Below are 44760 nucleotides of genomic sequence, written 5' to 3'. Positions count from 1 at the left end.
CCGCCCCATGTGGGTGCAGCAAGGCGATACCGTGCACTGCGACTACGGACCCATGGGAGTGATCGAATGCCGCTTCGTCTGAACCAGACCTTCCGGGACCACCTGGACGCGTCAGACCGCACGCTGATCGGGCTGTGGGCCTGCTCCGGGTCGCCGCTGGTCGCCGAGATCCTCGCCGGATCGGGCGTGGACTGGGTGCTCATCGACATGGAGCACTCCGCCAACACGCTGGAGTCCGTGCTCCAACAGCTGCAGGCCGTCGCCGGCTACCCGGTCACGCCGGTCGTGCGGGTGCCGTACGGCGACGACGTGATCCTCAAACAAGTGCTCGACCTCGGCGCGCAGAACGTGCTCGTCCCCATGGTGGCCACCGCCGAGCAGGCCCGCGAGCTCGTCGCCGGCGTCCGGTACCCACCGCACGGACGGCGCGGCGTCGGCTCCGCACTGTCCCGCTCGGCCCGCTGGAACCGCGTCGACGACTACCTCGCCCACGCCGACCAGCACGTGTCGCTGTTCGTGCAGATCGAGTCCGCCGAGGCGGTCGCCAACGCCGCGGAGATCGCCGCCGTGGACGGCGTCGACGGCATCTTCGTCGGCCCCGCCGACCTCGCCGCCTCCCTCGGCCTGCTCGGCCGGCAGACCCACCCCGACGTCATCGCCGCCGTGGAACGCACGTTCACCGCGGTGCGAGCCGCCGGCACCCCCGTCGGCGTCAACGCCTTCGACCCCGCCGCCGCGGACGCCTACATCACCGCGGGCGCAGCATTCGTCGCCGTCGCGGCCGACGTGTCGCTCCTCGCCCGCAGCACCGAAGCCCTCGCCGCCAGGTTCATCCCCACCCGCCCCGGCGCCGAACGCGCCTCATACTGACCCGCCGGCATCCACTCTGCGCCAGTGCATAGCCGGTGCTGGAATGCTGGACGACGCCGCCGCCGCGCGGCCGAAGGAGAATGACATGACGGACGCCTCGACCACTCCCGCCGCCGCCCCGCGCTCGCAGGGTCCCGATGCGGCGTCGCCGTTCTTCCGCGCCGGCGGCCGCAACCGCTTCACCGCGCGTCGAGGCCGCGTCATCGCGGTGGAGCAGGTCGCGCCGGTGCTGCTGCGGGTGCGGCTGACGGGGCCCGACTTCGCGGACTTCTCGAGCGGCGGTCCGGCAGACCACGTGAAGGTGTTCTTCCCCGACCCCGGCTCCGGCGAACTCGTGGCACCCACCGCGGCCGGCCCCGGCGAGGACGGCATCGTGCGTCCCGACGGCCCGACGCTCGCCCGCGACTTCACGCCGCTGCGCGTGACCCGCACGACGGACGGCGTCGCGCTCGACATCGACTTCTATCTGCACCCCTCACCCGGACCCGCGTCGGGCTGGGCGAGCCGCGCGCAGGCGGGCGACGAGCTCGTGGTCGTCGGACCGCGCGGTTCGCGCGGCGCGCCGCAGGGTGCGGCACGCCTCGTGCTGGTGTGCGACGAGACCGCGCTGCCGTCCGCGACCCGCTGGGCCGCCGAGGTCCCCGCGACGACCACGGTCGACCTGATCGCCGTCACCGCCGGTGACGGCTCGTGGGTCGCCGAGTACGTCTCCTCGACCTCCGGCCGCGACGACGTGCGCATGCACCTGCTGCCACCCGATGATCCCGATGCCCTCGTGCCGGCGGTCGATGCCGTGGGTGTGGATCCCGCGACCTTCCTGTTCGCCGCAGGCGAGGCATCCACCCTCATCCCCCTGCGCCGCCACCTCAAGCGCACGCTCGCCCTCCCGGCCGAGCAGGTGTCGGTGAACGGGTACTGGAAGCGCGGCACCGCCGCGTTCGACCACCACGCCCCGATCGACCCGTCCGACCCGGACTGAGCGCCCTCAGAATACTTCACGAACGGCAGTTGAAAACTCCCGCGGAAACGCTTCCGGCGCTACGATCGCAGCACCGTCCTGAAGCGGAGCAGTGGGGGCGTTTGGGCCGGCGCTTCGGGCATGAACCGAAGGAGCTATCGATGGGCACGAAGAACCTCGCGCTGGTGGTCGGATCGTACGACGACACCTCCGCAGCATCCGACGACTACCAGGCGCTGCGCGGCGGTCAGGACGCCGGAGGCTACGAAGTGATCGGCGCCGTGGTGCTCGTCCGCGGCACGGACGGCAAGGTGCAGGTGCACGAGCACGGCGACAAGACGGTCGGCCACGGTGCCGCGTGGGGTGCCGGAGCGGGCGTGGTGGTCGGGCTGTTCGCCCCGCCGCTGCTCGCTGCGACGGCGGTCGGCGCCGGCATCGGCGCCATCCTCGGCAAGATCAAGAAGAACCGCGACGAGAAGAAGTTCGGCGTCGACGTCGACGAGTACCTCGCCCCCGGAACCTCCGCCGTCGTCGCGGTCGTCGACGACAAGTGGGCCGACAAGGTCGAGAACGCGCTCGCGCGCGCCGACAAGCGCATCAGCAAGGCCATCGACTCCGACGACTACGAGAAGCTCCGCGAGGCCATCGAGAAGTCGGCCGACGACGTCGTGGACCAGATCAACTCAGAGGCCTGACCCGCGGGTATCCCTGACGGGCCGGTGCTCGTCAGGGATGCCGGCGGTGATCCTCGACATCGGGCTCCGCCCGCAGCAGGTCGGCGATCTCCTCCTCCGGGCGCGGAGCGACGTTCTCGTCCTCCTCCAGTTCCGGGATGCTCGGCTCGTCAGCATCCGGAACATGGTCCGGGACGTGGTGCGCGTCGTGAAGAGACACCTCGACTCCTTCGTTCCGTCGTGCTCACAGCGTAGGCGAGGCGTGCGAGGGTGACGAGGGATGCCGGGACCCTCGCGAGTCCGTCGGGCTCTGGTCGCCGGCATCCCGGGCGTGCAGGATGGTCCGCATGAGCGAGGAGTACGCGGTCGTCCGCATGTGGCGCGGAGTCATCCGCACGGCCGACCGGGACGAGTACGTCGACTACGTCGAGCGCACCGGCGTCGAGGAGTACCGGGCCACTCCCGGCAACCGCGACGCGTGGACCCTGACCCGTGAGCTGCCCGACGGCCTGACCGAGATCCTGACCGTCTCGCGGTGGGACGGCTTCGACAGCATCCGGGCCTTCGCGGGCGACGACATCGACCGGGCCGTCTACTATCCCGAGGACGATCGGTTCCTCGTCGAGCGCGACCTCACCGTGCGCCACTACGTGCAGCGCAGCTGACCCGCCGTCAGCAGCGACATCGGAGAAGGGGATGCCGGGGCCGCCGGCATCCCCTCTGCACAGGTCGAGCCGCGACGAGGTGGTCGTTTCGGGTCTGCGCAGACCTCGCCTATACTCCGTCGAAGTATCCCCCCAACATACGGTGCCGTATTCCCCCAGATACGACGACGTATCCCCGAAGCGGGCTCCCCACCCGCCGTCCATCGGAGTGCCAGTGGTTCGAGTGCAGCCGAACACGCCCGCCAACGACAACGCCCCCACCCGTGCCGAGGCGCGCGCCGCGAAGCAGCGAAGGCGTTCGCTGCTTCTGCTGGGCGCCATCGGCGTCCTCGTCGTCGCACTGGTGGTCGTGATCGGCGTCGTGTTCGTGCGCGGCGCATCCGAGGACCCCGAACAGGCTCACCCGCCCGCAGCGGCCGGCGCCTGCCTGCCCGCCGATCTGCGCATCACCGCGGACCCGGGGGTCGCCGACGCCGTCGCGGCCGTCGCGGCCGGCATGGGCGCGGACTGCCCCGACGCGGCCATCACAGCAGAGGACAGCGCGGTGACGGCGACGGCGCTCGCGACCGGGGCCGAGCCGGACTTCGACATCTGGGTGCCCGACTCCGCGATGTGGCCGGCCCGCGCGACCGGCCAGGCCGAGCGCGCCGGGGTGGACGCGGCCGAACTGGTGGTCAGCGACCCCGTCGCCAGCACGCCGGTCGTCTTCGCGGCGACGGAGCCCACGGCCGCCGCGCTCGGCGACGCGGGTGCCGGGTTCGCGAGCCTGGCGCAGCGGGCGGTCGCGGTCGTGCTGCCCGACCCGACGACGGTCGCCGCGAGCTCGGCCGCCCTGCTGGCCCTGCAGACGGCGCTCAACGGCGACGCGCGCACGTTCACGGCGCTCGCACTCGGCCTCGACCCCGGTGTCGTCCCCACCGCGACCGCCGCGCTCGACGCGGTGTCGGCCGCGACGGCGCCGACGATCGCCGTCACCACGGAGCAGGCGGTCCAGGCGTACGACGAGTCCGCGGACGCTCCGCTCGTGCCGATCTTCCCCGCCGATGTGAAGCCGGCGGTGAGCGTGCCGCTCGTGACCGCCGCGGACGCGTCCGATGCCACCGCCGCCGCCGTCACGGCGCTCACCGACGCGATGGCCGACGCGGGCGACGTGCTCGCGGGGTACGGCCTGCGCAACGCCGCCGGCAGCCCGCCGGCCACGGCCTCCGGCGACGCCGAGACCACGATCGCTGCACCCGAGGCCGCAGACAGCGCCAATCAGGCCGAGGCGCTGCGCACGTGGCAGGTGCTCACGGCGCCCTCTCGCATGCTGTCGCTCAACGACGTCTCGGGCTCGATGCTGCAGCCGGTGACGGCCGACATGCGCCGCATCGACCTGTTCGAGCAGGCCGCCGTCCGCGCCGTCAACTCGCTCTCGGCGGATTCGTCGCTGGCGACCTGGGTGTTCTCCAGCCGGCGCATCGGCGGGCAGGACTGGCAGGAGATCGTCCCCTTCGGCTCGCTGGGCGATCCGGCGCACAAGCAGCTGACGATCGACACCGCCAACAACCTCGACAGCCTCGTCGGCGGCGGCACCGGCCTGTACGACAGCGTGCTCGCGGCCGTCACCTACATGCGCCAGACGTACGAGCCCGGCAAGATCAACCTGGTCCTCCTCAACACCGACGGTGTCAACGAGGACGACGACGGGCTCGACTTGCCCGGTCTGCTCGCCGAGCTCGAGAAGCTCCGCGACCCCGCGAAGCCCGTCGCCGTCATCGCGATCGGCTACGGCCCCGACACCGACCAGGCAGCCCTGGAGCAGATCGCCGCCGCCACCGACGGCGCCGCCTACCAGGCGCTGCAGCCGACCGACATCGGCACGGTGCTGATCGACGCCGTCACGCAGCGCGGCTGCCGCCCCAGCTGCGGCTGAACCTCGGGAGAGGTGGATGCCGGGGCCGCCGGCATCCACCCGTCCAGCCTCGGCGAGGCGACGCAGGCCTCGCGGACCGGCCGTGCGCACAGCACAATGGCAGGACCGACACGAGGAGCGTGCCATGACCGGTGACGCGGGGACGACGACGCACGTGATCAAGCCGCTGACGCCCGAGACGTTCCCGGCGTGGCTGGCGCTCGCGCAGAAGCACAACGGCGTGTGGGGCGGATGCTACTGCTCGTACTTCCACGGCGACACGGACGCGACCGTCAAGGACGAGTACGACCGGGCGACCTTCAAGCAGCGGCTGGTGGAGGAAGGCGTCGCACACGCCGCGCTGGTGTTCGAGGGCGACGACGCGATCGCGTGGTGCGAGTACGGCAGCCCCGACGAGCTGCCGGGCATCTATCACCGCAAGGAGTACGACGCGGGTGAGCAGAACCCGGCGCCGTGGCGGATCACGTGCTTCTTCGTCGACCGCGACCACCGGCGTTCCGGTGTCGCGCGCGAGGCCCTCGACGGCGCGCTGGAGCTGATCGCCCAGGCCGGCGGGGGCGAGGTGGTGTCGTTCCCGAACGTGGTCGAGCCCGGCAAGAGGACGTCGTCGTCGTTCCTCCATAACGGCACCCGCGCAATGTTCGAGAAGGCCGGGTTCACGTTCGAGCGGCGCCTCGGCAAGAACAAGACGGTGGTGCGCAGGACGGTGGCGCCCGCCGTTTCGTGATGCGGTCTCGCCGCGCCGGTGTCAGAGACGGTCGACGTCAAGCCTCGGAGTGGTCAGTCGCCGAGCCCGAGGAAGGCCAGTTCGGTGACCCACAGGGTCTTCCGGGGCTCCGTCCGAGGATCGGTGAGATAGATCTCGAAGCGACCGGCCCACGCGTCCCCCGCGTCGGTGGTCACGACGTCGAACGGGAATTCCTGCTCGGCCGCCCACGACTGCAGCAGTCGGTTCGCCTGCAGCGAGTGCCGCTGGTATGCGAGCACGGCGTAGCGCCCCGCAGGCATCGTCCCGGCCGTGACCGGCCCGTCCGGCCGGGCCGACGACACCGCTCCCACCTCGATGTCCATCTCGGCGGCCATGTCGACCGTATGCAGACGCAAGAAGAACGGTCCCTCTGCGTCGGTCCGGTGCGCGTCCAGCCAGCCGATCAGTTCGCGCAGCATGCGGTCCCGCTCGGCGAGCATCCCGCGGAACGGAACGCGCCGACGGATCCCGACGGTGGCACGCTCGGCCCTCGCGGCGATCCGGGGACCGTCGATGATCTCCATGCGTCCATCCCCTCCGAATCTGCCGGCCCCGTCCCGGATCAGCCGAGGCGCTCGAACACCATGGTCGCCTGGATGCGGTCGCCGCCGCCGAAGCCGCCACTGCCGGATGAGGCCGTGCTGATCGTGTGCAGACGGTACCCCAGCGCCGCCTGCGCGTTGATGACCTTCTCGAGCTCGGTGAGGTGCCCGACCCCGAGCCGAAGAGCTTCTCCTTCAGCACGACCTGCAGGACGACGTAGCTCATGCCCGCGGGCGCTGGTCGCGGCTGGGCGCCCGCGACGGCGTCCGCCTGCGCGCGGCTGATCATGCCGTCCAGCCCCGGCTGCGGGGGTGCCGGAGGCTGGACCGACTCCGTCCAGTTCTGGCCGTCCCACCACCTCATCGTCCCGGTGCCGTCGTCGTACCAGCCCGCCTGCGTGTCAGCCATCAGTCCTCGTCTCCGGTCCGCGCGACCTCGATCATCGCACGACCCGTGTGAGGGAGTGGATGCCGGCGGCACCGGCCGCCGGCATCCCTCGTCGTTGCTCGCCCACGCCGATACGACCGTTGATTTCGGCGACGGTCTTCGCGAGGATTCGCCCATGAGCGACAAGACCGATTCCGAGCAGATCGACGACATCATCGCGCAGCTGCCGGGCTGGAAGCACGACACGGTCGTCGCGCTGCGGGCGGCGATCCGGGCCGCCGACCCGGATGCCGTCGAGGCGGTCAAGTACAAGAAGCCGTCCAAGCCGGAAGGAGTCCCGTTCTGGACCCACGACGGAGACGTGTGCTTCATCGACGTGCTCAAGAACGCGGTGAGGCTCACGTTCTCGAAGGGGGCCAGCATGGGCGGCAGCGAACTGTTCAACACTCGGCTCGACAGCAAGGTCGTCCGCGCGATCGACTTCTCCGCAGAGAGCCGCGTCGACGCGCCGGCGATCGAGGCTCTCGTGAAGGAGGCCGCGGAGCTCAACACGGCGCGGTAGGACCGCGTCCGACGACCACGGCGCCCGGACCGCCGGAAGCCTCAGCCCTGGCCAGGCGCTCCGTACTGTCCGCCATCGGGGAGCGGCGGGCAGACGGCCGACGCCGTGAGCGCCGCGACCTCGGCCCGCACGGCGACGTCGTTGCCCGACTTCGCAAGCGTGTAGACGATCCCCTCCTGCGCGCCGGGTGCCGGGATGTAGCCGACGATCGTCGACTCGATGACCATGTCGTCGGACGGCGGTCCGAGGGAGGTGGTGATGAGGTCGGCGGTCGGATGCTCCCTGATCCAGTTGGTCGCGTCGACGACGGTCATATCGGGAATCGTCCAGTACCCCGAGAGCTCCTCCACCGGGCCGCACGGCCAACCGGTGTACGACATGAACCCGAACCTGAGATCGGTGGGGGCTGTGCCCGGAGGGAGGTTCGCCGCATCGAGCCACGCCTGGGCCTTCGCGCGCGCGGCGGCGGCCTCGGCATCGAGGGTCTCGGTGAGCTCGGGCGTCGGCGTGGGAGCCGCGGCATCCGTTGGCGCGCCGGCATCCGTGGGCGCACCGGCAGCCGCGCCCGCCCGGGGAGTCGCACAGCCGGCCAGCGAGACGGCGAGGAGCAGCGAACCGACGATCAGGACTGAGCGACACCGCATGTCCTCACCGTAGTGGTCCGCCCGCGCGGCGCCGTCACTCGGCGGCTACCGCGGGGGCGGACCATCGTGCACAGCTCAGGGCACGCGGTAGCCCGCAGCGCGGAACAGCTCGTACCATTCCGCGCGCGTGAGCGGGATGTCGGAGCCCAGAGCGGCATGGGCCACCCGCTCGGGCGTCGTCGTGCCGAGCACGACCTGCATGTGCGCGGGGTGCCGGGTGATCCACGCGACGGCGATCGCGATCGGAGGCACGTCGTACACGGCGGCCAGTCTGTCGATCACGGCGTTGAGCTCGGGGTAGTCCGGCGAGCCGAGGAAGACGCCGTTGAAGAAGCCGGCCTGGAAGGGCGACCACGCCTGCACGGTGATGTCGTGCAGGCGGCAATAGTCGATGATCCCGCCGCCGTCGAGCGTGACGGACTGCTCCTCACCCTGCATGTTCGCCGCCACGCCCTGGGCGATCGTCGGCGAGTGGGTGATGGACAACTGGAGCTGGTTGGCCACGAGCGGCTGGCGCACGGACTTCTTCAGCAGGTCGATCTGGCGCGGGGTGTGGTTCGAGACGCCGAACGCCCGCACCTTGCCCGCGGCCTCGAGGTCGTCGAACGCGCGGGCGACCTCGTCGGGCTCGACGAGCGCGTCGGGCCGGTGCAGCAGCAGGATGTCGATGTAGTCGGTGTCGAGCGCGCGCAGCGAGCCCTCCACGGACTCGGTGATGTGCTCGTACGAGAAGTCGAAATGCGGCCCCTCACGCACGATGCCGGCCTTGGTCTGGATCGTGACCTGCGCACGCTCCGCCGGCGTGAGCTGCAGAGCTTCGGCGAAGCGCTGCTCGCAGCCGTGGAGGTCGCGGCCGTAGATGTCGGCGTGGTCGAAGAAGTCGATGCCGGCGTCGCGGGCGGTGCGGACGAGCGTGCGCACGGCGTCGTCGTCGAAGTCCTGGATGCGCATCAGGCCGAGCACCACGTTGGGTGCCGGCCGGTCGATGCCGGTCAGTTCGATGGTCTTCATGGGTCCGCTCCCGGGTCGAGCTTGGGAGTCCGCCGGACGCGGCCGACTCCATCAACGCGGTCCACGTTAGGCACTGCAGACAAAGAAGTCCAACAACTGTATATTCTGCGATTGAGAATGATGACGAATGGATGCCGGTCCCGCATCCGCATCGGAGGCACCGTGGAGCAGCGTCAGCTCGAATACCTGGTCACCCTCGCCGAGGAGCGACACTTCACGCGCGCCGCCGAGCGGTGCCGCGTCTCGCAGTCCGGACTCTCGGCGGGGATCCGCCGTCTTGAGCAGGAGCTCGACGCGAAGCTCTTCGAGCGCACGACGCGCTCCGTCGAGCCGACGGCCGCCGCCCTCGCGCTCCTGCCGCACGCGCGCGAGATCCTCGCGCAGACGACCGCCGCGCGGGACGCCGTCGTCCGTGCGTCCCACCAGCTCGCCGGCTCGCTCCGGGTCGGCGCCGAACAGTGCCTGGGGGCGGTGGACGTGAATCTGCTCCTCGAGCGCTTCCACCGCCGCTACCCCGCCGTCGACATCCAGTTCGTCCAGGCGGGGTCGAACCAGCTCGTCGACCAGGTCGCGGTCAGCGAACTCGACGTGGCGTTCGTCGCGAGCGCCGACGCTCATCCGGCGATGGCCGTGGACGAGCTGGCCCGGCTCCCGCTCGTGCTGCTGGTCCCGCCCGGTCACCCCCTCGCCGAGCAGCCGCCCGCACGTTGGAAGGACCTGCAAGGGGCCGACTTCGTGGACTTCCGGCCGGCATGGGCGCTGCGCACGATCAACGACGGCGCCTTCGAGCGGCATGGCGTCGAGCGCCAGGTGCGCTGCAGCGTCGACGACGTGCACACGCTGCTCGACCTCGTGCTGCGCGGCCTGGGCGTGGCGATCGTGCCGCAGCATGTCGCGAGCAAGCCGCAGGCGAGGGGCCTGGTCACACTGCCTGTCCCCGCGGGTGCGCCGGAGTGGATCGTCTCGACCCTCGTGGCGCGCACCGCTCCCCTGGCGCCGCGCCTCCTCGAGATCCTCGACGAGGAGCGCGCCGAGACCGAGGCCGCGTAGTCAGGCCGCCGTGGCCGGGGCCGGCGCCTGGAGCCGGCTGTGCCACCGGTGGTGCTCACGCAGCAGGAGCACCCCGAGGATGCTCCAGACTCCGAGGTCGTCCGCGAAGCCCAGGGGCCCGAGGACGAGCTCGGGGATCAGGTCGATCGGCGACACCGCGTAGACGACGGCGGCGGTCGCGGCGACCCACGTCGACGGCGCGACGCGGTGCTCACCGCGCTTGAGCGCCTTGAGGAAGCTCCACCACATGTGTTCCAGTGTGCGCCGAGACGCCGGTGATGGGGCCGGGCGGTATCAACTCGTGACGTTGGGGCCCCGAAGGCTCAGGGCTCGAGGTGGTCCCCGAGCCAGCTGCGTGCGGTGGCGAAGAGCCGTTGCGCCAACGGGTTGTCAGGCGCCCACGCCTCGAATCCGTGCGGCGCGCCGTCGACCACCTCGAGGGTGACGTCCGTGCCCGCCGCACGGAGCCGATCCGCGTACGCGACGTCCTCGTCGTGGAACAGCTCGATGTCGGAGGTGTAGATCCAGGTCGGCGGCATCCCGGCGAGCTCGTCACGTCGTGCCGGCGCCGCGTACGGCGGGAGCGACTCCGCCCCGACGGCCGCACCCAGGTACGACGACCACCCGACGCGGTTCGACCGGTTGCTCCAGATGAAGTGGTCGGCGGCATCCCGGCTTCGATCCGCAGCCGTGCGGTCGTCGAGCATCGGGCAGAACAGCCATTGCGCGACGACCGGGTCGCCCGCGTCGATCGCGCGCTGGACGAGGCTGGCGGCGAGCCCGCCGCCCGCGCTCTGCCCGCCGATCGCGAGGCGTGCGGTGTCGAGGCCGAGCGCCGAGGCGTTGTCTCGCAACCACTGCCAGCCCGTGTAGCAGTCGTCGATCGCTGCGGGGAAGGGATGCCGCGGCGCAAGGCGGTAGTCGACCGAGACGATCGTCACGCCGGTGTCGCGCGCCGTCTCGCCGCAGTGGACGTCGTCCATCGCGGCGGCACCCAGCACGAGCCCGCCGCCGTGGATCCACAGCAGGCCCGCTCCGGAGGGCCGGGCGGGAATGTACACCCGCAGCTTCACACCGTCTCGCCGCAGCGTGCGGCGCTCGACCCCGTCCACGCGCTTGCCGGGGATGAGCGACGATGCCGTCGCCGCGAACCAGCGCATCGCGCCGTTCTCGACATTGACGGTCGGCGCCTTCTCGGTCGCGCTGCGCAGTGCCGGGTTCACTGCCGAGATGTCCATCGATGCTCCGTTCTCGCGGTCTCCGTCGACCCGCGCTACATCGTAAGTCCTATCCGGACAGGTTTGTCCTGTTCAACGCCCGCGCCTCTCGCGCAGACGACCACGACCAGCACGACCAGCACGACCAGGCTCAGCGAGATCACGCCAGGCATCACGCCGAGCCGGTGACAGAGTCCACCGGACCCGCCATCCGCATCGACCGATCGGTGGATTCCCGGATCATCCCGGGCGGCGCGAACGGCGTCCTGCTGGTCGATGGGCGTGCGGCGGCAGCTCGCGATGCTTGAGCCATGCCAGTCATCGACGTCATCGAACTCACCAAGAGCTACGCCGGCCGCACCGTTCTCGACGGAGTCACCTTCTCGGTCGAGGAGGGGGAGATCTTCGGCATCCTCGGACCGAACGGCACCGGGAAGACGACCACCATCGAGATCGTCGAGGGACTGCGCCGTGCCGACTCGGGCTCGGTGCGGGTGCTGGGCCTCGACCCCATCGCGGAAGGCGCACGCCTCCGTGAGCTCATCGGCGTGCAGTTGCAGCACACGGACCTGCCCGACAACCTCAAGGTGTGGGAGGCTCTGGACCTCTACGCCTCGTTCTATGAGAACCCGCGTGACTGGCGCGAACTGCTCGTCGAATGGGGACTCGCCGAGCAGCGCGACGTGCGCTTCGCGAAGCTCTCGGGTGGGCAGAAGCAGCGTCTCATCATCGCCCTCGCCCTGGTCGGCAACCCTCGCGTCGCCTTCCTCGACGAGCTGACCACGGGCCTCGACCCGCAGGCGCGACGCGCGACCTGGGAGCTCGTCAAGCAGATCCGCGACTCCGGCGTGACCGTCGTGCTGATCAGCCACTTCATGGACGAGATCGAGGAACTGTGCGACCGGGTCGCCGTCTTCAGCCACGGACGCATCGTCGCGATCGCCGCACCGGAAGAGCTGATCGACGGCGTCGACGCCGAGCACGCGATGCGCTTCCGGCTTCCGTCGGATGCCGCGGACGGCATCCTCGACGTCATCCGGGGCCTCCCGGGCGTCGCGTCCGTCGAGCGCAGCAGCACCGTGGTCACCGTGTCCGGCCGCGACGACTTCGCGACGGCCGTGACCGCGGCGCTGGCTCGGGAGCACGTGCTCGTCACCGACCTCCGCATCGACAAGCGCACCCTCGACGACGCCTTCGTCGCCCTCACGGGGCGCGAGCTCGACGTCTGACCCGAAGCATCCGCCGACCGCATCCGAGGAGACCGTCATGTCTGCAACCGCCAAGCTCACCGTCGTCGAGACCAAGCTGCTCCTTCGCGAGCCAGGATCACTGTTCACGGTCGTGATCCCCCTGTTCATCCTTGTCGTGTTCGGCAGCTCGCTGGGCCCGGGCGACACGACGCTTCTGCCGATGGCGATCGCGATCGCCATCGGCCTCGTCGGGCTCTACCTGATGCCGACCGCCCTCGCGACGTACCGGGAGAAGGGCATCCTCCGTCGCCTCTCCACGACGCCGGTGCGTCCGGCGAGCCTCCTGGTGGTGCAGCTGACCCTGCAGTTCGTGCTCGCAATCGTGAGTTGCGGGGCGCTGCTCGCCGTCGCCGCCGCGGTGCTGGGCGCGAGCCTTCCCTCGAGCGCACTGAGCTTGATCGCGGTCTTCGTGCTCGGCACGGCGTCGATGTTCGCCGTCGGGCTGCTGATCGCCGCACTCGCGCCCAGCGGTCGTGCCGCGAACGGCATCGGGGTGCTCCTGTACTTCCCGATGGCCTACCTCGCCGGACTCATGCAGCCGGCCTCGCAGATGCCCGCTATCTTGGTCAGGATCGGGGAGTTCACCCCGCTGGGCGCCTTCCGTCAGAGCCTCCAGGATGTCTGGGCCGGAACCGCGCTCGACCCCGTGCTGCTGGTGGTCATGGCGGTCTACGCGGTGGTCTTCGGCCTCGCGGCGGCCAAGTTCTTCCGTTGGGAGTGAGCATCATCGTGACGACGACGGCGAGGCAGCTCGAACTACGCGAACAGCGCCTTCTGAGAGTGATGGCCATCGCGCCATATCTGCTCCTCGCCACGTCGACCGCCCTGGCGATGCTCACCGGCGTGCACGTCGGGATCGATCGGCTCATCACCCTGTCGCTCGTGGTGCTGGCGGCGGCGTGGATGTGGCTCATGAGCCGGCGCCGCACCCCTGGCGCGGTGTACGTCGCCGGACTCATCCTTCTCATCGCCGCTCTCTGCATGAGAGACGTGTGGTTCGCGGGCTTCTTCGGCTTCGTCGGGTACCTGCACTCATGGCAGTACCTGCGAGGTGCGTGGCGGTTCGTCGGGCTGACCGCCACGGCCGCGATCAGCATCACGGCTTTCACGGGTGGACTGCCTGACCCCACGCCCGTGGCGGTACTGACCTACCTCTTCTTCATCGGCGCCATCGTGGCGGTGGTCGGCCTGTTCAGCAGCATCGGCGATGCCACGAGCGCGCACAGCGCGGAGCGCAAGCGCATGGTCGCGCAGCTGGAGGACACGATCCGCGAGAACGAGGGCCTGCACGCACAGCTCCTCATCCAGGCGCGCGAGGCTGGGGTGCTCGACGAACGGCAGCGAATCGCCCGCGAGATCCACGACACGATCGCGCAAGGCCTTGCCGGAATCGTCACCCAGCTGCAGGCCGCCGAACGGGCCGGTGACGTCGGCAGCGAGCAGGTCCGGCGTCGCCATCTCGACAATGCCGCGAAGCTCGCCCGGGAGAGCCTCGCCGAGGCGCGGCGTTCCGTGCACGCGATCGGCCCTTCCGAGCTCGACGCCGCACGGTTGCCCGAGGCGATCGCGGCCGTCGCGGCCCAGTGGGGGCGACTCCATGAGGTCGCCGCGGAGTTCAGCACGACCGGAGACCCCCGGCCGCTGCATCCGGAGATCGAAGTGACGCTGTTGCGCGTCGCTCAGGAGGCGCTCGCGAATGCCGGCAAGCATGCCGCACCGAGCCGGGTGGTTCTCACGCTCTCGTACATGGACGACCTGGTCTCACTCGACGTGCGCGACGACGGTGTCGGCTTCGAGCTGGACCGGGCGAGGGACGGCGGGGGGTTCGGTCTGACGTCGATGCGTCAACGGGTCGAACGCGTCGCGGGCGTGTTCCAGGTCGAGTCCGAGCCGGGTGCGGGCACCGCCATCGCGGCAAGCGTCCCGATCATCGCGTTCGAGCCGATCCAGGACCACAGCAAGAGCCCCACCGGACCCGAGGAGCACGAATGACTGAGCCGGCAATCCGGGTGCTGATCGCCGACGACCATCCCATCGTCAGGGACGGGCTTCGAGGCATGTTCGCCGGCGAGGCCCGGTTCGAGGTGATCGGCGAAGCCGCCGACGGCGAGCAGGCCGTCGCCCTCGCCCGCATTCTCGAGCCCGCGGTCGTCCTCATGGATCTGCGGATGCCGCGCATGGACGGGGTCACAGCGATCAGGCGGATGGCCGAGCTCGGGCTCGCCACCCGGGTGCTCGTGCTCACCACGTACGACACCGAGAGCGAGGTGCTGCCCGCGATCGAGGCGGGTGCCACCGGCTACCTTCTGAAGGACGCGCCCAGCGGAGATCTCATGCGCGCCGTCGAAGCGGCCGCCCGTGGCGACGCGGTGCTGTCGCCGACCGTCGCAATGCGCTTGATGGGTCGTCTGCGGGAGACCGAGTCGCCGCTCAGCGCACGCGAACTCGAAGTCCTGCGACTGATCGCGTCAGGCGCCACGAATCGAGACGCCGCCGTCCGGCTGTTCATCAGTGAGGCGACGGTCAAGACCCATGTGCTCCACATCTACTCCAAGCTCGACGTCAACGACCGCGCGGCCGCCGTGGCAGTCGGATTCCAGCGAGGACTGCTCGAATGACGCTGCGGCGCGGATCTTCCCCCAGTCCGCGTCGTCAGTCTGGATGCGGCAGCCGGTAGGCCCCCGCACGCGATGCAGGTTGTCGCACGCGCGGCCGAAGCAGGCGACCGCGTAGGATTGCGTCGCCGACGCCCGCGTCCCACATGCGTGCCCAGCCGCCGCCTGCATCGCCGCCTTCTCGGCCGACGACTGGTTCGGCGGGGCGCACCGCAGGTTGTTAGGGTGACGATGCCCACCCTGAACCTCGGAAGGACCGACGTGCCGTCGACACCAGAATCATCGCCGGTCGAAGGCCCCGCCGCCCGATTCGTGCGCACCGCTGAGTACCGACAGGTGACAGGGGTGGAAGGCCTCGCGCGCATCGAGTCCGAAGCGCTGTCGACTGTTCCCGAGCTCGCGCCGCTCATCGACGACGTCTCGCGGGGACTCGACCGATCACTCGCCGAGGTCGATGCGCGACTCAGGGTTCCGGGCACACGCGACGAACTTGCCGATGTGGTGGGGCCGCGTCCTCCTCGCGGTGCGCGGATGCTCAGCGGCACCCTCGGCTTCGTCATGCTGATCACGGCGATCTTCGGCGGAACGATCTACTTGGCACGGCGCCCCTTCGATCTCGATGTCATGCTGCACCTCAGCGGAGTGCTCCTGACCGTCTCTGCGGTGTGCGCCCTGCTGCTGGTGCTCCTGTCTCTCATCTCGGTGCGCCGGGCCTGGATCCTCACACCTTTCCTCGTCGTCACGGCGATCACGGCGATCGTCGGCGGCGGGCTCGCAACCGCGCTCTCGACGACCGATCAGGTCGCATACGACCCCGAAGCCCAGTTCGACGCCAGAGTCATCGGCATCGCTGCCCTGGTGATCGTGGTGGCGTGCAGCATCCTGTTCGTGCGTATTCGTGCGGAGCGCAAGGCCGTCGCGGAACGCGCGTCGCACCTCCAGCCGCGCCTGCGCGAAATCGAGACCGCCCTGCTCGAACTGAGGACGCGCGTGCTCGCCGAGCTGACCGCACTGCCGTCGGACGAGCGCTCGCAGGCGGCCCAGGCCGATCGCAACGCCGCCCTCGAGCTGCTGGAGAAGAAGCGCCACATGATCAAACCCGCGCGCAGGGTGGCATTGCAACAGCTTCCGCTCGGAGCGCTCCACCTGCTTCCCGCTCATGACGACCTCATCGGTGCGAACGTGGCGATGACCCCGCAGTACTCGTGAATCGTCTGGCGCAGGTCGCGTTCGGCGTCGTCGCCGTGATCACCCTGGCGACCCTCAGCGCGTGCGCGCCGTCCGCCTCGGTGACCGTGGACCACGAAGAGTTGGCGACCGCCGTGCAGGACTCCTCGCCCGACATCGCGGACGCGATCGTGCAGGACGGCACCGACGGAACCGCGAGGTACCTTTTCGTCGAGATCGACCTCGTGGGCGAGGAGCTCGACTCAGCGACGGTCGCGGCGACGATGGCGGTCGTCGCCGAGGAGATTCCGGACGAGTACACCTCGGTCGAGTTCGTCGCGCGCACCGCCGACGGTGAGCGCATCGCGGTCGAGGAGCCCCTGCGCGCGGCCGGGCTCGACCCGCTCATGATGGGTCGGCTGCGGGCGAGCATCCTCACCGATGCTCTACGCGGCTACACCGCGCCCGCGTGAGCGCACCGTTCGGCGTCGCTTCGCGCGTCATCGGATCGGGAGCGAACCCGGATCGATGGACGCGCCTTCAAGACCAGCGTCCGGACCGGTCGGCACGCAGCGGCAAGACCAAGAGGTAGGGGCCTGATCGAACTCGCCTGAAAAGGAAGTCGATCCGGCCCAGAACTGGCGGTGACGGTGGGATTTGAACCCGGAGAGGATCGATCCCTCTCCAACCGTCTGGATCGTTGTGCCGCGGATTCTCGCGAATCAACGCCTTCTGAGACCCGCTCTCGATCCGTCTGAATCGGGCGGGCACCTGTTAGTTGTGGGCACCGCGTGGGCACGGATTCCGACTGTGCCACTGCCCTAGACGAGGACGACCCGCCGGGCCAGTGTAGAGATCTCGCGGAGAGAGCTGCCTCTGCTTTCGGAACGAGCTAAGACGAGAAGTCTGACAACGCCCAGAGCTCGGAACACTCGCTCTTCCGCACGCTCGAGCCGTTGCTCACGGAGCAGCGTCTAGCGCCACATGTCGCGACGGCCGATGGCAAGAAGCTCGCCGTGCGGCTGTACCCGTGGAACACCGAACTGTCCTGTGTCCGCAAGGACGAGACGCCTACACCGTTGCTCGGATGACGCCCGGCCATCGGACAATCACCAGGGCGGTCTATGCGTGCGACGAGCATCAGCGAACGACACCTCCAGCCCATTGAGCAACGCCAGATCACTAGCCGACCCTCAACCGACACCAACGACCGGATGAGAGCGGCCAAAGAACTCGGCCGCCTCACTGTCGGGAGTTGGCGCTAGCGTCGATTCGTGATCGAGATCGCCCGAACCCGCCGCACGTCTAGTGCCTCGGCCGCGCTGTTTTTCGAGCGCTGGTGCGCTATCGAATCACACCCCGAGTGGGCGCCGAGCATGGAGTACTTCAAGCTGTCAGAGCCCTTCGGCGTGGGTGCCCGCGGAGTCCTGAAAGCGGTCGGCGGTCAAGAGTCGCCGTTTCGCATCACGACGGTGGGGCCGGGCTTTGTCTATGCCGACACCACCGAACTCGATGGGGCGGAGTTGACCGTGCACCACGAGGCCGTCGAAGGGCTCGACGGTACCGAGGTCACACTGTCTGCATGGCTTGACGGGCCAGGCGAAGCGCAGCTGGCAAGGGGAATGTCTGACGAGGTTCAGCACAGCCTGGAGCGCGACCTGGCCGCACTCGCAGCGCAGCTCGAGGGCTAGCCTCAGTCGGCGAGCCACGCGATGGTGCCCGCTGACCGGAGACCCGTCAAACAAGCGCAGCTGGCTTCCTGAGCGCTCAGCAGACCGTCTCCGGTTGCCCGTTCGCGGACCCTCGCGCGGGCGTGTGGAGAGGTGCGAAGCTATGAGAGTGAACGTGGGCGCAGCGATGGAGACTCTTGGGTCGTTGCGGCCCGAAGCTAGCGACCTGTCCTCGGAGATCGGTGATCGCCGTGGAGCTGCCTTCTTGAGAATCTGGCAGACCGACCGGCCAGGTCGTTGGGCGGTGATCTTCTCACCGGGGGATCGTTGGTTCTCCCTCGAAGTCGATGGCGGGTACTCCTTGGACCTCTTCGAGGAAGACACTCCCGAGGAAGAGGCTCGGCAGCTGCTCACGAAGTATGTCGACGTTGCGCTCGCCTACGTTCGTGGCTCCATGGTCGCCGAACGGACGGGGCGGTTCCGCGCCCCACTTGTGACCGTGCCGACTGACGCGGGCTCCACCACGCTCAGGTTGTCGCTGTTTGCCGGGTTCAAAGCAGCGCTGACACCGTTTCGCTAACACCTCGTAACGCGCAGCGCGACGGCGCGCAGGACGACCGGCATCCGCGCCAGCTGACTCCGGGGCGGCCGCGGGTGGCGCGAACCTGGCGTCGATTCAGGGAAGGACGACAACGAGGACGGCGGACGTCGTCGCGAGAATTGACAAGACGAGTGCGACCCAGCTGGCGGTGAAAGCCGCGGCTCGCGCTCGGGCCGAGTCGTAGACCCTGCCTGACCAGCCGAGGCAGACCGCGCCACCGATCACGCCGGGGATCGCGAACCACAAGCTCACGAACGAGGTCATCACTGCGGGCATACCCTCGATCGTCGGTCCAGCACGGAACAGGGCCGCCAACATGACGAGCGATCCAGCGCAGAGCGCCGCGACGATCGAGACGATCGCGCAACCCACGACGCGCGCAGTTCGCACTGGGCGCTGCAGCAACCCATCTGGGGTCGTCATGCGATGAGCCTAGGGACCCGAGTCGACCAGCAGGGTCACGGTTCCGCATCAGGTCGCCCGGTAGTGGACCGGTGGCGGGCGAAGGCAGGTGGCAATCGTGGGCGCGCTCGCGCGTCGACTCGGGTGGCACAGGCGAGCGGGTAGCCGGGTCGATGCCCGGTGAGAGCATGGACCCCATGACCGAGGACGCGAGATCACTCTGGGATGCCGAAGCGAGCACCTTCGATGATGCCGCCGACCATGGCCTTCGCGATCCAGGCGTCCGTCGGGCTTGGGTGGACCTCCTTCTTCCCCTGATCGATGACCCGGGGGTTCGGGTGGCCGATCTGGGGTGCGGAACCGGCACCCTCTCGCTGCTGCTCGCCGAGGAGGGCGGACACTTCGTCTGCGGTGTGGACTTCTCGCCCGAGATGATTCGCCGAGCACGCGAGAAGTGTGACCACACCATCCCGAAGCCCGGGTTCATCGTGGCCGACGCCGCCCACCCTCCACTGCCCGCGGCGTCCTTCGACGTCGTGCTGGCCCGCCACGTGCTGTGGGCGATGCCCGACCCGACAGAGGTTCTGCGGAACTGGATCACGCTGCTCACGCCGATGGGCACACTGATCCTCATCGAGGGGCGCTGGCACACAGGAGTCGGACTGACCGCAGACGAATGCGTCCGCCTCGTCAGCGAACTCCGCGACGACGTAGAGCTCCGCATGCTGGATGACGCGTCCTACTGGGGCGAACCCATCACCGACGAGCGTTACCTCATCGTCAGCCGCGGCTGAAGCAGTGAAGGACGGGGCTGCGCACGATTGCACCAGGTCGGTTAGCGTCGTGAGCGTGAGCCACATTCTTCTCACCGGTATGTCTGGGGTGGGCAAGACCACGCTTCTCGATGAACTGCGACGACGCGGCCACGAAACGCTCGACACTGACTACGACGGTTGGACGCTGCGTGACGGCACGTGGGACGAGCCGCGCATGGCCGCACTGCTGGCGAACGGGAACCCGATCATCGTTTCTGGGACGGTCGAGAACCAGGTGAGGTTCTACGACAACTTCGACGCGATCATCCTGCTGAGCGCACCACTCAGCGTGCTCGTGGAACGCGTCTCGGCACGCGTCAACAACCCTTACGGCACGACGAGCGAAGAGCGCGAAGAGATCTCACGCAACCTGCGTGACGTCGAACCGCTCCTCCGAGCGGGAGCAACGCTCGAACTAGACGGCCGCGAGACCGTCTCGGCACTCGCCGACCGCGTCGAAGCGGTCATCCACGACACGAGGTTGCGCTAGCGACCGATCAGGGACCGGCCAGCGAACGCCTGCCACGGATGACGCCAGCTTCGAGGCTCGCGAGTCGACGCTAGGGTTGGGCCATGAGCACGAGTGCGGCGCAGGCCGCCGCCTTCTTCACGGGACTCGGTGCCGACGGCTAGGTCTGGACAATCGAGGATGACGCCGGCATTCCTGCCCCAGTTGGAGCGACTGGCGACCGCGCCATGCCGTTCTGGTCTCGGGAGAGCCGAGCCCTTGGAGTCATCGCGACTGCTCCGGCGTATGCAGGTTTTCGCCCCCGACAGATCTCACGCGCTGATTTCGAATCCAGATGGTTGCCAGGTCTCGCCAAAGACGGACTGCTGATCGGGGTCAACTGGGCCGGAGAGCGGGCCACCGGCTATGAGCTTTCCGTCGACGACTTCCTCGCACGGCTGCACGCCTGAGGGGGCGGTACCGGGCGCAGGTCGCCCAGCAGTTCCGTCCTAAGGGAACGCTCGACCACGGACCCACAACCGAACGCACTCCGGCTGACACGCCACACGCCCCAAGCGCGCATTGCCCTCGCGGCCACCGCTGGGGGCGGGCGGACAGTACGGCGATGTGCATAGGATCGCCCGGGTGGCGGCACTCGGCATCCTCGGAAGCAACTCTTCGACATCCACCTACTGGTTGAGCGCCATCTCGCAGTCGGTCGCGACACGCATCATGTCGTCTTGCGTGACGAACGACTGCCCTACGAGCAACTCGCATCGGATCGCTTCGTAGCCGCGCGTGCGCAACACGTCATCGTGCCAGTTCTCGTTCATGGTCGGATCCCAGAAACAAGACCACCCCTCCGCGACGGGTGCCGGCGCAGCAGGCTCCGGCTCGACGATCTCACGTTCGGGTCGGGTGTTGTCGTCGACAAGATGGGTCGGCCGCCACCGTGCCCGAACGGCGCCAGCCAGCCCATCAGATACAGCATCACGTAGACGTGCCACCGCCGAGAACCAGCGCGAACAGCAACGCGAGAAGTTGCCCGCCTTCTGTCCGAAGGTCATGGCGTCTCCCCAGTCACCGCGGACCCGGCACTCCATTGGCCAAGGCTCATTGGTCGACTATGCGGTCGTCAGGGAAACCGTGTGCCAGAGTAAGTCCCGCAGACACCCGGGGGCGGCTATGGACACGATCGAGACCCGCAGCGGGCAATTGCTTCCACGCGGAGTGGACCTCGACGCCTTCGCCGAACGCATCGTGACCCTTCTGGATGACGGTGCACGCGAGCGCGGGCGTCCTCGGCTTGGTACGTGCGCGGCTCACGGGACTGCTCCCGACCCCGCAACGCCCCACAGACGTCGTCCACGGTTCATCGAAGCGAGCACCCCGGAGGCCCTACGGCAGATCGTCACGGCGGAACAAATGAAGGTGGATGTCTACTCCGCCCAGCGAAGCTACGGCAACCCACGAGACGTCCGCGACGGAACCGCGTACCACGGCTACGTGGAGATTCGAATCCAAGCGCCGCGTAGCAGACTCCATCGGGCAGCGATCAGCGTCATGGTTCGCACCGAACATCCTGAGTTCATCGAGGAAATTGCTCAAGCCATCGGCGCCCGATCGTCCGTCACACGAACGTCCCCGTCGGCGGCCCGACCTCCTCTGCCCACTTCGTCACAGCGAACTACGCACGGACTGAGTCCCACGCCCACGGACGGAGTCAAAACCGCTCCGCCCGCTCGTCCGTCGGGTTCCCCGATCGACTGGAAGAACAAAGGTATCGACGGAGCAGTCAGCACGGCTGCGTCTCTGCTCGCGACGCTGATCGCCGCCGCGATCATCGGCGGCTAACACGTACCGGCGAGGCAGCACGACGCCGTCGCCATATGTTGAGCCATGCCTGCGCGCAGGGGGACCGGCTTGAGACTCGCGTCATGGCCCTCGGTGTGACACTCTCGACGCGTGTCGGAATCCGATGACGTAGTCGATGTTTCACTATCCGACGACGAGCGGTTCCTGCTCGATCGCGGCCTCGTCGAGTGGAGCGGGCCGGCGAGGAGCTCAGAAGCGATGGCCATCGCAATCGGGTTCAGCAGTGTCGAAGAACTCATAACCGAGGGCCATCGGATCGCCGACGCCCTCGCAAACAAGCGCCCGCTGACGCGCAACGATTGGACTCGGGCTCTGCTGGCGACAGAGGTCGTGTTTGCGAGCGACGTGCTCGGCTCAGGTCATGACTGGGCAACGACCACTGGCCTTGACGATGCCTCGACGCTCGCCCTGCTGCGCGCTGTTCAGTTGCGTCTAGCTGACATCATCGTCCGCCCATAACGTCACGCGTGAGCGTCCCCGCTCCGCCACCCGCCACTCACGGGCGCGGGTGACGTCGCGGCCGCTGGGTACACGACCCGTGGGCGTGCAGCGGGTAAGGGATCGGGCCGTCAGCGGTCGAGTCGGTTGAACTCTCTGGCCGCGTCGATCCAGAACAGGAGTCGCTCGTCGTCTGCGAGTGCGTCAGGCTCGACGAGCAGCCAGCCGGGTCCCATCTCGCGCCGATTCGGGCCCATGACCGCAGGAGCCGTACCCGCCTCAGTTGTCAGCGTCGCGGCATCGTCGACGCTGACTCTCACCAGCAGGTGTGCATCCCGCATCACTGCGACGACGATCCGGTCGTCGAGGAGAAACGCGTGACTGCCGAACATCGCCTTCTCGGTGACATCTGATTCGTCGGCCAGGAGCGCACGAGTACGATCGGTCAACTCCTGCTGCGATTGGCTCATCGGCATCGGTCAGACCACTCCGAGTGCTGTGAGGAACGGCAGGTCGAGCACCCCAGGCTGAGTTACCGCGACGTAGACGAGTCCGGCGAGCACCGCGACGTTGATGAGGACCGTGAACCAGAACATACGCCGGAAGGAGCGCTTGCGCGTCTTGTGCCGGAACACCTGCTGTGCAATCAGCGCTCCAGGCCAGCCGCCGAGGAGGCCGACGGTGAGAAGCGTCTGTTCCGAAACGCGCCCACGACCTGCCCTTGCCGCCGACTTATCGACACCGTAGGCGGCGAAGCCGCCAACGCTCATCACGAGGTAGAGCACAGGGATCCACAGCGGGAGGTCGGCCGCAAAATACGCAACCAGGAACGCTGCCGCGAAACCGACGAGAACCGTCCAGCTCAGCGCCGACGGGAGCGGCTTCGACATGTCGCGGGATCGATGATCGCCGGCGTTGAGACGTGTCGATCTGTTAGTGCCAGAGGTCACGTGCTCGATTCTAGGGAGACGGGTCACCTCACGACTCACCCACAGCCGCCCCGGTACGACGTCAGCGGCGATCGATGAGCGATCCAACTGCGATGCGCCGCGGTGCTGCCGTGGCACCCTCGGCGGCATGAACGGAATACAGATTGGCTATGCCCGAGTCTCCACCGCCGACCAGGACCTCACCTCGCAGCGCGATGCGCTGCTACGGATGGGAGTCCTCGATTCGAACATCTACGTCGATCACGGACTGACCGGCACCAACCGTGCCAGGCCCGGGCTCCGCGAAGCGCTCGCCGCAGTCCGGGCAGGTGACACGCTCGTCGTCACCAAACTCGACCGGCTCGCCCGGTCGGTGAAGGACGCACGCGACATCGCCGACGAGTTGACGACGAAAGGCGTCGCGCTCAGCCTCGGCGGCAGCAGGTACGACCCCACCGACCCCGTGGGTCGGCTGTTGTTCAACGTGCTCGCCATGGTCGCCGAGTTCGAACGCGACTTGATCAGCATGCGCACCAAGGAAGGGATGGCGGTCGCCCGAGCAAAAGGTCACCTCAAAGGCAAGCAGCCGAAGATGTCTGCCACGCAGCGCAAACTCATGTTCGACGTCCAAGACAGCGGTGAGTACACCCAAACCGAGATCGCCGAGCTGTTCAACGTCTCCCGCGCCACCGTCTACCGCGAACTGCAGCGCCTCCGCGTCGCCTTCCTCGCCACGTGCGAGGCGCACATCTTCTGAAACGCGCGTCGCCATGGTCTTTCGGGTTGCCGCTCGCGGCCTCGGCCCGACTCGACCCCGCATCACGCATCGCCCGCATGCGGATCCAGCGAGGACCCTGATCTGCAAATTGTGCAAGATTGCTGGCATGCTCTCACTCCAGTCGCTCAGCGAAGATGACCGGAGACGAGTCGCTGCGTGGGCGGCAGACTGCGCGGAGCGCGTCCTGCCGCTGTTCGAGTCCGAGGCGCCAGGCGACGATCGGCCGCGCGACGCGATCGCGCGCGCTCGAGGGTTCGCCGCAGGGCAACTGACGGCCGCCGACCAGATCCGTCAACGGTTCATCGCCGGACGCGCAGCCAAGTCCGCCTCTTCCCCGGCTGGCGCCGCCGCTGCTCGAGCCGCCGCGCAGGCCGCCGGTGTCGCGCACATGGGCGCGCACGCGCTTGGCGCGGCCGCATATGCCGCTCGTGCGGTCAGGCTCTCCGCAGTCGACCCGAACGCTGTCAACCAGGAACTCGAGTGGCAGATCGCCACCATGCCCTCCGATGTCGCGGCTGCACTCCGGTCGCTCCCGCCAATCGGCAGCGACTCCGCCGGCCCGCTCGGTCCGGGACTGCTGTCATCCGGTGAGCTCGGCGAACACATCCGGCTGCTCCAGGCGCGACTCCACGACACGACCGTCTGAGCGCTACTCGCCCTCTGGACACGGGATCCACACACTGCCCGCAAACGGATCCCGGCTTGCCGCGCCGCGATCACCCTCGCCGCCACGCTGATCGGCATCAAGACCGACTTGATTGCACGGCCTAGCGGACCACTTCGAGCGGCCGCTCCTCAGGCGTCGGAGGCTCGAACCGCTCGAAGTACGCCGTCGCTGTCTGCTCGGTGAGCGGCCAATCGTCAGCCCACCTACCGAGTCGGTCACCGATCCGGCTCAAGATGGTCTCAAGGCTCGTCGCGATGTAAACAGTCTCCGGCACGATGCCCTGCGGTGCGAGCAGTGCACGGAACTCATCGCGTTGTCGCCGGAACCAGAACCCGAAGTCGAGCACGACATCGTTCCCCGTCGCGACATGGCCCAGCAAGCGCGCCTTCAGGTCTGCTGCCACCTCGGCAACCACCTCAGCGGAGGGCACCGTCGTGATTCCGCGTTCCCAGAACTCCACCTCGAAAGACAATCGGGTCCAACCCTCGTGCTCAAGGCGCTTGGCGTAAGTGGTCTTCCCAGCGCCGCCTGGCCCGCACATCATCACGACTCGGGGTTGTCGCGTCGTGTTCCCCATCACCGCCCGAGGCTACGGTCCACCACTGACGTTGAGACCTGCAACGCGCAGCTCACCGCTGATCGGGTCGATTCGACATGTCCACACGCACCGCCACACGGCCCCGCGACCGTCGCGACTAGGGGTGGCAGGGTCTCCCAGATTCAACCGGCGTTGTGCGCACGCCACGCTCCACTTACGTGCACCGCCCGGATGCGGATCGCAAGCGAACGCGCCGACGGCCGCGCCGGGACCGCCCGCGTACGGGCAGCGTGCGGGTACGGGTCGTGAGCACTAGCTGGCCCCATCTGCTTGCGGGCAGTGCCGTCTACGGATCGGCTCAGTCCGGCCACGAGACCTTCCTCGACCGTGCGGTCGTGGGCGCGCCGACAACGGATGGGGTCGCGGTCCTCATTTCGTGCGGTATCAGAAGGTCCTCGATCCGCATCTTGATAAGCGTGGGTACGCGATTCCAACAGCGGCCCGTCGTCCAAAGGAGGCGACCGCGATGTCCTACCGAGAGCAGATCCGAACCTCATTCGACAATCGAATCCGAGCCGCTGTCGGTTTGGTCGCCATCGGGCTGCTTCTGGCCGGATGCACGAGTCCGATCCAGCTGCCCAGCGTCGGCGAGCCGGATCCCCGCACCTCGGATCCGGTGACTCCCTCACCCGCACCATCATCGACGGGCGTTCCTTCGGAGCCACCTCCAACGCCGGACCCGCCTCCACCCCCGGAACCGCCCCCGCCTCAACCGCTGGACCCGCCTCCACCCCCCGACCCGCCACCGCCTCCTCCGCCGGCCCAGCCGGGGGCGGTACCCAGTCCCGTCGACATCCCCGATATCTACTTGATCACCGGCGCGAGCTGGAGTGATCCCGTGCTGCATGTTGAGGACTACATCCGCTCCAAGCTGGACGAAGCGTGCGGGGCTCTGGGTCCCGGGTGCGTCGACTACGAAGTAGTGGTGGAGCCGGATCCTCCCCTGTACAAAGGTGTCGACTGTCCGGTGAAGAACGTCCACATCCCTCGACCCACCTACGACATCGACGTCCCGGCGACTCCTTTCCGCGACGACGTCGTCACGATCACGATCAACGATCCCTGCGACGGTGTAATAGTCGAGCCGCCAGCGCCACCGCAGCTGCCAGAACCGGCACCGGCACCGGCACCTTCGGCCGCGGAGACCGGTTAGGTGTGTCGCGATGCCTGACAAGCAGCCGGCGCGCGATCCTCGTCGCTCAAGCGTGAAATCGCGTCGTCCGCTCGGGAGCCCGAGAACTCGTGCGGCAGGGTCGAGTCGCTTCCCCCACCCCAGTTCCCACGGCGATGGCTCGGACTCACCCTCGACGCAATTGTCCAAGACGCTGAAGACGATCGGCTCGGTCGTGGCGCCCATCACACTGATCACCGCGCTGATGTTCTACTTCGGACTCCAGCACGCTCACTCCTACTTTCACTACTTCGGTGTGAATCACACGGTCATGGGTCTCACGACCCAGGACTACTTAATACGCAGTGCAGACGGGCTCTTCGTACCGCTGACCGTGCTGGCAGCCGCCGTGCTGCTCTCGCTCTGGACCCTTCGCCTCGTGACTGGTCTTGTCCCGGCCGAGAAGAAGGCGGCGGCCTACCGTATCGGCGCTCTCTTCGCCGTCCTTCTCGGCGCGAGCGCGGCAACGATCGCCATCATCGGACTCCTTCAGCCGACACGGTTCGAACGCGCATCGGCTGTGCCCGGGTTGTCCCTGTGTGCCGGGGTGCTCCTGCTGGCGTTGGCTTCCAACCTGTACTCGCGGGGCGGGAGTGCGAGGCGGAGCGCGACCGCTGGATGGGTGGGCATCGTCGAGTGGGGAGCATTGTTTGTCGCCGTCAGCATCGGATTGTTCTGGTCGGTGACCAACTACTCGGCCTCGGTCGGGGAGTTGCGCGCGTTTCGAACCGCGGACGAACTGGAGAAGCAGCCAGATGTGTTGCTGTATAGCCGAGATCGGTTGAGTGTGCCAGGCGCTACCGCCCACGAGAGGGCATGCTCTCCACCGGAGTCATCGGAGCTTTCGTACCGATATCGGTACGAGAGACTCAAACTTGTGCTTGCGTCGGACCAGTCGTACCTGCTACTTCCCACCAACTGGCCCGCGGGCGGTGGCATCGCGATCGTGTTGCCGCGCACCGAATCAGTCCGATTGGAGTTCATGAGACCGGACATGCGACAGGCGACGACATGCTAGCCACTGCCCGAGGTCGGCAAGTCTAGGGCGCGCCATAGAGGCGGTAGATGCTCCGGTCGATCTCGTCCAGCTTGTGCTGCGTCGGCTTCACTTTGTTGTTCTGCCAGGGCGAGTAGCGCAATGGCTCCGGTGCTGTCGTCAGCATCGAACGGGCGGCCAGCATCGGCGACCACGGCATCAGGCCCGTGGCGAATCGAAGCCGACACCGGTGCCGCTCCGCCCGAAGGGGGACGTCGGTCTGTTGAACCGGAACGGTTCGCTCGAACACGCCTTGACCGCGCGCCGTATTCCGCGCGCCACCGGCGGAGCGGTTGTGGATCACCGGCCCTTTCCAGGTTCACGAGCTGCCCGGCGCGCGACGGGCGTTCCTGCTCGGGCATGTTCCCGCATGGGGATCCCATGCAGCGCCCCGACGCGGTCTTGTCAGCGCTGCCCGATTCCGTTAGCTTCTCGATCAGCAGCGCCCCGATCGCAAGCAGTACCCGCTTGTGGTCCCGGGGCGTGAGATCCCGGCGACTTTCTGAGGGAGTGACGCAATGGCCACGGCACTCCCATCCTCGGGCGACGTCCCGTCGGAAGACGCAGGCTGCGACCCGTCTGACCTCCTCTACATCCACGACGCCTTCCGGCGGCTTTACGCGCTGATGCCGGCAGGCGTTCGGGGCACTTCATCCGACCGACGGCGCGTGGCACAGGTCGTCCAGTCCGTCAGGCTCGTCAACGACGCACTCCACCATCACCATGTCCTCGAAGACAGCCTGCTCTGGGACAGCCTGGAAGAGAGGCGTCCGGCCTGCACCGTCCACGTCGAGCTGATGAAGCAGCATCACGCTGAGGTCGCGGGGCTCCTGGGATCCTCCCGTCCGCTGCTCGATGCCTGGGAGCAGCATCGCGATCATGGCTCCGCGGAGGCTGCCGCCATGCATCTCGAGGCGATCGGCGCGCTCTTGGAGGAGCATCTCGCGAAGGAGGAGCGCTTCATCCTTCCGGTGATCGAGCAGACGTTCAGCGAGGAGGAATGGGAGCACGTCGGGGAGGAGGCGCAGAAGGGCTACGCGCGATCTCAGATCTTCCTGTTCTTCGGGCTCATAAAGGACTCGATGACCCCCGACCAGCTCGATGACTTCCTGACGGAGGTGCCGAGGGCTATCAAGCTCCTCTATCGGCTGTACGGCAAGCGCAGCTACGAGCGCAACCTCGAGCTTCTGTCGGCGGGCACGGCGCGACCCGGTCACTATTCCGCAAGGCCGAGCGAGCCTTCCCCGTAGACGGGAGGGCATTTCCGGCCACCCCACGTGGGGCGACGACCAATCGCAAGAGGCCGTCATCGACGGTCGCCGTCATTCGGGTGCCGTGGCCGCGGCGGCTTGCGCGTCACGCGCTGCGCGAAGGAGCACGGCGTCGAGTTCCGGCCCGCTGCAATCGTGGCCCGCGTCGGCGATCTCCAGGAAGTGGCTGCGTGGGAGCTTCGCGCACAGGTCGAGTGAGGCGCTTCGGGGGCTACGTGAGTCGGCGGTGCCACGCACGACGACGGTCGACGTGCGTATCTCGGGCAGGTCTGGCCGCAGATCCTGCGTCATGACGGCGATGAGCGCCTCGGTGGTGGCGGGTCTCCAGTCATCGATAAGGGTGCGGGCGCGCGCTCGACGCTCGGGCGTCGCACCCGGCGGGTACACGGAATCAAGGAAGTCCTCGGCCCACTCGTCGACCCGGTGAATTGTTGTGGAGCGCACCGCGGCGAGGCGCTGTGCCAGCGTGTCAGCGTCCAGAGATCCACCCCAACCGGCGTATCCGCCGATCAGGACGAGGTGGCCGACACGGGACGGGTGATGGCAGGCGAGCAGCAGCGCGACCACTGACCCGAAAGAGAGCCCTGCGACGGCCGGCGTTGTCAGCCCCAACGCGGTGACGAATCCGGAGGCCACCGCCGCCCAGTCCGCGGCGGTCCACCCGCGGGGCACGTCATCGGAGGCACCGCACCCGGGCGCGTCCCAGGCGATGACGTCGAGGTGCGGGCTGAGGGTTCGCAGCTCATCGGCCCAGATACGAGAGTCCTCGAAGGCGCCGTGAAAGAGGACGAGCGGAGGTCCGCTCCCGTCCCGCCGGTACGCGATGCGCAGCCCGTCGACAACGACCTCAGCCATGATGCCGAACCTACGCCTCGGCGGAGTTGGCCGCAGCAGCGTCACGACCTTGGTCGGGCCGTATCGTTCACCGCGTCCATGCCCGCTTGCGGATCCAGATGCACGCCGGGCCCGCTATCGCACCGCCCGCAAGAACCCAAGGATCCCTATTCGTGTACTGCCCGCTGGAGGGTGCTTCTGTGGAAACCGCTTGCGGGCGACCTAGCATCGAGTCATGTCGATTGCGTTCTGGGTTTGCGCGGGTATCACGCTTGTGAGTTCGCTCGTGAGCGCAGGATTCGCTATCGCGGGTCGCCGCTCGGCAAGCGGAGATGGACGCGTGCCGTCTGAGTACGCACTGTCACGAAGCATCGCACTTGTCGTCATCTCGGTCGCCGCCACCCTCGTCGGGAGTAACGGTTTCCTGGCAGCAGCGGCGCTGGCGATGATCATTGTGCAGGGTCTGGATGCTGTCGTCGGCGCCAAGGCTCGCGACCGACTGAAGACCATTGGCCCCGCCTTCACCGCAGTAGTCAATGCCGCTGCACTTGTCTGGTTGCTTTCCAGCTAGAGCTCACTGCGACCTAGCGATCACCGCCTGGGGCACCGGAATGGATCCGCGGGCGGCAAGTCGGAAGTCCCGATGTACGGATGCTCGTGTCGAAGTGGACCGGCCCGCCGTGGAGCACGTTGCCCACCGCAGGGACGACCACGAGGTCATGGCATCTCCCGTGGTGTCGACGAAACCCACGTCAAACCGCGCAATCTCGCGAGTCGAGGGCGGACACTCGCACGACCGGGCTCGCTCTCGGCGCTCACCGGCCTGCTCAATCGACGCCTCACCGCCAGTCACGTCCCGAGCACATGTGGGCAAACTGTGGGCAGAGCCAAAAAAGAAAACCCCTGCTGAGCAGGGGTTTTCATGGCGGTGACGGTGGGATTTGAACCCACGGTAGGGGGTTACCCTACACAACTTTTCGAGAGTTGCACCTTCGGCCGCTCGGACACGTCACCGCGGACAAGCTTACGTCACGTTGGCCGATGCCGCGAATCGGCGGCGGGGGCGGCATCCACTCTCCGGATCACCCGAGTTCGATGGCGCCGCGGATGACGTCGACGACCTGAGACGGCTCGTCCATCCCGACGGCGAAGACGTATGTGGCGGTGAAGCCGATGTCGGCCAGCGTCGCCGTCAACGCCGCCAGCGACGACGATGTGGTCTCGGGCGTCATGGGCACCATCGCGGTCTTCTCGATCGTGTCGTAGTCGCGGCCGACGTCATCGCAATGGCTGCGCAGCACGTCGAGCTTGTGGGTGGGCAGCTCGTCGCGCACGCCGAGGTTGCACGCGTCGGCGTACTGGGCGACGAGGCGCAGGGTCTTCTTCTCGCCGCCGCCGCCGATCAGCAGGTACGGGTGCGGCCGGGTGATGCTCTGCGGCGAGTTGATCGTGCGTTCGAGCTGCCAGATCGCCCCCTCGTAGGCGTCGTCCGAGTCGGACCACATCTGCAGGCAGATCTGCAGCGTCTCTTCGAGCTCGCGGAACCTCCGCGCGACCGGCGGGAACGGGAAGCCGAGACCGCGGCACTCCTCCTCGTTCCAGGCGGCACCGATACCGAGCCCGACACGGCCGCCCGACAGCACGTCGAGCGTCGTCACCTGCTTCGCCAGCAGCGAAGGGTGGCGGTAGATCACCCCCGACACCAGCGTGTGCAGCAGCACGCTCTCGGTGTGCGCGGCGATGAACCCGAGCGTCGCGTACGCCTCGAGCATCTCGTGCTCGACCGGGCCGAGGCCCGGCAACTGCCAGAAGTGGTCCATCACTGTGATGCGACGGATGCCGGCGGCCTCGGCGTTGCGCACGTGCGCCGCGAGCGCGGGGCCGAGGTTCGGGGCGCCGCTGCGCCAGGTGAAGTCCGCGATGTGAAGCCCGTAGTCCATCCGCGCCGTCCTTCCGGAGCGACTGGGGTCCACTCCAGGGGTCAGGCTAGCCCTCGCGGTGCCGACGGTCGACTGCGGAATCCGGCGGCGCCGGTGAACAGGTGGAGGCCGCCGGTCAGAGCGGCGGGACGGATCGCGCACATCTGCCCCCACAAGGCCGCGGCCCGCCGATCGGTCCCGTCGCTTTCACGCCGCCCTCCGCTGACGGATCCCGCCCCCGATGTCGCCTGCCGGGTCTAGCGTGGGGCAGGTGACCGAGGACGCACCCGGCGCCGGCCCGGCGACCCGCATGGCGACGACGCAGCGCTACGTGCTGTGGATCGCGGTGCTGGGGTCGTTCGTGGCCTTCCTCGACGGCACGATCGTCAATGTCGCGCTGCCGGCGATCAGCGAAGAGCTGGGCGGCGGCATCACGACGCAGCAGTGGGTGGTCGACGCCTACCTCATCACGCTCGGCGCGCTCATCCTCGTTGCGGGCTCGGTCAGCGACGCCTACGGGCGCGTGCTCGTGCTGCGCATCGGGCTCATCGGGTTCGGGGTGGCCTCCATCGCGATCGCGGCCTCGCAGTCGGCCGAGTTCCTCATCGTGGCGCGCGCCGTGCAGGGTGCGGCGGGCGCGTTCCTGGTGCCGAGCTCGCTCGCGCTCATCACGTCGAACTTCAGCGGCCCTGCGCAGAGCCGCGCCATCGGCATCTGGACGGCCATGACGACCTCGGCGATGATCGTCGGCCCCCTCATCGGCGGCGTGCTGGTCGACCTGGCGTCGTGGCGGCTCGCGTTCCTCATCAACGTCGTGCCGATCGCCGCGACGCTCGTCCTGCTGGCGCGCGGCGGGTTCCACGACGTGCGGCATCCCGACGCGTCCATCGACTGGCTGGGCGCGATCATGTGCACGTTCGGGCTCGGCGGCATGGTCTACGCCCTGATCGAGCAGCCGAACTCCGGGTGGACGGCGCCCCACATCTGGATCCCGCTCGTGGTCGGCGCCGTGCTGTTCGTTGCCTTCATCCTGCGTCAGCGGTACGTGCGCAGCCCGATCCTGCCGCTCGACCTCTTCCGCGTGCGCAACTTCTGGACGGGCAACGTCGCCACCGCGTTCATCTACGGCGCTCTCGCGCTCAACGGCATGGTCGTGGTCGTGTACCTGCAGGAGGGGCCCGGTCTGTCGGCCACGGCGGCGGGGCTCGCGAGCCTGCCCGTGACCCTCATCATGATCGCGCTGAGCTCGCGCGCCGGCGAGTGGAGCGGCCGGTGGGGACCGCGGCTCTTCATGACCGTCGGGCCGATCGTCATGGGCCTCGGCGCGCTCCTGCTGCTCACGACGACCGCCGAGTTCTCGTACTGGTGGCAGGTGCTGCCCAGCATGATCGTGATGGGCGTCGGCCTCGCCCTCACGGTCGCGCCGCTCACCTCGGCGATCCTCGGCGCCATCGAGCCCGAGCGCTCGGGCATCGCCTCGGCGGTCAACAACGCCGTCGCGCGCGTCGCCGGCCTCGTCACGGTCGCGCTGCTGGCGGTCATCGTCGGCGGCTCGCTCGACCTCGAGGGCTTCCACCGGGCCGCCCTCGTGACCGCGGCGCTCATGATCGTCGGCGGCATCACGTCGTTCCTCGGCATCCGCAATCCCCCGCGCGACACCGCCGATCAGCCGTCGCACTGATCGAGGGGATGCCGCCACCCGATCGCGGCGCACGTCCACGGCCGGTGCGCGCCGGGGTGCGGCATCCACTCTGTCGCGATAGACACGGCGGAACACGCTGGCCCCGCCGCGGTGTGCCCTGCAAGACTGGCCGCATGGCCGTCATCGAGAACTCGAAAGTCACCGTCGTCGGCGCCGGCAGCGTCGGATCGAGCACCGCGTACGCGGCACTCATCCGCGGGTCGGCGCGTCACGTCGCGCTGTACGACATCGCGACCCAGAAGGTCGAGGCCGAGGTGCTCGACCTCGCCCACGGCACGCAGTTCACCGGATCCAGCGACATCATCGGCGGCAGCGACCTGTCGGTCGTCGAGGGCTCGCACGTCGTGGTGATCACCGCGGGCGCCAAGCAGGACCCGGGGCAGACGCGCATCGAGCTGGCAGGCGTCAACGCCCGGATCATGAAGACGATGATGCCGCAGCTGCTGGAGGCGGCCCCCAACGCCATCTACGTGATCGTCACGAACCCGTGCGACGTGCTGACGGTGCTCGCACAGGAGCAGACGGGCCTGCCGCCGGAGCGCATCTTCGCGTCGGGCACGGTGCTCGACACGTCGCGCCTGCGGTGGAAGCTCGCCGAGCGCGCCGGGGTGTCGACCTCGAGCGTGCACGCCTACATCGTCGGCGAGCACGGCGACACCGAGTTCCCGCTGTGGTCGAAGGCGACGATCGGCACGGTCCCGATCCTGGAGTGGGTGACGCCCCGCGGCGACCGCATGACCGCCGAAGAGCTCGACCAGATCGCCATCGATGTGCGCGACGCCGCCTACAAGGTCATCCAGGGCAAGGGTGCGACCAACTACGCCATCGGCCTGTCGAGCGCCCGCATCATCGAGGCGATCCTCGGCGACCAGCACGCGGTGCTGCCGGTCTCGCCCCTGCTGCGCGACTTCCACGGCGTCGACGGCGTCGCCCTGTCGGTCCCGTCGGTCGTGAGCGCGGCCGGTGCCGTCCCGATCCGCGAGACGCAGTTCGACAGCCGCGAGCTCGATCTGTTCCACCGGTCGGCCGACGCACTGCGCGAGGTCGCCGACTCGCTGCGCGGCTGACACATCGAAGGACGTGGATGCCGCGGGTGTCGGCATCCACGTCCGCGCTTCTGGACGACGAGCCAGGAGCTTCTGCAAGCAGGAACGAATCCGGGGGGTCGTCGTGCGATCGCACACACGCGTGTCCAGGGGCCTTGCGCTCACCGCCTCCGTCGCAGTCGCCCTTCTGGCGATGACGGGATGCTCCGCCCCGGCGCCGACGGCGACGTCGACGCCCGCCCCCACCGGCACCTCGCAGGCGCTGCCGGCAGAGACGGTCGCCGCGCTGCAGGCGGTGCTCGACGAGGCGCCGATCGGCGACCGGCTGCCGGGCGTCATCGCCCGGGTCATCACGCCCGACGGCACCTGGACGGGGACGGCGGGCACGGTCTCGCTCGAGACCGACGAGGCGCCGGCCGCGACCGACAACACCCGCATCGGCAGCCTCACCAAGACGATGACGGCGACGATTCTGCTGCAGCTCGTCGGCGAGGGACTGGTGAAACTCGAGGACCCGATCTCGATGTACGTGCCCGACGCGCCCAACGGCTCGGCGACCCTGCGCCAGCTGGCCGACATGACCAGCGGTATCCCCTCGTACTCGACGGACCAGGACTGGCAGAACGCGTACTTCGGCGATCCGAGCACGGTCTTCACGTCGCAGGAGCTGCTCGACTACGCCAAGACGCTTCCCGTGGACGGAGCGCCGGGAGAGGTGTGGGTGTACTCGAACACCAACTACATCCTGCTCGGCATGGTCATCCAGCAGGTGCTGTCGCAGCCCATCGCCGACGTGTTCGCCGAGCGCCTGTTCGAACCGCTCGGGATGGACCACACCGTCTACCCCGACGGCTCCGCGGCGATGGACGAGCCGCGCCTGTCGGGCGTGACGGTGCAGGGCCAGCCCGAGGGCACGATCGCCGACGCCACCGACTGGAACCCGTCGTTCGGCAACACCGCGGGCGAGGTGATCTCGACCCTCGACGACCTCGAGCTGTGGGCCGATGCGCTGTTCACCGGCGAGGGCGTCCTCACTCCCGAGCTGCAGCAGCTGCGGCGCGACTCGATCCTGTCGTCGCCGCCGCCCAACACCGCCGACGGCGGCTACGGCATCGGGTGGGGTGCGCGACCGGACGGCTGGTGGGGCCACTCCGGCACCATCCCCGGCTACACGACGTCCGTCTTCCACTCCTACGACCTGGACGCCACGATCGTCGTCGTGACCTCGTCCGACATCGAGTTCGACGGCGGCGGCCTGCCCGCGCCGACCCTGTTCGAAGGGCTCGCCGCCGCCTTGGGCTGACTCCGAGGAGACGGGATGCCGCGGCTCGCGGCATCCGTCCGTCCGAGGTCGCGCGGGCCTCGCGGGCGATGTCGCACGCCGCACGTACGCTGAACGCATGGCCGCACCCCGACGCCCCACGCAGACCGCGCCGTACCGGTGCACGGAGTGCGGGTGGACGACCCTCAAGTGGGTCGGGCGGTGCGGCGAGTGCCAGCAGTGGGGCACCGTGGTCGAGGCCGCGGAGCAGACCGGCATCCTGCGATCCGTGACGCCGGTGGCGCCGGGCGCCTCCCGGGCCGCGCAGCCCATCACCCACATCGACACCTCCGACGTCCCGCGTCGCACGAGCGGTGTCGGCGAGTTCGACCGGGTGCTCGGCGGCGGCATCGTGCCCGGCGCCGCGATCCTGCTGTCGGGCGAGCCCGGCGTCGGCAAGTCCACGCTGCTGCTGGAGGTCGCGGCCCAGTCCGCGCGGGCCGGGCGCCGGGTGCTGTACGCGAGCGCCGAAGAGTCCACGGCGCAGGTGCGGCTGCGGGCAGAGCGCACCGGCGCGCTCCACGACGAGCTGTACCTCGCGAGCGAGACCGACCTCGCGACGATCCTCGGGCACGTCGACGAGGTGGCGCCCGACCTGCTGATCGTCGACTCGGTGCAGACGGTGTCGTCGGCGCTGTCGGAGGGCATGGCCGGGCATCCGTCGCAGGTGCGCGAGGTCGCGGCGACGCTGATCCGCATCGCCAAGGAGCGGGCGATCCCGACGATCATCGTCGGCCATGTCACGAAGGACGGGTCGATCGCGGGTCCCCGCATCCTCGAGCACCTCGTCGACGTGGTGTGCCAGTTCGAGGGCGACCGGCAGACGTCGCTGCGCTTCGTGCGCGCGCTCAAGAACCGCTTCGGTCCTACCGACGAGGTCGGCTGCTTCGACATGACCGGCGCGGGCATCGCCGAGGTGCCAGACCCGAGCGCGCTGTTCCTCGGGCACGGCACGTCCGAGCCGGGCACGTGCGTGTCGATCGCACTCGAGGGCCGGCGCGCCCTCCCGGTCGAGGTGCAGGCCCTGGTCATCGACAGCAAGTCGCCCAACCCGCGGCGCATCGTCAACGGCGTCGACGCCGCGCGCGTGGCCACCGTGCTCGCGGTGCTCGAGAAGCGCGTCGACGTCAAGACGTCCGACAAGGACGTGTACGTCTCGACGGTGGGCGGCGTGCGGTTCACCGAGCCCGCGGCCGACCTCGCGATCGCGCTCGCGGTGGCCGGCGCCGTGAACAACCTCACGATCCCCCGCCACATCGCCGCCGTCGGCGAGCTGAGTCTCGCGGGCGAGATCCGCCCCGTGACGCAGTCCGCGCAGCGCCGCACCGAGGCCGCCCGCCTCGGCTACCGCGACCTCATCGACAACCGTTCGGGCCGGCTCCTCGGCGCGCTGAACGACGTCCGCGCGCGGACCAAGGGCCGCCCCGGCGACGACATCCCCGAGTTCTGACCCGGCGGGCTACGCCTCCGACGGATGGGAGAGGTCGAGGCGGTCCGCCACCACCCGCAACTGGTCGCCGTCGTCGACGATCTCGAAGATCTCGGCGCGCACGACCGGCGTGTTCATGCCGCGGTGGAGGATCAGGTAGCTCCTGCCGTCGAACCCGTCGAACACCATGCCGTGGCCCGCGTTCCCGTCGACGAGGATGCCGTTCTGCACCCACGGGCCGAACAGCGAACCGCTGGGCGAGGTGGCCGAGGTCTCGATGTACTCGTCGTGACCGTCGGGATGCCGCCGATAGGAGGCCCACAGCATCGTCAGGGCCCCGCTCTCCAGCCTGCGCAGCTGGCAGCCGTCCGAGACGTACGGCGCGAGGGAGCCCGCCGTCGCCGCCCACTCGCGCAGCCACGATCCCTCCGAGGCACGGAACAGGTGCACCGGCTCGCCGACGGGGCCGCTCAGGTCGGGGGCGAGCCGGATCGCCTCGAAGGTGCCGTCGATCACCTGCACCCACTCGTGCGCGTAGACCATCCAGGGCGTGCCGTCGTCGTCGAGGTACAGGGTGCCGTCGAGCGACATGAACTCCGGCGGCGGGATCGGGCGGTCGGTGCGCACGAGCTCGAACGGCCCGTCGAGCGAGTCGGCGACCGCGATCACGGTGCCGCGGGCCGTCGGACGTCGGGCCGCGGAGTCGCCCGCGGAGCGCACCTCGAACACCGTCGACCCGCGCTGCGGCCACGGCAGCTCGGTCGCCGGCTGGTGCAGCGTCGTGAAGAGGTAGTAGCGGCCGCGGTACTCGTGGACCTCCGGGGCCCAGGGGGCGGCATCCCGATCCGCCCAGCTGTCGCCCGGCACGCGGAACACGACGTTCGGCCCCGACCAGTCGCGCAGATTCTCACTCGTGTACGAGACCACGCCGGTGCCGTGGATCGGACCGCGGCGCCCGTCGAACGCGGTGAACAGGTGGTAGCGGCCAGTGCGCGCATCGGCGACGACGAACGGGTCGTGCACCGGGATCTGGTCGAGCGTCTGCGTCGGGGCAGCAGTCATGGGGTCCTCCTGGTGCGGGCTCAACGCCCGCGCGGACGGCGGCGGCGCTGCGGGTCGACGAGACCGAGAGCGATCGGGATCACGAGTCCGATCGCGCACACCATGCCCACCAGGACGTATTCCACCCCGCGAGCATGCCCAACAGACCGGTACACCGCGCGCACCCGCGTCGGAGTGTCGCGGATGCCTCGGCGCGATCAGGCGTCGAGCGCAGCGATGACGTCGACGGGCGACGCCTGCATCGGGTGAGGTCCGGCGATGTCGAAGAACACCGTCGAGATGCTGTCCTTGTGCGTCTCGAGGAACGCGCGCAGCCACCCCGGCGACTGCAGGGCGACAGCGGGCGGCAGCGCCGCCGGCTTGTTCGCCGCGTCGCTGAACAGCAGCAGGGCGAGGTCGCCGGTGTTCGGGTCGCGGTACGTCCACACCTCGCCCACGTCGAGCGGGTTGTCGCGCTGGCCGGGCTTCATGAGCGGCACGACGGTGGGCCCGTGACGCAGCGCGAACGCGACGGCCGCCATGTCCTGCGTCTGCAGCGCGTCGCCCAGCTGCGTGTTGCGGAACTCGAGCGGTTCCTTCGGCTTCTTCACGCGCTTCTTGCCTGCCACCCCACCAGCCTAACCAGCGGCTCAGGCCAGGAACCCGCGCACGAGTGCCTCCGAGCCTGCCAGGTGCTCGAGGATCGCCGCGACGGCGGCATCCGGTCGCCCCGCGAGGATGGCCGTGACGATCCGCTCGTGCTGCCCGTTGGAGTGCTCGATGTTGCGCCGCAGCAGCGGGAACGTGTCGAGCCACTCGTTCACCCGTGCCCGGTTCTCGGCCGCGAGCGCGACCAGCGACGGGATGCCGGCGGCCTCGGCGATCGCCAGGTGCAGCTGCGTGTCGAGCCGGCGGTAGTCCGACTCGGATGCCGCGGCCACCGCCTCGAAGTGGGCCCACAGCTCGTCGCGGGCCGTGGCGTCAAGGGTGCGTGCTGCGGCGGCGCGGGCGGCGCCGGCTTCGAGCACGCGGCGCATGCCGAGCACGTCCTCCATCTCCTCGGGCGTGACCTGGCGCGGATTGTCGGGCTGCGGAAGCGGATCGGCGACGAACGTGCCGCCGTAGCGGCCGCGGCGCCGCACCAGGTATCCGGCGTCGGCGAGCTCGCGGATCGCCTCGCGCACCGTGTCGCGGCTCACCGCGTACAGCGCGGCGAGCTCGCGCTCGGACGGCAGCGATTCCCCCGGTGGAACGACGCCGAGTCGCACCGTCTGCACGAGCCGCGCCGTGGTGTCTTCGAGGGCGTTGCCCTCGCGCACGGGCCGGTAGACGGCCTTGCGCACCTCCGCCAGGGGCGCGTCCGTCATGGCCGCAGCGCGGACGACAGCGAGAACGTGGATGCCTCCGCCACCAGCCCCTCGAACAGCCGGCGATCGTCGGGGTTCTCTTCGGGGTGCCACTGCACTCCGACGACGTAGCCGTCGCCGTCGGACTCGAACGCCTGCACGAGACCGTCGTCGGTGCGCGCCGCCGGGACGAGCCCCCCACCCAGTCGGTCGATGCCCTGGTGGTGGTAGCTGTGGACGTCGAGCTCGCCGGGCCCGATGAGCTCGGCGAGCCGGGACTGCCCATCGACGGTGACTTCGTTGATGGCGTACTCGCCGCCGCCGATGCAGTACTTCTCTGTGCCGAGCTCGTCAGGAAGGTGCTGGTGCAGGGTCCCGCCACGGGCGACGTTGATGAGCTGGAGACCGCGGCAGATCGCGAGCACAGGCATACGCCGGCGCTCGGCGCCGCGGAACAGCGCGAGCTCCCACTCGTCGCGGTCCGCGCGTGCCGGGTCCGTGAGCGGGTGGCGCTCGGCGCCGTACAGTGCGGGATCCACGTCGAGCCCGCCGGTCAGCAGGAGGCCGTCGAGGCGATCGAGCACGGCGTCGACCACGTCTTCTGCGGCGGGCTGCGGCGGCAGCAGCACCGGGATGCCCCCCGCGGCCGTGACCGACGTGATGTACGGCTCGGGCAGGAATGCCCCTCGCTCCTGCCAGACGTCCTGCGTCACGAGCTCAAGGTAGGTCGTCAGGCCGATCACCGGCTTCCTCGTGGACTCCAACTCCCACCATCCCCTCAAAAGTTCTGCCTCAAAGGTAGACACAGCGTACCAATAGGGGTGACAATCGTCGAAAGCACGCACGACCGGTTGTTCGGCCAACACCCGGTGCGGGGAGCGGGGCGGTCCGGGGGGACGCCCCGCTCCGCGGTTTCACGGAGCGTCGGGCCTTGAAGCGGAGCTCAGTAGAGCAGGAACTGCTTCGGCTGGGTCGACGGGATGCCGCCGATCTCGACCGTCAGGTTGTACGACGCGCCGCCGCCCGGAGCACGCGGACGCGTTGCGTCGGCGCACGTGCCGACCGCGGAGCGCGTACGGTCCCACGCCAGCGGCGACGCGCTCGACACCGTCTGGCCGGCGGCGATCGTCACGATCATGTCGCTCGGCTCGCTCTGGCAGTCGGTCGAGCGCCACCAGACGTCGTCACCACTGGTGACCGTGAACGACTGGCCGCTCGTCCCGACATTGAGCGTGCAGTCGGGGCCGTTGTTGGTGAGCTTGATCGTGAACTGCGGGCTTTCGTCGCCCGAGTAGGTGTCGGCCGAGGTGACCGCCTCGACGGAGACCGCGCTCGCGACACAGGGCAGCGCGGTGGGCGTCGCACCGGGCGTGGGCGTCTCGGCGCCATCCGTCGCACCACCGGTGGCGCCGGCGTCACCCGCGGCGTCCGTCGCGCCGGAGGAGGGCACGGGCAGCGAATCGGTCTGATTCTGCTTCGTGGAGGTGTCGTCCTTGGCGTCCGTCTCGTCCGCGACCCCGGCCCAGGGCTGCGCGATCAGCAGCCACACGACACCGGCGATCACCAGCAGCCCGACGAGCAGCACGATGCGCCGACGGCGGTACACCGCCGGGGATTGGCGACGTCGCGGGGTGGTGCCGGTCATGCTGACAGGCTAGACCGAGGCCGCCGGCATCCCGATCCGGCACGCGCCGCGTGGGCAAACCCCCAGGTTGCCGCCGAGGTCACAGACGCTTGAGCATGCGGGTGTTGCCGAGGGTGTTCGGCTTCACGTGCGCGAGGTCGAGGAACTCGGCGACGCCCTCGTCAGGAGAGCGGATGAGCTGCGAGTACACGTCGGGATCGACCACCTGCTCGCCGATCTGCTCGAAGCCGCGGCGCTCGAAGAAGTCGACCTCGAAGGTCAGGCAGAACAGCCGCGAGAGCCCGAGCGTGCGGGCGTTGGCCTCCAGGCCGTCCACGATCGCCCGGCCGACGCCGTGGTGCAGCCAGCCGTCGGCGACGATCAGCGTGCGCACCTCGCCGAGGTCCTCCCACATGACGTGGAGGGCACCGCAGCCGATGAGCTCGCCGTCCGCGTCCTCGGCGACGAGGAACTGCTGCGTCGCCTCGTACAGCACGACGAGGTCCTTGCCGAGCAGGATGCGTCGCTGCACGAACGGTTCGAGGAGCGCCTGGATGCGGCGGACATCGCGTGTACGCGCCGGCCTGATCGTGAACTCTGCCACCCGTCCAGCGTAGAACCCCCTGGACCCCGAGACGACGAAGAGCGGATGCCGTCGGCATCCGCTCTTCGTCCTTCGCGCCTCGACAGGCTCAGCGACGCGTGGTCCCTGAGCCTGTCGAAGGGTCAGGAGTTGGCTGCGAGGTCGGGCGTCGCGGTGATCTCGCCGCCGTGGACGACGCCCACCGCGACCTTCTCGCCGCGCGGGCCGTGCTCGAACACGAACTCGCCGTTCTGGGCGTCGACCTTCACGTGGTCGCCGGGGTTCAGCTCGCCGTGCAGGATCTTCTCCGACAGGCGGTCCTCGACCTCGCGCTGCATCGCACGACGCAGCGGGCGGGCGCCGAGCGTCGGGTCGAAGCCGATCTCGATCAGCTTGTCCTTGGCGGCGTCCGACAGCTCGAGCGTCATGTCACGGTCGAGCAGACGCTCGCCGAGGCGCTTGGTGAACAGGCCCACGATCTGGCGCAGCTCGTCCTTGTTCAGCTGCGGGAAGACGATGATGTCGTCGACGCGGTTGAGGAACTCGGGCTTGAAGTTGCGCTTGAGCTCCTCGTTGACCTTGCCCTTCATCCGCTCGTAGGTCGTGCCCTGGTCGCCCTCCACCTGAAAGCCCACCGGGCCGCCGGCGATCGCCGACGAACCGAGGTTCGTCGTCATGATGATCACCGTGTTCTTGAAGTCGATGACGCGACCCTGACCGTCGGTGAGGCGACCCTCTTCGAGGATCTGCAGCAGCGAGTTGAAGATGTCGGGGTGGGCCTTCTCGATCTCGTCGAAGAGCACGACCGAGAACGGCTTGCGGCGCACCTTCTCGGTGAGCTGGCCGCCCTCTTCGAACCCGACGAACCCGGGAGGGGCACCGAACAGGCGCGAGACCGTGTGCTTCTCACCGAACTCCGACATGTCGAGCGAGATCAGCGCGGCCTCGTCGTCGAACAGGAACTCGGCGAGCGCCTTGGCGAGCTCGGTCTTTCCGACTCCCGTGGGGCCGGCGAAGATGAACGAGCCCGAGGGGCGCTTCGGGTCCTTGAGGCCCGCGCGCTGGCGGCGGATCGTCTTCGCGAGGGCGGCGATCGCCTCCTCCTGGCCGATGACGCGCTGGTGCAGCGCCTTCTCCATGAAGACGAGGCGGCTCGACTCCTCCTCGGTGAGCTTGAACACCGGGATACCGGTCGCCTGGGCGAGCACCTCGGCGATCAGGCCCTCGTCGACCACCGCGTGCGACGCGACGTCGCCCGAGCGCCACTGCTTCTCCAGGCGCAGACGCTCGGCGAGGAGGGACTTCTCCTCGTCGCGCAGCGCGGCGGCCTTCTCGAAGTCCTGGTCCTCGGAGGCGCGCTCCTTGTCTTCGCGGACCTTGGCGATCTTGTCGTCGAACTCACGCAGCTCGGGCGGGCTCGACAGGATCGACAGGCGCAGACGGGCGCCGGCCTCGTCGATCAGGTCGATCGCCTTGTCGGGCAGGAAGCGGTCCGAGATGTACCGGTCGGCGAGGTTCGCCGCGGCGACGATCGCACCGTCGGTGATCTGCACCTTGTGGTGCGCCTCGTAGCGGTCGCGCAGGCCCTTCAGGATGTTGATCGCGTGGGGCAGGCTCGGCTCGGCGACCTGGATGGGCTGGAAGCGGCGCTCGAGGGCGGCATCCTTCTCGAAGTGCTTGCGGTACTCGTCGAGCGTTGTCGCACCGATCGTCTGGAGCTCGCCACGAGCCAGGAGCGGCTTCAGGATGGAGGCCGCGTCGATCGCGCCCTCGGCGGCACCCGCACCCACGAGGGTGTGGATCTCGTCGATGAAGACGATGATGTCGCCGCGCGTGCGGATCTCCTTCGTGACCTTCTTCAGGCGCTCCTCGAAGTCACCGCGGTAGCGGGAGCCGGCGATGAGCGAGCCGAGGTCGAGCGAGTAGAGCTGCTTGTCCTTGAGCGTCTCGGGCACGTCGCCCTTGACGATCGCCTGCGCGAGGCCTTCGACGACCGCCGTCTTTCCGACACCGGGCTCGCCGATGAGGACGGGGTTGTTCTTGGAGCGGCGCGACAGGATCTGCATGACGCGCTCGATCTCCTTCTCGCGCCCGATCACCGGGTCGAGCTTGTTGTCGCGCGCGGCCTGCGTGAGGTTGCGACCGAACTGGTCGAGCACCTGCGAGCCGCCCTGCGTGGTGCCCTGGGTCTGCTCGCCGGCGCCGGAGGCGACACCCGCGGGCTCCTTGCCCTGGTAGCCCGACAGCAGCTGGATGACCTGCTGGCGCACCTTGTTGAGGTCGGCGCCGAGCTTGACGAGCACCTGGGCGGCGACGCCCTCGCCCTCGCGGATGAGGCCGAGGAGGATGTGCTCGGTGCCGATGTAGTTGTGGCCGAGCTGCAGCGCCTCACGGAGGCTCAGCTCGAGCACCTTCTTGGCGCGCGGGGTGAAGGGGATGTGGCCGGTCGGCTGCTGCTGACCCTGCCCGATGATGTCCTGCACCTGCTCGCGCACCGCATCGAGCGAGATGCCGAGGCTCTCGAGGGCCTTGGCGGCGACGCCCTCACCCTCGTGGATGAGACCGAGCAGGATGTGCTCGGTGCCGATGTAGTTGTGGTTGAGCATCTTCGCCTCTTCCTGGGCGAGGACGACCACACGACGGGCACGGTCGGTGAATCTCTCGAACATCGTTCACTCCTCCGGGGCGCCTCGGGTCGCTTGTGACCCACTGCGCCTTACAAAGAGGGTAGCCAGCGGGCCCCCGCCGGACGGCGATGTTCGCCGTGGGCATATCGACCACCCCTGCGGTCGGTGCGTCCGTCGCGAGATCGGCGAGCTGCTCGTGCACGCCGACAGAGGGGTGGGGGGGGGGGCGGGGCGCCGGCGCCCCCCGCCCCCCCCCCACAGCGGGGGCCGGGGGGGGTGAAACACAGAAACGGCCGGCCCCCACAGAGACGGA

Annotated in this window: 51 protein-coding genes and 1 tRNA gene; 30 read left to right on the top strand and 22 right to left on the bottom strand. The window is 68.9% G+C overall.

What is annotated here, in order from left to right; genetic code table 11:
• Window positions 1–66 precede the first annotated feature (66 nt).
• From ACFWJ8_RS09770 to ACFWJ8_RS09760, 3 genes are all read left to right on the top strand, one after another.
• The gene (locus ACFWJ8_RS09770) at window positions 67–870 is read left to right on the top strand and encodes an HpcH/HpaI aldolase/citrate lyase family protein (RefSeq protein ID WP_378810945.1); all 804 of its coding nucleotides are present in this window, start codon (window positions 67–69) and stop codon (window positions 868–870) included.
• A gap of 85 nt (window positions 871–955) precedes the next feature.
• Window positions 956–1849 carry a siderophore-interacting protein gene (locus ACFWJ8_RS09765; protein WP_378810944.1) on the top strand — a complete coding sequence of 298 codons (894 nt, stop codon included), beginning with the start codon at window positions 956–958 and terminating at the stop codon, window positions 1847–1849.
• A 140-nt stretch (window positions 1850–1989) separates the two neighbouring features.
• Window positions 1990–2523 carry a DUF1269 domain-containing protein gene (locus ACFWJ8_RS09760; protein ID WP_378810943.1) on the top strand — a complete coding sequence of 178 codons (534 nt, stop codon included), beginning with the start codon at window positions 1990–1992 and terminating at the stop codon, window positions 2521–2523.
• Window positions 2524–2554: 31 nt separating this feature from the next.
• Here ACFWJ8_RS09760 and ACFWJ8_RS09755 read toward each other — a convergent pair whose 3' ends face one another.
• Window positions 2555–2722 (bottom strand): hypothetical protein, encoded by a 168-nt coding sequence (locus ACFWJ8_RS09755; RefSeq protein WP_378810941.1) that lies wholly within the window; start codon window positions 2720–2722, stop codon window positions 2555–2557.
• Window positions 2723–2849: 127 nt separating this feature from the next.
• Here ACFWJ8_RS09755 and ACFWJ8_RS09750 point away from each other — a divergent pair, with 127 nt between their 5' ends.
• From ACFWJ8_RS09750 to ACFWJ8_RS09740, 3 genes are all read left to right on the top strand, one after another.
• Complete coding sequence (locus ACFWJ8_RS09750) at window positions 2850–3167, top strand: hypothetical protein (RefSeq protein WP_378810940.1); 318 nt, start codon at window positions 2850–2852, stop codon at window positions 3165–3167.
• Window positions 3168–3381: 214 nt separating this feature from the next.
• Window positions 3382–5082 carry a VWA domain-containing protein gene (locus ACFWJ8_RS09745; protein ID WP_378810939.1) on the top strand — a complete coding sequence of 567 codons (1701 nt, stop codon included), beginning with the start codon at window positions 3382–3384 and terminating at the stop codon, window positions 5080–5082.
• Between the two features lie 124 nt (window positions 5083–5206).
• Entirely contained in the window at window positions 5207–5809 is a 603-nt protein-coding gene (locus tag ACFWJ8_RS09740) for a GNAT family N-acetyltransferase (RefSeq protein ID WP_378810938.1), read from the top strand.
• A 53-nt stretch (window positions 5810–5862) separates the two neighbouring features.
• Here ACFWJ8_RS09740 and ACFWJ8_RS09735 read toward each other — a convergent pair whose 3' ends face one another.
• Entirely contained in the window at window positions 5863–6354 is a 492-nt protein-coding gene (locus ACFWJ8_RS09735) for a hypothetical protein (protein WP_378810956.1), read from the bottom strand.
• A 581-nt stretch (window positions 6355–6935) separates the two neighbouring features.
• Between ACFWJ8_RS09735 and ACFWJ8_RS09730 the strand changes: the two genes are divergently transcribed.
• Window positions 6936–7322 (top strand): DUF1801 domain-containing protein, encoded by a 387-nt coding sequence (locus tag ACFWJ8_RS09730; protein WP_378810937.1) that lies wholly within the window; start codon window positions 6936–6938, stop codon window positions 7320–7322.
• A gap of 41 nt (window positions 7323–7363) precedes the next feature.
• Here the strand turns inward: ACFWJ8_RS09730 and ACFWJ8_RS09725 are convergent, their stop codons facing one another.
• Both ACFWJ8_RS09725 and ACFWJ8_RS09720 read right to left on the bottom strand, forming a co-directional pair.
• Window positions 7364–7966, bottom strand: a complete 603-nt coding sequence (locus tag ACFWJ8_RS09725) for a hypothetical protein (protein WP_378810936.1) — start codon at window positions 7964–7966, stop codon at window positions 7364–7366.
• Between the two features lie 75 nt (window positions 7967–8041).
• The gene (locus tag ACFWJ8_RS09720) at window positions 8042–8977 is read right to left on the bottom strand and encodes an aldo/keto reductase family oxidoreductase (RefSeq protein ID WP_378810935.1); all 936 of its coding nucleotides are present in this window, start codon (window positions 8975–8977) and stop codon (window positions 8042–8044) included.
• A gap of 162 nt (window positions 8978–9139) precedes the next feature.
• Here ACFWJ8_RS09720 and ACFWJ8_RS09715 point away from each other — a divergent pair, with 162 nt between their 5' ends.
• Complete coding sequence (locus ACFWJ8_RS09715; protein ID WP_378810934.1) at window positions 9140–10027, top strand: LysR family transcriptional regulator; 888 nt, start codon at window positions 9140–9142, stop codon at window positions 10025–10027.
• On the opposite strand, the gene ACFWJ8_RS09710 is transcribed toward ACFWJ8_RS09715, so the two are convergent.
• Window positions 10028–10276: a YkvA family protein gene (locus tag ACFWJ8_RS09710; protein WP_378810932.1), complete on the bottom strand. Its 249-nt coding sequence runs from the start codon at window positions 10274–10276 to the stop codon at window positions 10028–10030.
• Window positions 10277–10350: 74 nt separating this feature from the next.
• On the bottom strand, window positions 10351–11265 hold the full coding sequence (locus ACFWJ8_RS09705) for an alpha/beta hydrolase (protein WP_378810930.1): 915 nt from the start codon (window positions 11263–11265) through the stop codon (window positions 10351–10353).
• Between the two features lie 290 nt (window positions 11266–11555).
• On the opposite strand from ACFWJ8_RS09705, the gene ACFWJ8_RS09700 reads away from it, so the two are divergent.
• From ACFWJ8_RS09700 to ACFWJ8_RS09665, 8 genes are all read left to right on the top strand, one after another.
• Window positions 11556–12473, top strand: a complete 918-nt coding sequence (locus ACFWJ8_RS09700) for an ABC transporter ATP-binding protein (RefSeq protein WP_378810928.1) — start codon at window positions 11556–11558, stop codon at window positions 12471–12473.
• Between the two features lie 37 nt (window positions 12474–12510).
• The gene (locus tag ACFWJ8_RS09695) at window positions 12511–13215 is read left to right on the top strand and encodes an ABC transporter permease (RefSeq protein ID WP_378810926.1); all 705 of its coding nucleotides are present in this window, start codon (window positions 12511–12513) and stop codon (window positions 13213–13215) included.
• Between the two features lie 8 nt (window positions 13216–13223).
• Window positions 13224–14486 (top strand): sensor histidine kinase, encoded by a 1263-nt coding sequence (locus ACFWJ8_RS09690; protein WP_378810925.1) that lies wholly within the window; start codon window positions 13224–13226, stop codon window positions 14484–14486.
• Complete coding sequence (locus tag ACFWJ8_RS09685; protein WP_378810924.1) at window positions 14483–15112, top strand: response regulator; 630 nt, start codon at window positions 14483–14485, stop codon at window positions 15110–15112. The genes ACFWJ8_RS09690 and ACFWJ8_RS09685 overlap by 4 nt, the downstream gene beginning before the upstream one ends.
• A gap of 222 nt (window positions 15113–15334) precedes the next feature.
• The gene (locus tag ACFWJ8_RS09680; RefSeq protein WP_378810922.1) at window positions 15335–16318 is read left to right on the top strand and encodes a hypothetical protein; all 984 of its coding nucleotides are present in this window, start codon (window positions 15335–15337) and stop codon (window positions 16316–16318) included.
• The gene (locus tag ACFWJ8_RS09675) at window positions 16315–16749 is read left to right on the top strand and encodes a hypothetical protein (RefSeq protein ID WP_378810921.1); all 435 of its coding nucleotides are present in this window, start codon (window positions 16315–16317) and stop codon (window positions 16747–16749) included. The genes ACFWJ8_RS09680 and ACFWJ8_RS09675 overlap by 4 nt, the downstream gene beginning before the upstream one ends.
• An 801-nt stretch (window positions 16750–17550) precedes the next feature.
• Entirely contained in the window at window positions 17551–17967 is a 417-nt protein-coding gene (locus tag ACFWJ8_RS09670; RefSeq protein WP_378810919.1) for a hypothetical protein, read from the top strand.
• A gap of 154 nt (window positions 17968–18121) precedes the next feature.
• A complete protein-coding gene (locus ACFWJ8_RS09665) occupies window positions 18122–18526 on the top strand; it encodes a hypothetical protein (RefSeq protein ID WP_378810918.1) in 405 nt (134 codons plus the stop codon).
• Between the two features lie 96 nt (window positions 18527–18622).
• Here ACFWJ8_RS09665 and ACFWJ8_RS09660 read toward each other — a convergent pair whose 3' ends face one another.
• Complete coding sequence (locus ACFWJ8_RS09660; RefSeq protein WP_378810917.1) at window positions 18623–18970, bottom strand: hypothetical protein; 348 nt, start codon at window positions 18968–18970, stop codon at window positions 18623–18625.
• 176 nt (window positions 18971–19146) lie between these two features.
• On the opposite strand from ACFWJ8_RS09660, the gene ACFWJ8_RS09655 reads away from it, so the two are divergent.
• From ACFWJ8_RS09655 to ACFWJ8_RS09645, 3 genes are all read left to right on the top strand, one after another.
• Window positions 19147–19743: a class I SAM-dependent methyltransferase gene (locus tag ACFWJ8_RS09655; protein WP_378810916.1), complete on the top strand. Its 597-nt coding sequence runs from the start codon at window positions 19147–19149 to the stop codon at window positions 19741–19743.
• A gap of 55 nt (window positions 19744–19798) precedes the next feature.
• Complete coding sequence (locus ACFWJ8_RS09650) at window positions 19799–20254, top strand: AAA family ATPase (protein WP_378810914.1); 456 nt, start codon at window positions 19799–19801, stop codon at window positions 20252–20254.
• A 152-nt stretch (window positions 20255–20406) separates the two neighbouring features.
• Window positions 20407–20682 (top strand): DUF2750 domain-containing protein, encoded by a 276-nt coding sequence (locus tag ACFWJ8_RS09645; protein WP_378810954.1) that lies wholly within the window; start codon window positions 20407–20409, stop codon window positions 20680–20682.
• A 219-nt stretch (window positions 20683–20901) separates the two neighbouring features.
• Here ACFWJ8_RS09645 and ACFWJ8_RS09640 read toward each other — a convergent pair whose 3' ends face one another.
• Complete coding sequence (locus tag ACFWJ8_RS09640) at window positions 20902–21279, bottom strand: hypothetical protein (protein ID WP_378810913.1); 378 nt, start codon at window positions 21277–21279, stop codon at window positions 20902–20904.
• Window positions 21280–21397: 118 nt separating this feature from the next.
• Between ACFWJ8_RS09640 and ACFWJ8_RS09635 the strand changes: the two genes are divergently transcribed.
• Both ACFWJ8_RS09635 and ACFWJ8_RS09630 read left to right on the top strand, forming a co-directional pair.
• Window positions 21398–22066, top strand: a complete 669-nt coding sequence (locus ACFWJ8_RS09635) for a hypothetical protein (RefSeq protein ID WP_378810911.1) — start codon at window positions 21398–21400, stop codon at window positions 22064–22066.
• Window positions 22067–22177: 111 nt separating this feature from the next.
• The gene (locus tag ACFWJ8_RS09630) at window positions 22178–22546 is read left to right on the top strand and encodes a hypothetical protein (protein WP_378810910.1); all 369 of its coding nucleotides are present in this window, start codon (window positions 22178–22180) and stop codon (window positions 22544–22546) included.
• A 110-nt stretch (window positions 22547–22656) separates the two neighbouring features.
• Here ACFWJ8_RS09630 and ACFWJ8_RS09625 read toward each other — a convergent pair whose 3' ends face one another.
• The gene (locus ACFWJ8_RS09625; RefSeq protein ID WP_378810908.1) at window positions 22657–22995 is read right to left on the bottom strand and encodes a TfoX/Sxy family protein; all 339 of its coding nucleotides are present in this window, start codon (window positions 22993–22995) and stop codon (window positions 22657–22659) included.
• A gap of 9 nt (window positions 22996–23004) precedes the next feature.
• Window positions 23005–23475 carry a DUF1294 domain-containing protein gene (locus tag ACFWJ8_RS09620; RefSeq protein WP_378810907.1) on the bottom strand — a complete coding sequence of 157 codons (471 nt, stop codon included), beginning with the start codon at window positions 23473–23475 and terminating at the stop codon, window positions 23005–23007.
• A gap of 127 nt (window positions 23476–23602) precedes the next feature.
• Here ACFWJ8_RS09620 and ACFWJ8_RS09615 point away from each other — a divergent pair, with 127 nt between their 5' ends.
• Both ACFWJ8_RS09615 and ACFWJ8_RS09610 read left to right on the top strand, forming a co-directional pair.
• Window positions 23603–24211, top strand: a complete 609-nt coding sequence (locus tag ACFWJ8_RS09615; protein ID WP_378810906.1) for a recombinase family protein — start codon at window positions 23603–23605, stop codon at window positions 24209–24211.
• 127 nt (window positions 24212–24338) lie between these two features.
• Window positions 24339–24878: a putative immunity protein gene (locus ACFWJ8_RS09610; protein ID WP_378810905.1), complete on the top strand. Its 540-nt coding sequence runs from the start codon at window positions 24339–24341 to the stop codon at window positions 24876–24878.
• A gap of 121 nt (window positions 24879–24999) precedes the next feature.
• On the opposite strand, the gene ACFWJ8_RS09605 is transcribed toward ACFWJ8_RS09610, so the two are convergent.
• Window positions 25000–25476, bottom strand: coding sequence for an AAA family ATPase (locus ACFWJ8_RS09605; protein WP_378810953.1), 477 nt, complete (start codon window positions 25474–25476; stop codon window positions 25000–25002).
• Between the two features lie 1334 nt (window positions 25477–26810).
• Here ACFWJ8_RS09605 and ACFWJ8_RS09600 point away from each other — a divergent pair.
• Window positions 26811–27686 (top strand): hypothetical protein, encoded by an 876-nt coding sequence (locus ACFWJ8_RS09600; protein ID WP_378810904.1) that lies wholly within the window; start codon window positions 26811–26813, stop codon window positions 27684–27686.
• Between the two features lie 22 nt (window positions 27687–27708).
• On the opposite strand, the gene ACFWJ8_RS09595 is transcribed toward ACFWJ8_RS09600, so the two are convergent.
• On the bottom strand, window positions 27709–28008 hold the full coding sequence (locus tag ACFWJ8_RS09595) for a hypothetical protein (RefSeq protein ID WP_378810903.1): 300 nt from the start codon (window positions 28006–28008) through the stop codon (window positions 27709–27711).
• Window positions 28009–28222: 214 nt separating this feature from the next.
• On the opposite strand from ACFWJ8_RS09595, the gene ACFWJ8_RS09590 reads away from it, so the two are divergent.
• Window positions 28223–28954 carry a hemerythrin domain-containing protein gene (locus ACFWJ8_RS09590; RefSeq protein ID WP_378810902.1) on the top strand — a complete coding sequence of 244 codons (732 nt, stop codon included), beginning with the start codon at window positions 28223–28225 and terminating at the stop codon, window positions 28952–28954.
• Window positions 28955–29026: 72 nt separating this feature from the next.
• Here ACFWJ8_RS09590 and ACFWJ8_RS09585 read toward each other — a convergent pair whose 3' ends face one another.
• Window positions 29027–29830 (bottom strand): alpha/beta fold hydrolase, encoded by an 804-nt coding sequence (locus ACFWJ8_RS09585; RefSeq protein ID WP_378810900.1) that lies wholly within the window; start codon window positions 29828–29830, stop codon window positions 29027–29029.
• Window positions 29831–30044: 214 nt separating this feature from the next.
• Between ACFWJ8_RS09585 and ACFWJ8_RS09580 the strand changes: the two genes are divergently transcribed.
• A complete protein-coding gene (locus ACFWJ8_RS09580; protein ID WP_378810898.1) occupies window positions 30045–30380 on the top strand; it encodes a hypothetical protein in 336 nt (111 codons plus the stop codon).
• A 352-nt stretch (window positions 30381–30732) separates the two neighbouring features.
• Here ACFWJ8_RS09580 and ACFWJ8_RS09575 read toward each other — a convergent pair.
• Window positions 30733–30823: transfer RNA gene (locus tag ACFWJ8_RS09575), tRNA-Ser, on the bottom strand.
• Between the two features lie 68 nt (window positions 30824–30891).
• Window positions 30892–31749: an LLM class F420-dependent oxidoreductase gene (locus ACFWJ8_RS09570; RefSeq protein ID WP_378810897.1), complete on the bottom strand. Its 858-nt coding sequence runs from the start codon at window positions 31747–31749 to the stop codon at window positions 30892–30894.
• A gap of 289 nt (window positions 31750–32038) precedes the next feature.
• Here ACFWJ8_RS09570 and ACFWJ8_RS09565 point away from each other — a divergent pair, with 289 nt between their 5' ends.
• The 4 genes from ACFWJ8_RS09565 to radA all read left to right on the top strand — a co-directional run bounded on the left by ACFWJ8_RS09565 (window position 32039) and on the right by radA (window position 37247).
• Window positions 32039–33409: an MFS transporter gene (locus ACFWJ8_RS09565; protein WP_378810951.1), complete on the top strand. Its 1371-nt coding sequence runs from the start codon at window positions 32039–32041 to the stop codon at window positions 33407–33409.
• 134 nt (window positions 33410–33543) lie between these two features.
• On the top strand, window positions 33544–34497 hold the full coding sequence (locus tag ACFWJ8_RS09560) for an L-lactate dehydrogenase (RefSeq protein ID WP_378810895.1): 954 nt from the start codon (window positions 33544–33546) through the stop codon (window positions 34495–34497).
• A gap of 121 nt (window positions 34498–34618) precedes the next feature.
• Window positions 34619–35779 (top strand): serine hydrolase domain-containing protein, encoded by a 1161-nt coding sequence (locus ACFWJ8_RS09555; RefSeq protein WP_378810894.1) that lies wholly within the window; start codon window positions 34619–34621, stop codon window positions 35777–35779.
• 97 nt (window positions 35780–35876) lie between these two features.
• The gene (radA, locus tag ACFWJ8_RS09550) at window positions 35877–37247 is read left to right on the top strand and encodes a DNA repair protein RadA (protein ID WP_378810892.1); all 1371 of its coding nucleotides are present in this window, start codon (window positions 35877–35879) and stop codon (window positions 37245–37247) included.
• Between the two features lie 9 nt (window positions 37248–37256).
• Here the strand turns inward: radA and ACFWJ8_RS09545 are convergent, their stop codons facing one another.
• The 7 genes from ACFWJ8_RS09545 to ACFWJ8_RS09515 form a co-directional block, all read right to left on the bottom strand.
• Window positions 37257–38288, bottom strand: a complete 1032-nt coding sequence (locus ACFWJ8_RS09545) for a glycoside hydrolase family 43 protein (RefSeq protein WP_378810891.1) — start codon at window positions 38286–38288, stop codon at window positions 37257–37259.
• A gap of 197 nt (window positions 38289–38485) precedes the next feature.
• Window positions 38486–38896 carry a dehydrogenase gene (locus ACFWJ8_RS09540; RefSeq protein ID WP_378810889.1) on the bottom strand — a complete coding sequence of 137 codons (411 nt, stop codon included), beginning with the start codon at window positions 38894–38896 and terminating at the stop codon, window positions 38486–38488.
• A 21-nt stretch (window positions 38897–38917) separates the two neighbouring features.
• Window positions 38918–39634: a FadR/GntR family transcriptional regulator gene (locus ACFWJ8_RS09535; protein ID WP_378810888.1), complete on the bottom strand. Its 717-nt coding sequence runs from the start codon at window positions 39632–39634 to the stop codon at window positions 38918–38920.
• Window positions 39631–40356 (bottom strand): gamma-glutamyl-gamma-aminobutyrate hydrolase family protein, encoded by a 726-nt coding sequence (locus ACFWJ8_RS09530; RefSeq protein ID WP_378810886.1) that lies wholly within the window; start codon window positions 40354–40356, stop codon window positions 39631–39633. The genes ACFWJ8_RS09535 and ACFWJ8_RS09530 overlap by 4 nt, the downstream gene beginning before the upstream one ends.
• Window positions 40357–40556: 200 nt before the next feature.
• Window positions 40557–41258 (bottom strand): hypothetical protein, encoded by a 702-nt coding sequence (locus ACFWJ8_RS09525; protein WP_378810885.1) that lies wholly within the window; start codon window positions 41256–41258, stop codon window positions 40557–40559.
• Window positions 41259–41337: 79 nt separating this feature from the next.
• The gene (locus tag ACFWJ8_RS09520; RefSeq protein ID WP_378810883.1) at window positions 41338–41841 is read right to left on the bottom strand and encodes an amino-acid N-acetyltransferase; all 504 of its coding nucleotides are present in this window, start codon (window positions 41839–41841) and stop codon (window positions 41338–41340) included.
• Window positions 41842–41963: 122 nt separating this feature from the next.
• Complete coding sequence (locus ACFWJ8_RS09515) at window positions 41964–44489, bottom strand: ATP-dependent Clp protease ATP-binding subunit (RefSeq protein ID WP_345544685.1); 2526 nt, start codon at window positions 44487–44489, stop codon at window positions 41964–41966.
• Window positions 44490–44760 lie beyond the last annotated feature (271 nt).

The organism is Microbacterium sp. NPDC058389 (assembly GCF_042722305.1).
Taxonomy (GTDB): Bacteria; Actinomycetota; Actinomycetes; order Actinomycetales; family Microbacteriaceae; genus Microbacterium.
This window is presented reverse-complemented; position numbering and strand designations above follow the sequence as displayed.

Coding starts and splice junctions, on each gene's coding strand:
- ACFWJ8_RS09730 (WP_378810937.1), top strand. CDS start 6,936: ATGAGCGACAAGACCGATTCCGAGCAGATCGACGACATCATCGCGCAG.
- ACFWJ8_RS09655 (WP_378810916.1), top strand. CDS start 19,147: ATGACCGAGGACGCGAGATCACTCTGGGATGCCGAAGCGAGCACCTTC.
- ACFWJ8_RS09660 (WP_378810917.1), bottom strand. CDS start 18,970: ATGACGACCCCAGATGGGTTGCTGCAGCGCCCAGTGCGAACTGCGCGC.
- ACFWJ8_RS09525 (WP_378810885.1), bottom strand. CDS start 41,258: ATGACCGGCACCACCCCGCGACGTCGCCAATCCCCGGCGGTGTACCGC.
- ACFWJ8_RS09720 (WP_378810935.1), bottom strand. CDS start 8,977: ATGAAGACCATCGAACTGACCGGCATCGACCGGCCGGCACCCAACGTG.
- ACFWJ8_RS09705 (WP_378810930.1), bottom strand. CDS start 11,265: ATGGACATCTCGGCAGTGAACCCGGCACTGCGCAGCGCGACCGAGAAG.
- ACFWJ8_RS09640 (WP_378810913.1), bottom strand. CDS start 21,279: ATGACCTTCGGACAGAAGGCGGGCAACTTCTCGCGTTGCTGTTCGCGC.
- ACFWJ8_RS09535 (WP_378810888.1), bottom strand. CDS start 39,634: ATGACGGACGCGCCCCTGGCGGAGGTGCGCAAGGCCGTCTACCGGCCC.
- ACFWJ8_RS09635 (WP_378810911.1), top strand. CDS start 21,398: ATGGACACGATCGAGACCCGCAGCGGGCAATTGCTTCCACGCGGAGTG.
- ACFWJ8_RS09565 (WP_378810951.1), top strand. CDS start 32,039: ATGGCGACGACGCAGCGCTACGTGCTGTGGATCGCGGTGCTGGGGTCG.
- ACFWJ8_RS09560 (WP_378810895.1), top strand. CDS start 33,544: ATGGCCGTCATCGAGAACTCGAAAGTCACCGTCGTCGGCGCCGGCAGC.
- ACFWJ8_RS09735 (WP_378810956.1), bottom strand. CDS start 6,354: ATGGAGATCATCGACGGTCCCCGGATCGCCGCGAGGGCCGAGCGTGCC.
- ACFWJ8_RS09515 (WP_345544685.1), bottom strand. CDS start 44,489: ATGTTCGAGAGATTCACCGACCGTGCCCGTCGTGTGGTCGTCCTCGCC.
- ACFWJ8_RS09710 (WP_378810932.1), bottom strand. CDS start 10,276: ATGTGGTGGAGCTTCCTCAAGGCGCTCAAGCGCGGTGAGCACCGCGTC.
- radA (WP_378810892.1), top strand. CDS start 35,877: ATGGCCGCACCCCGACGCCCCACGCAGACCGCGCCGTACCGGTGCACG.
- ACFWJ8_RS09725 (WP_378810936.1), bottom strand. CDS start 7,966: ATGCGGTGTCGCTCAGTCCTGATCGTCGGTTCGCTGCTCCTCGCCGTC.
- ACFWJ8_RS09760 (WP_378810943.1), top strand. CDS start 1,990: ATGGGCACGAAGAACCTCGCGCTGGTGGTCGGATCGTACGACGACACC.
- ACFWJ8_RS09570 (WP_378810897.1), bottom strand. CDS start 31,749: ATGGACTACGGGCTTCACATCGCGGACTTCACCTGGCGCAGCGGCGCC.
- ACFWJ8_RS09695 (WP_378810926.1), top strand. CDS start 12,511: ATGTCTGCAACCGCCAAGCTCACCGTCGTCGAGACCAAGCTGCTCCTT.
- ACFWJ8_RS09615 (WP_378810906.1), top strand. CDS start 23,603: ATGAACGGAATACAGATTGGCTATGCCCGAGTCTCCACCGCCGACCAG.
- ACFWJ8_RS09625 (WP_378810908.1), bottom strand. CDS start 22,995: ATGAGCCAATCGCAGCAGGAGTTGACCGATCGTACTCGTGCGCTCCTG.
- ACFWJ8_RS09750 (WP_378810940.1), top strand. CDS start 2,850: ATGAGCGAGGAGTACGCGGTCGTCCGCATGTGGCGCGGAGTCATCCGC.
- ACFWJ8_RS09740 (WP_378810938.1), top strand. CDS start 5,207: ATGACCGGTGACGCGGGGACGACGACGCACGTGATCAAGCCGCTGACG.
- ACFWJ8_RS09585 (WP_378810900.1), bottom strand. CDS start 29,830: ATGGCTGAGGTCGTTGTCGACGGGCTGCGCATCGCGTACCGGCGGGAC.
- ACFWJ8_RS09545 (WP_378810891.1), bottom strand. CDS start 38,288: ATGACTGCTGCCCCGACGCAGACGCTCGACCAGATCCCGGTGCACGAC.
- ACFWJ8_RS09610 (WP_378810905.1), top strand. CDS start 24,339: ATGCTCTCACTCCAGTCGCTCAGCGAAGATGACCGGAGACGAGTCGCT.
- ACFWJ8_RS09590 (WP_378810902.1), top strand. CDS start 28,223: ATGGCCACGGCACTCCCATCCTCGGGCGACGTCCCGTCGGAAGACGCA.
- ACFWJ8_RS09765 (WP_378810944.1), top strand. CDS start 956: ATGACGGACGCCTCGACCACTCCCGCCGCCGCCCCGCGCTCGCAGGGT.
- ACFWJ8_RS09685 (WP_378810924.1), top strand. CDS start 14,483: ATGACTGAGCCGGCAATCCGGGTGCTGATCGCCGACGACCATCCCATC.
- ACFWJ8_RS09580 (WP_378810898.1), top strand. CDS start 30,045: ATGTCGATTGCGTTCTGGGTTTGCGCGGGTATCACGCTTGTGAGTTCG.
- ACFWJ8_RS09770 (WP_378810945.1), top strand. CDS start 67: ATGCCGCTTCGTCTGAACCAGACCTTCCGGGACCACCTGGACGCGTCA.
- ACFWJ8_RS09700 (WP_378810928.1), top strand. CDS start 11,556: ATGCCAGTCATCGACGTCATCGAACTCACCAAGAGCTACGCCGGCCGC.
- ACFWJ8_RS09605 (WP_378810953.1), bottom strand. CDS start 25,476: ATGGGGAACACGACGCGACAACCCCGAGTCGTGATGATGTGCGGGCCA.